Here is a 56602-nt window from a genome sequence, read left to right as displayed (position 1 = left end):
ACTGGAAGATAACGCCCGGTACCGTGGCTGCAATCTCCTCCATCTGCTGCTTGCGGTTCCGGAGCTCTCCCTGGGCCGATGACAACTCGTTGTACTGCTCCCTCAGTTCCTCCTCTGAGGCAGTAATCTGCTCGTACGCTGCCCGTAGCTGCGTCTCCGTGCGCCTGCGTTCGGTAATATCCGTGAACATGGTGACCATGGAACCTGCGGATATCTGGAATGCAGTGACTGCATACGCACCGTGTATCGCCCCGCTATCATAGTTCAGCTGCTCAGTCTGCCAGATCCCCCCCTCTGCGGCAACCCTGCGAAAATGCTCTGGTACATCAGTACCGGTGAGACCAGGGAATACATCCTCTATCGGCTTTCCGAAAAACAGGCTGTGATCGATACCCAGTATACGGTCTGCGCCCGGGTTTGCCCCGGTAAAGACAAGTGTCCCATCCGGTTTCAGCTCGTAGAAGTGCATGCCGGCTGGTGCGTGTTCGACAAGGCTCCGGTACCGGGCCTCGCTCTCTTGTTGCGTCTCTTCAGCGCGTTTCCGCTTGATGATCGACCAGAGCCCCTGCATCAGCAGGACAAGCTCGTGGGCATCATGGTCCGTATAATCGGATGGCTTGTTGGCTACGCCTGCAACGAGTACAATGTGTCCGTCTTCAATGACCGGGACGTTCATGTGCCGGACGATACGCGGGTGGCCTTCGGGATATCCCTTCTTCGCCGGGTCAGGAGCATCGTAGTTGTTGGTAATAACCGGCCGGCGCTGGCGGACGGCCTCGCCCCAGAGACCGGTCTTCTCGGTCCTGTACACGAGGGGCTTCTCCCGCATTGTGCACTCGGTCATTGCAGCCTTCGACCAGGCATACATCGACATCTCGCTCTCGTCCTCGTTGAGGAATGCCAGGTACCCAAGCGGGCTGCCGGTAACGATCCCGGCACCCTCAACTGCATAATCGAGAAGTTCCCGCTCCCGTTTCCGGGCACGCTCATAGAAGCCGATCATGTAACCGAGGCGGGACTCGCTCTCCCGGATCCGTCTCTCGCTCTCTGCAAGCTCGTTGTACTGGGCCTGGAGTTCCTCACCGGACGTGGCAAGGTGCTCGTTTGCTGCCCGGAGCTCCTCTTCGGATCGTATTCTGTCCGAAATATCCCGGATCGATTCAATTGCCCCGGTGATCTCCCCGTCCCGGTTATACAGGGGACTTGCCTTCGCCAGGGCATCGATACGCCTGCCTTTTGGGCGGGGAAGGCTGGTCTCCGCGGAAATGGTATTGCCATCCCGCCGGATATTGACATAATATTCTACGATCTTCTCATCCGGTTCAAAGACAAGATCGATGAGGGCTGGCCTGCGTGAACCATAGAATGCGGCCGCGTACTCGTAATCGCCTTTCCCGAGCATCGCGCTGGCAGGAATCCCGGTCATATCCTCGATGGCCCGGTTCCATGCGATTACATGCCCTTCCGTATCGATTGCAAATGTGGCATCCGGGAGGAAGTTGATGATATCTTTGAACCGGCGCTCCGAATCCGAAAGGGCGATCTCTGCCCTTCTCCTCCGTATGGCCTGGCGAATCCTGTGGGCCAGTTCTGCGAACTGCGTCTGCGGGTCCCCACCTTTCTGCAGGTACGAGTCCACGCCGTTATTAATCGCTTCGATGATGATCTCTTCGCGTCCCCTCCCGGTGAAGAGGACGAACGGGAGTGTCCCGTATGTCTTTCTTACGCGTTTCAGGAGCTCAAGCCCGTCCATCTCCGGCATCTGGTAATCGGATATTACGGCATCGAAGTTGTTATGGCTGAGCAGGTCAAGCGCTTCTTTCCCTGACTGGACGGTCCTGACGGTGAATTCTCCGGTATTCTCGAGGAACAGCTGGCCGATATCGAGCAGCCCCGGCTCATCGTCTACATAGAGGAGGGAGAACATAGCGTGGACCTGTGCAGGGTAGGATAAGAATGGGTGACAGGCAATTGTCCTGAAATACTAATGAATGTTGCGCAGGGCGGATACCGTTCACTGACCTGATCGGACCCGCGGTTACCGGCCCGGCATCCTGTCAGCTTTTTTACAAAAATGACCGTTATCGCCGGCAGTGAAGTCCGGGCTCCGGGCCCGACATCCCTCCTGCCGTCCATTCCGTGGTATGATCTTCACGTGTCTGATGTGTACGAAAAAAGGTGACGGCTTATTTTAGAAGTTTTCCGCGGCGATCTCGAAATAAGCCCGCGGATGGCTGCAGACCGGGCAGGTGGCAGGTGCGATCTTGCCCTCGTGGACGAACCCGCAGTTCCGGCAGTACCATGTTACCGGCATGTCTGTTTTGAAGATTTTGCCTTTCTCCACACTGGCGAGGAGTTTTTTATACCTGCTTTCGTGGTTCTGTTCGACCCGGGAGACCTGCCGGAACAGGGTGGCGATCTCTTTGAACCCCTCGTTATCAGCAGTTGCCGCAAAACCGGGATAGAGAGTTCCCCACTCCATCATCTCTCCCGCGGCAGCAGCTGCGAGGTTCTCCTTTGTGCTCCCGATGATCCCGGCGGGATACGTGGCGGTGATCTCCGCGTCACCGCCTTTGAGCTGTTTGAAGAAGATCTTTGCATGCTCCTTCTCTTCCTCTGCTGTCTGCAAAAAGATCGCACTGATCTGCTCGTATCCCTCTTTCTTTGCTGCGCTCGCAAAGAAGCTGTACCGGTTCCTTGCCTGGGACTCGCCGGCAAATGCGGCAAGCAGGTTCTTCTCGGTTGTGCTGCCTTTGAGATCCATAAGTATCATCCTCCCGTTGGGTGTCTCCCATAATGAACCTGACTGGCGATCAGGAACAGAAAAATTCCCCGACCGGATTTTTCCCGGTTTTTGCCAGACTCTTATAGCCCCTCTTTGTTAAAAGAGGCGGACACGACCACAAGATTTTCAGGGGTAACCAGATTATCCGGTATACGGCATGTTCCCGTGCGCAAAAAAACCCGGAGAGTGTGGACCTGTTTGACCCGCGGAAAAAAACCGGAGGCGGCAATTGCGGAAGCGAAAAGATTTTGCTGAACGCAGGGGAATACCGCTGGTCCGATAATCTCTATCCGGACCTCGCATTTGATTTCCAGATCTTCAAACTGCAATCGATCCGGCTCGTAAAGGTGAGGCAGACCCAGGCACCGGATCGATCCCGATGCCTTCTGCAACCAGCTCTTCCCGGAAGAGATCCGGGGACTCCGCGAACTCCCGTTCCCGCCATTCATCCCCCGCGAGCTCTGGCGCCGCACCCGGCACGAGCGGGCCTGGCGCCAGCTGCTCGTCTACGATCTCTCGATTGGCGAGATCGGATGGTGGGGACCGGACGATTACACGAACCCCCACGCCCGGTGATACCTGTTGAGGACTTGCGTGACTCCCCTTCCGGATACCCTGTGGGAGATCATCCCTCCCGGAGTTCGTTCTCCGACGGAGATACATATGGCTGGAATATCCGGAAATTTTCGCCAGTGGAAATGGTGCCAACGCCCGGCAAAATTCCTTTTTTAAATCGCTGTTTTGTAAAAATACCTGATTTAACGAGGAAAAAACCGTGCATTTTAGCGGGCTTTGAAAATGCGCAAAAAAAGGACAACCTGCAGCCAGTTCCGGTCGTGAGGAGCTGCCCGGAGGCTGCTGTGGCCGAAATTTTACAGGGTACCAGTCGCAGGAGAAAATGGTACTGGAATGAACCGGAAAACGGGGAGATCTTTGAAAATAACCTGGATAGTACGGGATATTCTCCCCTTCCCTGCAAGGGTACTGGTCTGTGGTAATTCTTATCCTCGACGATCGCGTCGTAACGGGTAAAAACCGGAACATTTTCCATGAACTTTTCCCAAATCCTATAATCCGCGCCGCCCAACCACTGATCCAGGAGCTACACACATGAAGATCCTCGCCATCCACGGGAGCCCCCGGACGATCCGGAGCACAACGCGAATACTCACGAACTTCGTACTCGAAGGTGCAGCAGAAGCCGGTGCAGAAACGGAAATGATCGATCTCTGCGACTTCCGGGTCTCACCCTGCACGGCCTGTGAAGGCTGCTCGTTCAACGGGATCTGCGTGTATGAGGATGATGTCCCGGCCATCGTGGCCAGGATGAAGGAGGCGGACGGGATAATTTTTGCATCGCCGGTCTATATCGACAATGTATCAGGCCAGATGAAGCTCTTCTTCGACCGGCTCGCCGATGCAATCCATTACCAGGTGCTGGCCGGGAAATACGGCTGTTCAGTCGCGACCACGCACACGTCCGGCGGCGACGAGGTAATCGTGTACCTGAACCATGTCCTGAACTATCTTGGCGTTATCACGGTGGGAGGACTCAGTGTAGCGACGGGAGGGAATCCGGAGGCCGTAGATGTCGCGGAGGATTCCGCCCGGGCTCTCGGGAAGAACCTTGCCGGGGCGATCGCGAGCGGCTTCTCCGATCCCGTGCAGGAAGAAGAGATTGCCGGCAACCGTGAGTTTTTCCGGGCCATGGTTGAGGAGAACCGGGACTTCCGCCCTGAGGATTACAAGCGCTGGGTACGGATGGGCTGGATCGGGTGAAACGAAGAAGCCAGAAGGCTTCTTCTCACCCCCGGATTTTCGCTTCGCTCCATTCTTCGGAAATAAGAAAAACGGGCCTGAAGGGATTTGAACCCTTGACCTGCGGATTAAGAGTCCGCCGCTATGCCGAACTAAGCTACAGACCCAAGCCTTGTTAGGCCTAATAATGTGGTCGATAATGCCGAATAAAGGTTTTGGCGATCCTGCATGTTCCCGCCATTGGAATCCCTTAATACGCAGGAATGGTACATCTTCTGTACCATGCCACCAGAAGCCCCGTTTGAGCAGCCGGGACCGATAAAATACTGCATTTTCGGGTGTGGGACAAACGGCTATAACATTATACTCGAACTGGCAAAAGAGAACGAGCGCGTGGTGGTGGTGGACAGGGACGAGTCCCGCGTGCGGCACCTGCGGGACCAGAAGTACGATGCCTACCAGCGTGATATCACATCGCAGGATCTTCTCGCGGGTCTCCCCCTTTTCGAGATCGCCTTTGTCATGACCGGGGACGGGGACGCAAACCTTGCGGCCGTCCTCACTATTAAGAAGCGGTATCCCGCGGTCCAGATCGTGGCCCGGTCGATCGACCCGGTGAACGGCCAGAAGCTCACGGCTGCCGGCGCGGAATTCGTCCTCTATCCGCAGGAAGTGGTTGCCCGGTCCGCGATCTTCCAGATCCGGAAGCAGCATTCGAGCCGGATCTCCCAGCGGCTCTTCACCCTGCTTGCCGGCTGGGAAGGCACGCTTGGGATCATCACCCACAAGAACCCGGACCCCGACGCGATCTCTTCTGCCATGGCGCTTGCGGAGATCGCAAAGCACGCGAACCCGAAGACCCTCACGACCCGCATCTTTTACGAAGGAAACATCGGCCACCAGGAAAACCGGACCTTCGTCAACCTGCTCGATATCAAGATGGAGCACCTCACTGACGACGCCCTCGCGAAGTGCAGCTATCTTGCCCTTGTCGACTGCTCGGGTCCGGGGGCAAACAACGACATCCCGCCCCAGACGAAGATCAATATCACCATCGACCACCACAAGGAGGGAAAGCACCTGGCCACCCAGAGCACATTTGTCGATATCCGCCCGGGGGTCGGAGCAACAGCGAGCATCATGACCCAGTACCTGCAGGAGCTGGACGTGCCGGTTGACACGCGGGTCGCTACCGCCCTGCTCTATGGCATCCGGACGGATACGAAAGAGTTCAAGCGCAATGTGACCCCGCAGGACCTCAACTACGCGGGCTTCCTCCTGCCGCTGACCGATGCCGACCTGCTCGACAAGATCATGTCGCCGTCCATGTCCCAGGAAACGCTGGACATCATCGGGAAGGCGATCCATGAGCGGAAGATCCAGAGCGGGTACCTCTTCGCAAATGTCGGGTATGTCATGAACCGCGATTCCCTCCCTCAGGCGGCCGATCTCCTGATCACACTCGAAGGCGTGAACACGGCGCTCGTCTACGGTATCACGGACAACGCGATCGTGATCTCGGCCCGCAACCGGGACATCCGGCTCCATATCGGCAACGCCCTCTCCGAGGCGTTCGGCGAGATGGGCGATGCCGGAGGCCACCCGAACATGGCCGCCGCCACCCTCCCGCTCCACTACTTCGGCAAAGTGGAGAACAAGACCCAGCTGCTCGAGATCGTGATCGAGCCCGTCCTGCAGAAGTTCAAAACCCTGGTCGGGCTCGAGAACGAGGGCAGGAAGAATGGAGTATAAGCGCTGGGAACCCTGTTATTGCCGGATCCTCTCATATTTCGGGTTCGAACGCGAGGGGGACGAGGAGGCAGCCCGGCTGCTCGCGTCGCTCATGGACCGTGACAACCTCCTCTCGCTCGTCACCATCACTGAGGGTAATGAAGTTACGGTCTGCGGAAACGCCCCCTGCCTCAAAGATGAACTGGGAAAAATACGGGGCGTGGTCTTCGCGGCCGATGCGGCAGCTGAAGTGCTCGATGCGAATGGTATCCGGCCGGATGCGATCTTTACGGACCTTGATGGGGCGACGGACCGGTTCCTGGAGCTGAACCGGGAGGGAACGATCGTGGTTATCCATGCCCACGGGGACAACATCCCCCTCCTGAAGCACTGGGTGCCCCGGTTTACCGGCCCGGTGGTCGCGACCACGCAGGCCACGCCCCTCCCCCACGTCCACAACTTCGGGGGGTTCACGGATGGCGACCGGGCTGTGTTTGCTGCCGATGAACTGGGGGCCTCGTGCATCACGCTCGCTGGTTTCGATCTGGACGATAAGGATGTCGATCCGTTGAAACAAGGTAAGCTCCATATTGCCCGCAAACTCCTTGCAATGATCGGGTTCACCATATGAGGACGAACGCTTTCATCCTCGACGGGTACGTTGATGAGCCCGCGTGCCTTGGGGTCCCTCCGTACATCTCTCCCTACATCCGCACGGTAGCAGGTGCCCTGATCGCCCACGGGTATGAGGTCCGTTATCTCACGATCGACCAGCTCCGCAAAGACCCTTTGCGGACCGCTGAACTCAACAAGGCCTCCCTCCTTGTCATGATCTCGGGAGTGACGGTCCCGGGGAAGTATCTCGGCGGGACCCCTGCCACCTTCACCGAGATCCAGCAGGTCGGGCACATGGTGAGGGGCCCGAAGAAACTGATCGGCGGTCCCATCGGGTTTGGTTATGCCGGGGAAGGCGGCCAGAAGGCGGTACGGCAGGTGATCAGGGGGTTCGATGCCCTGCTTACCGGGGAACCAGCGGTTGCACTCGACAATTATCTCACCGGCAACGGCCCGGCCGGGGCGCTGGATTACGGAAGGACCGACCCGTGGAGCGTGGCAGGCAGCGGGATCATCGGGCAACACCCGGACTACCCGTACGTGATGTGCGAACTGGAGACCGCCCGGGGCTGTTCCCACGGCGCATCGGGCGGCTGCTCGTTCTGCACGGAACCATTCTACGGCCTGCCGAAATACCGGGGGACTCCGGCAATAGCAGAGGAGGTCGCGGCACTCCAAGCCCACGGAGCCCGGCACTTCCGGGTCGGGAGGCAGCCGGACATCCTCGCGTACGGGGCCGGCCCGGGGGAATATCCCGCACCGGTGCCGGAGAAGATCGAGGCGCTGTTCTCTGCTATCCGCACAGCAGCCCCGGACCTCAGGACCCTCCATATCGACAACACGAATCCTGAAACGATTGCACGACACGAGGAGCCGGCCCGGGAAGCACTCAGGGCGATCATCAGGCACCACACTTCGGGTGACGTAGCCGCATTCGGGATGGAGACGGCTGATCCCTCTGTAGTCGCGGTGAATAACCTGAAAGCACAGCCCGATGACGTCTTCCGGGCAATCGAAATTGTCAACGGGGAAGGGGGGGGACGCCGGGACAATGTGCCCGAGCTCCTCCCGGGCCTCAACTTCGTCTGCGGGCTTACAGGGGAAACCGACAGGACGTACGAGCTGAACGAGCAGTTCCTCGTGCGGGTCCGCGATGCGGGACTATCCGTCCGGCGCGTAAATATCCGGCAGGTGATGCCGTTTGAGGGCACACCTGTATTCACGAACAACACGCTCGGGCAGCACGAGCGGAGATTCCGGGCGTTCAAGGAGTTTGTCAGGACCGCAATCGATCTCCCGATGCTCCAGCGTGTGTACCCGATCGGCACTATCCTCCGGGATGTCCGTATCGAGATTTCAGGAGACCTCTCGTTCGGCAGGCAGATGGGATCGTACCCGATTCTCGTGGGTTTCCCCCTCCCGCTTCCCGAGGGACTGGTGATTGATGCCGTTGTCGTGGACTGGGGTATGCGGTCGATCACGGCACTGCCGGCCCCTGTCCCGATCAACACATTGCCGGCCTCCGCCATCAAATGGCTGCCGGGCGTGGGAAAGAAGAAGGTGGCTTCGGTCATTGCGAAGCGGCCGTTCCGGGATCTTGCGGAGTACCGGAAGGTGGCGGGGAATTCGGTGATCGATTCCCAGCTCATGTTTTTGAAAACGTAGTCCAGTTAATTTTACTCATTGCCCACGTTGTCAACAATAAAAAGGAGCAGAAATCTGGAATATCCCTCCTGATGGCAGAGGGGGCCCCTTATTTCCCAATGATTAACGCTGTCGCCCCCGAAGGGACGCTCCCCGGGCGGTTCAGGTCCAGATCGAGGCAAACGCCGAAGAATACAGTATCATGGTATTATCGGGGCCTGGCGATCACGATCCGGCTCCGTGGGTATCTTCCGGTACTCCAACCCGCGTGCCAGAAAGACCAGACCAACGGCCGGGAGTAAAATTGCCCCGTAGAAAAGACCAAAGAGCATTATCAGCACATCGGCCGGATTGAAGTTCATGAAATTGTCATGATACGGGGATGTCGGAGGCGGGACATAGGTAATCATGTACCAAAGCAGACCTATCAAAAAAGCAAGTCCGACAATCCCAATCGCTGATGATACTCTGATAATCGTAGCTGATATACTGCCACAGGTTTTTCCCCAGTAATTCAGGAAATATACAGCGCAGGCAGGCAGCGCCGCGTACGCGAGTATCGCTCCGATGATTGCGGATATCAGGGATCTTCTCGCCGGGTCTGAAGGTTCATAAAAAGTGTATATGACAAGCAGGATGCCAATGATACCCATCACAAAACAGAGAGGAAGCCCTTCCTGCCAGCGCAGGGATCGTTTCTTCATCCTCCTGACCAGAAGGACACTCCCGGCAAACGAGACGATCATGAGGACTGCATAGAAAAATGTGCCATTGAAAATATACATGAAGCCGGATTTTGGAAAAAAGAGCATCTTTGTTCCCAGAATCACATCGGCAAAAATTCCCGCTGCCAGGAAAATATACAGGCCAAAGAACACTGCCGAGATAAGGATAAACGGTGTGGAAAAATCGCGGCAATCTGTCAGGAGCTTTCCGTTCATATCCATTATAAACAAAGAGCGTTCCGTTAATTTAAATATTTTTTGAAATATTTTTTGCAACTAATAGTGTGTCGCTGGAAGAGATCTTCCCTGTGCCAGATCCGATCCCCATCCAGATTACTCATGAGCCTAGATCTGCTTCAGTTCGGTGATCTTCAAAATATCCGTGCGGGTCACGATCCCGACGATTTTGCCGTCTGCCACGATGGGAATCCTGCCGATATTGCGGGCCGACATGATCTTGAGGGCATCGATGACCGGAGCCGTGGGCGGGAGGGTGATCGGGTCCCGGGTCATGATGTCCCTGACCTGCATCGCTTCCCGGTCGATCGAGGAGGTGCGGTTGACATCCGCGAGTGTCACCATGCCGACAAGGGTATCCCGCTCGATCACCGGGAAGCCGAGGTGTTTGCTTGTATACATCATGCTGATCACCTGGCTCAGCGGGAGGGTTGGCGGCACGGTCGTGACCTGGGAGCTCATCATGGAACCAACCGTGACATCCTGCAGGAGGTGGCTGTATCTGACGGCACTCGATTCCATGTTTGCCCCTATGTAGATGAAGAGGGCGATCAGGATCAGGAACGGGGAGAAGGCAAAGAGCCCGATGATCCCAAAGAGAATTGCAAACCCCTTGCCGATATCCGCGGCGATCTGGGTGGCCCGGTGGAGGGGCATCCTTTTTGCAAGGAACGCCCGGAGCACCCTGCCGCCGTCCATGGGAAAAGCGGGGATCAGGTTGAAAGCACACAGGATGATGTTGAGCACGCCGAGGTACCCGAAGATGAAGACGAGTACCCCCGCCGTGCCCGGGTCCGCAGTCATTGACGGGACGGCGTAGACGAGCAGGCTGCACACGATCCCAAAGAAGAGGCTGGCGATCGGCCCGACCAGCGCCATCGGGAGTTCTGCCTTCGGATCGGGAACTCCCTCCTCCATAGTTGCGATACCGCCGAATATCATCAGCGTGATGTTGTTGATCGCGATCCCTTTGCTGCGGGCAACAAGCGAATGGGCGAGCTCGTGAACAAGCACGCCAAAGAAAAGACCCAATGCAACGATCGTCCCGAGCACGTAGGGCATAAACCCGGCAGTGACGACGGTAAGATCGATAGGGACCTGGTAGATCTCCCTGAGCATATCGATAGTCAGGGTGATCTGGCTGCCGATGATCCAGGCAAACAGGGGAATAACGATCAGGAATGTGTAGTGAATCAGGATCGGAATCCCAAATAAGCGCCCGATCCGAAAAGACCCGTCCATAACAAAGGATTATCTTTTTAACTCTTAAGTATATACTTTCATCTGATAACGATGGAAACCCAGATTACCGAGCTGTTCGGGCTTCAGATTTATACGGACAAGGGCATGTTTGTCGGCGAAGTCGAAGATGTTGTGATCGATGTGGACCAGAAGAAGATCGAGGCCCTTGTCGTCAGCAAGGTCAACGACGAGCTCTTTGAGCTCAAGAACTTCAAGGGTCTCAAGATCCCGTACCGAATCATCAGCGCAATCGACGATATTGTCCTTATCCGTCACCTGCCGGGCGCATTTACCGGTGGCAGCGGCGAAGACGAGTAACGATAGCCGAGAGAGAACAGCGGGAGACCCCTCAAATATTTTCTGACCTCCCGTATGGTACTTGTATGGAAAACCGGGAAATATTTTCAGCAATCACCGCAATTCCTCCCGTTTTTGTGCGACTTGACGGACGGGCCTTCCATCGTCTGGCAGATTGCCTTGGCCTTGAAAAGCCGTTCGATGAGTTCTTCCACAAGGCGATGGTGACGGCCTGCACGTCGCTTGTTGCCGAGAGCGGGCTCAACCCCGATCTCGCGTATACTTTCTCCGATGAGATCAGCCTCTATTTCTCAAAGCTCCCGTTCAGCGGGCGGGTGGAGAAGCTGGATTCGGTGGCCGCCTCGTTTGCAGCGAGCTCCTTCACGCTTGCCCTTGGCGGCACCACACTCGTCGCTTTCGATGCCCGGGTGATCCCGGCCACCCGTGAGTTTGCGCTGGAATACCTGACCAGCCGGCAGGCAGAGGCCTGGCGCAACCACATCAATGCCTATTGCCAGCAGGCCCTGATCGAGGAAGGGATGGATGCGAGAAAGGCAGCAGACCAGCTCAAAGGACTCCAATCCGGGGACCTCCACGAGATGATGCACGTGCGGGGGTTCAATCTCGCAACTACTCCCGCATGGCAGCGGCGGGGGACTCTTGTGTACAAGAAAATTACTGAGAAGGAAGGGTTTAACCCGATTACAAGGGAAGCGGTCATGGCAGAACGGAGCGCGGTCACGGCCGATACTGACCTGCCGTTGTTCACGAACCCGGAGGGGCAGGAATTTCTGAAGACGGTGCTGGGCGGGATTTGATTTTTCTGCCCCGTTGAAAACCCCGGTCCAAACAAATAGAATGAACCGGTCAATGTTGGCGAGAGTAATCTTACAAGAGATTTCCTTTTTCCGGCTCTGGAATGTCCGGGATTCATCATTTTCTACCAGTTAGGATCGTTAACTATCGGTATCCTGATCGTTGGAAAAATAACGAGTGGAGAACCTTATTTGGACCTCGTAGGCGGTGAATGATGTTCTGCCTGATCAGATCCGGGCAAGAACGGGGGATGAAACCGTGGAAAAAATGCCACGATTGATAAACACCTGTATCACGAGGTCTGCCGGTTCACGGCTTTCCCGACAAGAGCGAGCAGATCCTCCTGAATGAACGGTTTGATGATGATCCCGTAAGGTGCAACTTCCCTCATCCGTTCGAGCATGTGCTCCGAGGTATGGGCGGTGACAAAGATCAGGGGAACCGAAAACCGCTGCCGGATCTTCCGGGCAGTCTCGATCCCATCAAGCATACCAGCAAGCTTGATGTCCATCAGGATGAGATCTGGTTCCGGGGACTTTTCGAGCAACCGGAGCACCATCTCGCCGGAGTAAGCCGGGTCGAAGACATGATATCCCGCCGTTTTCAGTGTCTGGACCAGGTGGATAGCGATCAGGCCTTCATCTTCCACTACCAGAATGGTTTCCCCGGTCATGCGTAATCTTCCCTATTGTTCAGCCGGAAAATAAACTCAGTGCCTTTGACCGTCCTGACCTCGATCTCCGCCTTTAGCTGGTGGCGGGCAAGGAAGTTCACAGTTTGAGGCCGAGTGATTCGGTTGCCAGGGGATCGAACTCCGGGGGCAGCCCGCGACCATTATCGGCCACCGTGAGCACATACGTCCCGTTCTCGCGGACAAAAGAGACCCGGATCGTACAGGGTTCTCCCCATGCTGCCATGCAATCGAACGCCGGTGGGAATGCATGCTTGAACGAGTTGGTCACGCGTTGATGATCAGGCCGGCTGTGGAGGCCCGGGAAAGATCGAGGACTACTCCCAGGATATCGATATCAATCCGGATCTCCTGACTCTTTGCGTAAGAGCCGGCGATCTGGCCGATAAGGGTAGTGAGGTAGACGTTCATGTCCACGTTCGAGAATTTCCCTGTCCGGTAGAGGGTTTCATGAATCAGGGCCATGCTCCGGGCCCGGTTCTGGAGATCCTTCCGGAGCGCCCGGCCTTCTACGGTGTCCACGTAGGAGCCGTCGAGGCTCAGAAGCGAGATGAACGCGGTGAGATTATTCTTGACCCGGTGATGGATCTCTGAGAGAAGGACCTCTTTTTCTGCAAGAGCCTGGTTGAGATCCTGCTCTCTTTTGGAGAGCTCTTCGATATTCTGGCGGAGTTCTTCCTGTGTTGCTGTGAGCTCTTCGTTAAGACCGTTGAGATCTTCATTTTTCTGCATCAGTTCCGTTTCTACTCGTTTACGTGAGGTGATATCACGCATGTAGACGTCGACCCCTCCTCCCGGTTCTGGTGCATCTCAACCGCAGGTTGCGGTTCACGCACGATCGGGTTGTCCAGATAATCGATAGCCTGAGCAATTTGATTTGCTTCCGTATCCCGTCCTGATTCCATTGCGGGGGGTTGAAGGGTTATACCGGTTGGACCTGGGGGAGACATCCGTTGGAGCTCTGTCGAACCTGTACATCCGGCCATGAGGAGCATGCTGATGATCAAGATCATTAAAATTAGCGAGGATAAGTTACGCATTCTTCTGCTCTATTAGAAAACCTCATAATCGCTGACGCTCTTTTGGGCTTTGCCCCCGCCGCTATGGCATCCCCCAGTTGCGATGACGATGTATTATCTGCCATTTGGCTCGGGTCATCGCACTGCGCCCCATCCCCCGCGGGAGACTGGTGGCGCAAGAGGGGGGGGCATCGTCTCTTCGAAAAAAAATGATTTAAAAATGATTTCTACAGAGCACATTCTTCATCTTCTCCAGTTCGGCTTTGGCCGCAAACAATTCAATTTCTATTCCTGGAAGCCAAAATAAAAATGAGCGACCCGGCCGGACATTTCAGATTAATCTTTAGACAATGCCATTTTTCAGTTTGATTTTTCAACTTCCGGAGTTACAATTTTTTTGGTCTGCCGCGTTTTCGTTTAGAACCATGGGCAGATTCTGACTCATCGGTTTTGGCTTTGCGTGGTCTACCTATTGGTCTTTTCTCTTTTTGTCCGGGATTCTCATCAATTTTGACCTTGTGCCGCGGTCTGCCTCTTTTTCGTTTCTCATCTTCGGTAGTGGGTTTTAATTGTTTCTCATCAGGAATTACCTTGATTTTACCATCTGAAACGAACTTTAACAAAACCTTTTCAATCTCGTTGCTGATGGCACGATTTAATTTAGAAAAATCGCGTGGGGATATTTGGTACATGTTCTGAAAAAGGCTATTTGAATATAAATTATTTTGTAAATTTGGTCCGGATGCATCTGCGGCCGGTGACCAATATTTCACTTCGTTAAAATTCCCCGATCAACTGCAAATGCATCAGCATCTTTTTGTCTGCTTCGTGTTTTGGACAATATATCAGAGTCCCATCTTATCGTACATGATTCACAGCGGAAAGCTATCTCAATATCATAATCAAATCGCCGTCTGGAGTAATAGTGCATCTTTCTGAAATAATCTCATCTTTCCACGTACTCGCACTGCCAAAAACTGCCTTGATTTTCTCCCGGATTTGGATGATTTTCTCAACTATCGTATACAATACAGGATCCCTTGTCCCCAGGTTCATTGATTGGTGTAGGTCATTTCCAAGGTACACAAACAAAGACTGCAATATTAAAATCGATGAGAGGAGTGGGTGAGTGTTAACGCTGGATTATCCGTAGGCGGCCACGTATTTTCATGCCATACCATCGGCAGATTTTAACATTTCAACAAACGGGCAAGCAACAAACCTACCATTATTGTAAACGCAATCAAGGAGTAAATCTGATATGGTTTTTCTCAGTATAACACCATGCGGATGTATTGTTATGCAACATCCGTTTCTATATTCCGGGCAGGTAATCATTCACATCACATCCCTGTCATTATAAGTTCCCCGGCTTATCCTGGATGATTCGATTCACGGCTAAGTCTTAAATCAAAACCTAGGAGATTGAAGAAATTCTGGCATTATGCGTATTCCAATTATAAAAAAATACACGGTATTATGTGTATTTCTTTTTAAAAATACACAAGAAGCCCCAGCGTCCCATGCACAAGAGCAAGGCAGATAGCGATGATCGCACACCGCGGGTGCCAGGCAAACGGTATCGTGTGGATGCCCCTGCGGTTCAGGATGGCAATTGACGCCGTCAGGAAGAAGAGGAGGATGGTCACGACTCCGAGATACAGGATCAACGGTCTGCCAAAAATGAGGAAATACGTGATATTCTGGAGCATGGATCACTCCACAACCGTGATGGTCCCATGCATGAATGAGTAGATCATGCAGTCATAGTCATAGGTACCCGGGCGGCTGAACACCTGGCTGAAAGACTGGCCTGCCCCGAGGAGATAGGTGGACGTGGAGAACGCCTTGCTGGCAAACTCAATCCGGTGCGGGTGATCATCTCCGTTCACCCACCTGACGGTCGAACCTGCCTTCACAGTCAGGTTGGCCGGAGAGAAGGCATCATTCATTATGGTAATGGTATTGTCAGAGACCGGGATTGTGCTTTCGGAAGGGATCACGGTAGTTGTGGGAACAGAAGTAATTGACGCGGTAGGGATCGCAGAAGGCGTTGATACCGGGGTGCCTGCAGGAGACGTAGGAGATGACTGGGTGCACCCAGCGGTAATAATGAGGCACGAAATGAGGCACGCGGCGATGAATAAGAGCACGGGCATTTTTTTCATACCGTACTGTCTGCAGCCCGGGTAAAAAAAATGATCAGGGATCCCGGGTACGCGATGAGCGAAAACCGCTGCAGACCGCTGGCTTTATTCCCCGGATCAGGGAGCGCACACCTCAAAACCTGCGATTGTCTCAAGAAATTCCCCGATACGATACTGCTCCGCGAGCACAAACTCCCGGAAAACTTCATCGGGAAGGAGGCAGGCAAACTTCCAGCCCTCCCGGGGCGGCAGGGGAAGCAGGCGGCCAATCCCCACCCGATCCATTGCCTGCACGGCAAGCAGCTCCGATACCGCCTTCTCCCGGCCGTCCGTCTTTCCCAGGCCAGTGATCCGGATCACAAAATCGTTGTACCTGGCCCGGGCGTTGCCTCCCAGCCGTTTCTGGAGCAGGATTGCAAGAATACGGTTGAACCGGCATCCGTTCGGGGAGGAGATCTGGACTACCCGCCGGTCGTGTCTCCGCGACTCGATAATAACAAGACGCGCCTTCCCGCCACATTCAGGTATTTTTGCGAGAAGAGGTGAAAGGAGAGCCTGCTCCTCGTCCCTGAGCGGCAGGACAGACCCGCCCCGGTCACGGATCTGCTGGATCCGCCGGCAGACGAGGGACGAGAGGCTGCTCTCCCCGGCACTGGTCCAGAAGGTGCGGGCGGAGCTGGCACCGGAAGGCACGACCACGACAAGGTTATGTCCCTCGTCGCTCTTCACCATAGACCAGGTGCGGCCGCCAAGTGAGACCTCCTCTCCGGCCCGGGAGTTGACAAAACGTGCATCGAGCTTCCCTACCACTTCGCCATCAGGAGTGACCGCCCGGTACTCTCCTTCCCCGCTGATCACCGAGTAGAGATTTTTCCAGTTCGACCGGCCGAACATCCGCTCCGCTCCGGTCCCGGGCATCAGCATCTCCCCGTCGGTCGTTATGTAACCCTCCTGGATGAGGTGGGCGATCACCCGGTCCAGTGCCTGTCTGCTTATCCCGCGAAAGGCAGGCCGGGAGAGCAGGTTCTTGATCAGCGTTCCCCGGCCGGCCCGGGACGTGTGATGCAGGTACAGGAAGACCTGCTGCAGCAGGACGTTCCAGGGTTGTTCCGGCGGCCACAGGTCCTCGACTTCCCGGTCCATGGCACATTCGATGATCGCGACACTGCAGAGCAGCTCGCAGGGGTTTTTGAGTATCCAGGCAACGTACGCAGCCATGCCACGCCTCCCGCTCCGGCCCATCCGCTGGAGGAAAGAGGAAACAGAGTCCGGTGGGCCGACCTGCACCACCACGTCGAGGTCCCCAATATCGATCCCCAGTTCGAGCGTGCTCGTGCAGATAATACAGGCCCCGTCACCGGAGAGGAACGCATCCTCCGCGGATTTCCGGGTCGATGGCGAGAGCGAAGAGTGGTGGATGTGAAGGTTCCGGATCCGGCCCTCGAGAACCTGGGCCAGGTGCTCGGCAACGCTCCGGCTGTTGACAAAGACAAGTGACTTTTTACCGGCTACGATCCCTTCCAGCGCATCGATTCGCCGGTTTTCGTCAGGCTCGATGAGAAAACTGAACTGCTTCTCTTTTGGCGGTGCCGGGACCGCGACCAGCTCTGCTCCGTGACGTTTGTCAGAGAGCCAGGCCAGCACCTCCTCCGGGTTGCCGGTCGTTGCCGACAGTCCGATCCGCTGCACCTTCCGCCCGGTGATCCCATCCATCCGGTCAAGAAGGACCTTGAGCTGTACCCCGCGGTCAGTCTCCACGAACGCGTGAAGTTCATCGATAATGATCGAGCGGACATTCCTAAGATCGGCTAATACGGTCCGCTCCTGCAGGAGGACCTCGAGGGACTCCGGTGTGATCATCAGGAAATGCGGGGGCTCGCCTTCCTTCCAGGAACGATCCCCTTTCGGGACGTCACCGTGCCACTTCGTCACCGTGAGGGACGTGGGGGTGCAGAACTCAGCAAAACGCCCCTCCTGGTCGTTGATCAGCGCCTTGAGAGGCGAAAGGTAGAGGCAGGCGATCCCGCTCCTGCCATGTTTGAGGATATCATCCATCACTGGAATGAGGGCAGCTTCCGACTTCCCGCCAGCAGTGGGCGCGATCACCAGCACGTCATTACCGGAAGAGACCGCAGTGTAGGCCCGCTCCTGCACTTCGCGGAGATCGGTCCACTCGAGCCGCTGGGAAAGCACGCCCTGGAGTGACTCGTGCAGGGAGGAGAAGACGGACGACACGATACACAAGGTTTGTGCCCCGGGCATTATGGCCTTTCCCGTCAGGATCCGGTGGCCGGCCGCATCCTTCGGATAATTCCGGGGTAACCCTGCGGGATGCCCCCGTCATTCCCCGGGAGAAACTTTTTTTGTCCTGCGCACCGAGACATAACCATGGAACTCGCGCAACAGAAGTGCACAACCTACAAGCCCGGCTCCCCGCCGCTCACCCGGAAGGAGACGATCGAGCTCCTCGGGCAGGTACCGGGCTGGGCACTCCGGAACGGGCACATCGTCCGCACGTTCACTTTTCCCGACGCAGCCGCCTGCATGGAATTCTTTTCGGAGATCACCGGTCTCGCAACCGACGAAGGCCACTTCCCGGACCTCTGTATGAAAGAATCCCGGTTCGTCGAGATCTCATTCTATACCTATCCCGCCGGCGGCCTCACCATGAATGACTTTATCATGGCAGCAAAACTCAACGGAATGGGAGACCGCCCGTAATTTTCTTTTTAAAAAATACCAAAACGATCGTAAAATGATGACGGAGTACGGGAACCTCCTTGATAATTATTTCAGAGTTCACCAAGGCCTTTCCAGTAATCGTACTCGTGCTTCCAGGGTTCCTTGTTAAACGAGACGAGGCGCTTGAAATATTCCTTCCGCTCGTGGTGGATTTTTTCCTGATCTGAGTCCTTCCACTGCGTCTTTATGGCCCCGGCCAGTTTTTTGCCAAGCTCCTTTGCCTGCTTCTCCCCAACAACAATCGCATTCGGGTCGGCACCCACGAGCACGCCCACCCGGCCGACCGTGGTCGCACCGAAGCTTAAGAGCGCACTGTTCATATAATCCGCCACCTTGTCGGCCAGCGAACCGCCGGCGGTGCAGACCGCACAGCCGTACTTGCCGGCAAACTGCTGGCAGTGGACCGTATCCGCCATCCGGTCGAACAGCGTCTTGAGCTGGCCGGTGACCTGGTTGATGTAATTTGGCGACCCGAACACGATCCCGTCTGCGTCCATCATCTTCTCAAAGAGCGCGGGGAAGTCGTCATCATGGATGCACTCGCCCTTCGCATAGCATGCACCGCAGGCGGTACAGTAATGGATATCGAGGCCGCAGATGTCGATGAAGGTCACGTCCGCTCCTGCCTGCCGTGCGCCTTCGAGCACGCCGGCTACGAGCCGCCGGGTCTGGCTCTTCTCACCCTTCGGGCTTGCATTGATACCGATAATCTTCATACGGTTCACCATGTAGTGGTGCATCCGGGGAACCATAAAGCAGTACGATTATGTTTCCCCTGAGGGCATCCCCCGCATGATCGGCCATCCGCACCGGGACACGGCACGACCGGACCTGCGGGGCCTGGAGTCTACCGTTCCGGAACGTTCAAGCCGGGGACGGGTGTTCACGCTCAGGAAAGCTTCTGGGAGTAACCGGAAAAAGGGGCTGGTGTTAATCCCAGTAATTTTTCACGAACAATTTTGATTTCCGGACTTTGGGGGTGAAATGTTTCAGCGCGAGCGGCACGATCAGGATCGTCACGATGATATTCCCTATCAGCCATGTGCCAAAGATACTACCGGTGTTCACCGTCTGGGCAAGCGCCAGCGTCCAGGTACCCCATGCAGCCCCTACGAGGTTGTTGACGATCACACCAAAGATGAGCACATAGGTCAGGTCACGGGGATTCTCCATAGCGAGATCTACATCGAAACTCCTGACTGCCACAAGAGGGATGAGGACCTGGAGGAGTCCGGCAACTGCCCACAGGATCGCGATCTCCGGGTGCTGGGAAAAACTGTCGGCCGCCAGCAGGCCGGCGCCGACGAGCGTCCCGACATAGGCCGCGATCGCGCCATACGCGCCAAACCAGAGCGTGAAGAGGATCATGAATGCAACCGCGATAAAGAGCGGGGAGACGGGGCCGCCTGCGGCTGCCGGGATTAATTTCACTGAGATCAATGCAAGGAATGTATCGACAACGATCAGGATGAGCGTGAGAATAACAAAGGAATACGTGGGTTCCTGGACATTTTTCATGTATTCACCTTTATTCCTTATTGTGCGTGTATATAAATAGCATTTATTCCGGAAAGCGAGTAGCGGGAGGTGAGTTGCTCTGGCTGCACGCCTTCTGCAATATGCATAATTTTTTATGAGCGCGTGGCGGCACCTAACAGTAGGAGTACTGGCAATACCATGAATTCCCGAAAGGATCCGGAACCCGCAGCCCCGCCCCTCTCGCGGGAAGAGCGGGAGCTGCTGGAGAAAGCATCTATTGTCATGCAGGAACGGCGGGACACCGGGCTCGATGGATTGGTTGGAGGCCTGGACTCGGTTATCCTTGCCACCGGGACGGACAGGCTGGTACCGGCAGTCTTCGAATTGCTGCGGTATACCGGGCTCACCATTACGGAGGCGTTCTTCGATACCGAATCAGAGAGCTATGTGCTTGGCCTGCCGGGTTCGGCATCACTGATTGTCCGTTCCCGTGAGGGAACCGGGAACCCGTTTTATGGCGCGAACAAAGGCCGGCTGACCGGCTCCCTGCCGAATACCCGGCTCGAAACTTTTGTCTTTACTACACCTGACCTTCTGCAGTACATCGAGATCCAGAAAGGAAGGGGCGTCAGGTTCCTCACGGACAGCCCGCTCGAATCGGCGTCCTGCTCCTTCATCCAGACCACCCCCTCCCCGTTCACGGGAAATTCCCTTGGGTTTATCGAGTGGAAAACCGGCAAAAAGTCCTATGTTCCCCGCGGGGGGACAGCAATCTCTCCTGATCTCGCAAAGCCCGCATCCACCCATCTCGGGAATATCGGCGTGCTCGACCATGCCGCGACCCGGGTCCGGGCACAGGACCGGCTCGCCGCGATCCTCGAGTTCGTCAGTCTCACGAACCATCACTACGATTTCGGAGTGTATGTCCGATCCCTCAACTCAATCACGAGCGTGGCGAGACGGGAGAAGGAGGACTTTGCCATGGTATTCACCTCCGGGATTATGCCATTTTCCGGCGATGGCGAATCGGGGCCGACCGAGAAGTTCATACAGAACTATGGCACCCGGGTCCACCACATGGCATTCCGGACAGAGCGGATTGAATCTACTGTCAACAGCCTGGCAAAGGACGGCATGGAATTCCTGCTCGACATCGTGGGTTCCAAAGAGGAGGGACTGAAACAGATATTCTCCGAGCCTTCTCGCAACACCCTGATCGTCAACGAGTATATCCACCGGTACGGGGATTTTGACGGGTTCTTCACCAGGTCTAACGTGGAGAAACTGACCGAAGCAACCGGGAAACAGTAAACACCGGGCGGTACGGTCTCTTCATTTGAAAAATCTCTTTTAAAAATCTCTTTTTAACTGAAGCCCTGGACCAGTGTGACAGGCGCGTGTGACAGAAAAAAGGGTACTGCCGGTTATTCCGGCTGGGCATTCATTGACGGAGGGATCAGGCGACTGATTACGTACTCCGGGATCTGGTTTGAGGTCCTGACCGTCATGTCGAAATTCGCGTTGTCACCGGTTGAGCCCTGGTAGGTGAGGGTGATCTGGAAATCCGTGTCAAGGACGGGCAAACCAATCACGGTGATCTGGGCGTGCCGGGGACTAAGGACCTTTTGCTGACCGACTGTCAGGTTATCCTTGGTTCCATCGACATCGGCAATCAGCTCATTGTTAAACGAGGTGACGAGGATATGGCTGTTCCCGATCGTGACGGGCTGGCCGTCCGGCAGGGTGACGTGGTAGGTGGTGGTGTAAGGAAATTCCGTTCCCGCCTTTGAGTCAAGGACTGCGATGGTCAGGGTGAAGACTGCAAGCACGGCAATGACAACAACCAGTACAATGATCCCGACCAGGACCCTGGTCCCGGTACTCCAGCCCCCCTTTGATGCAGGGGTTTTTGTAACATCCGCCATAGTTCTTCTCTTGTACAAGAGTCTGGTAATCTTATATGGATTGTGGAATTATTGTGCCGGAATGGAATTTTTGCCGGAGCCTCCGGGATCTTCGGTACGAGAAGGCGTTATGTGCCGGAGATAATCGGTCGGGTATCATTCATTACCTGAGGACCCTTACCGGGAAACTTATCGAAGAATTTTTGATGACCTTTCCTGCTCGCAGCCGGAAATGTTCGCAGAACCTCAAAAGGAAGAAAGGAGGCGCAGCCAACCTTCGATTTCTTTTGACCTCTCGGAACTCGCTGAAGTCCTGATGAATCCCTCTCCGGTTCGCTCTTCCCTTCCGGAACAGCAGATCAACAATAAAACAATAATCCCCCCCGGCCCATTGTTATAGGATTTTCAATGCGCATACCCATCCAGTCAGTCACACCGGACTGCGGCCAGGCAGAAGTCTGCGGCTGGGTCCACGAGGTCAGGGACCTCGGCGGCCTCGCCTTCATGCTCATCCGCGACCGGACCGGCATCATCCAGGTGACCATCCCGAAGAAGAAAGTATCGGAAGCGGTCCTTGCCGCAGTCAAGGCCGTCTCCCGCGAATCGGTAGTCCGGGTCACCGGCCCGGTCAAGGCGATCGACAAGGCCCCGGGCGGCCGCGAACTCGTGCCCGAGACGCTCGAGATCATCAGCCTTGCCGAGACCCCGCTCCCGCTCGATGTCTCCGAGAAGGTCCTGGCCGAGATGGACACCCGGCTCGACTCACGGTTCCTCGATGTGCGGAGGCCCCGCGTTGCCGCCGTCTTCGAGATCCGCAGCGCCGCGCTCCACGCGATCAACCAGTACTTCCACGATGCCGGGTTCACCAATATCACCACCCCGAAGATCGTGGCCGCAGCCACCGAAGGCGGCACCGAACTTTTCCCGATTGCTTACTTTGACAAGGAGGCGTTCCTCAACCAGAGCCCGCAGCTCTACAAGCAGATGATGATGTCTGCCGGTTGCGAGAAGGTATACGAGATCGGGCCGATCTTCCGGGCCGAGGAGCACAATACCACCAAGCACCTCAACGAGGCAACAAGTATCGATATCGAGGTCTCGTTTGCCGACCACATTGAGGTCATGCGCATCCTCGAAGATTTGATCGTTAAAACCTACGCGTACGTGGACCAGAAATGCTCCGCACAGCTTGCGAACCTCGAGATTGCCGAGTTCGTCCTGCCAAAGGCCCCGTTCCCCCGGCTGCCGTACGCTGAGGCGATCGAGATCGCAAAGAAGAGAATCGAGGATCCGATCAAGTACGGCGACGACATCAGCCCAGCAGCCGAGCGGGCGATCGGTGCCGAGATGGGCGGCCACTACTTCATTGTGGACTGGCCAAGCGAGATCCGGCCCTACTATGCAATGCAGTACGAGAACGATCCCTCGATCTGCAAGGCATTCGACCTGATGCACCCGCGGATGGAACTTTCGAGCGGGGCCCAGCGGGAGCACCGCTACGACAGGCTTGTGAAGCAGATCGCACAGAAAGGCCTCAATCCTGAGAGTTTCGACTTCTACCTCCGCCCGTTCCGCTACGGCATGCCGCCGCACGCGGGCTGGGGCCTCGGGGCAGAACGTCTTGTCATGACCATGCTCGGGCTCGGGAATGTCCGGGAAGCAGTCCTCTTCCCCCGTGACATGCACCGGCTGGTACCCTGACCACGAACTATTTTTGCCTGAGAAACAATCGATCTGTAACGAAAAAGGCCGGGATCTCCCATGTCCAAAGCATATTTTATCAACAAGGTACTGGCTACAACGGTCGTAGGCAGTTATCCCGTTGTCAAAGGCGGTGGCCTGCGGAGCTTCTTTGATCCGCTCCATTCCGCGGTCGAGACTGCGGTCGCCGACCAGATCGGGGCCGGCATCGATATCATCTCTGACGGCCAGGTCAGGGGGGACATGATCACTGCGTTTACATCGAAACTGCCGGGTGTCCGCGACCAGGACGTAATCGGCAAGATCCAGCCTGCGAGCGGTGCGATCACGGTGGCCGATACAAAGTATGCCCTTTCGAAGTTCCCTAAGGTGAAGGGAATCATCACCGGCCCCTCCACGCTCGCCCACGGGCTACACATCAGCACCCCGATGTACAGAAACAAGGAGGAACTCGCGCTCGATCTCGTTGCGGCCCTCATCGTTGAGGCACGAAGTCTTGAGGCGGCTGGTGTGACCCTGCTCCAGATCGACGAGCCGATCCTCTCGACCGGTATCGCCGACCTGGCGATCGGAAAGCAGGCGGTAGAGATGATCGCTTCTGCAACCCATATTCCAACCTGCATGCATGTCTGCGGGAACATTGCGAACGTAATCGACGAGATCCTGAAGTACAACGTCAGCGTACTCGATTTTGAGTTCTCGAACAACCAGGCAAACCTCGACATCATCTCGCGCCGGGACCTGACCGGGAAGATGCTCGGGTACGGGTGCGTGGACTCGTCTGTTGAGGATATCGAGACCGTGCCGGAGATCCGGAAGCGGATCGAGAAGGCAGTAGAATATTTCGATCCGAAGATCCTCCTGATCGACCCGGACTGCGGTATGCGGATGCGGAGCCGGGAGTCTGCCTACTGGAAGCTCAAGAATATGTGCGATGCTGCTAAGGAAGTACGGATTGCGTTGTGAGTTTTTCCAAAAAATTTTAATAAAAAAATTTTGCCGCAGGTGCTTTAAAAATCAAAAATTTTAGTTTTTCATTATTTTTCACTATTTTTCCGGATTTCTACGTTTTGAAACCGGCCGGATGGTTCTTCATATATTATTCATAAAAATATATATGCTTTTTAGTATGAGAGAGAGAACGCCAGTAAACTATCTGGTAAGATACCTAAAAGTAACCGGCCAATCCAAAAAAATTATACCACTCTTGACGTTGTCGATGCCTCGATGCCCTTGTCCGTAATAATAAAAGGCAGCAGGCGTTGCGGTGCAGCCGCATCCTTGATCTTATGTACCGCAAGCGTCCGTTCGATCTCGGACTGCTGGATCGTGGTATTATACTCGATTACCACATCCGCCGCCCGCATCAGCTTGGTCATCTCCATAGGAGTATGGATACCGGTATAGACGATGAACATCAGGTTTGCCCCGCGTTTCTTCATCTCTTCCCGGGCCAGACGCAGGAACTTGAGGGCCCCGTCGATGCCATACTTCACAACAATGGCAGAGAGCGAGTCCACAACGATCCTGCTGCCAGCCATCTGGGTCAGGTACATCTCGGGGTGCATCTCAGAAGCATCAATCATCCCGACATCGACATCCCCGTCATTCATGAAGTAGGTGCCTTCTTCCCCGCCTTCCGCTTTCCAGAACTGCACGGCTGCGAGGTCGACTCCTGCAAGCGGCGTACCGTAGATCATGACGAGGGTTCCCTCGGGAAACCCACCGTCAAGTAACAGGTTGAGGCCTACGATACCGGTTGTCCGCTTTTTGGTCCTCCCGCTGATCGGGATGTCCTGGATCCGGCTTTTTGAGTCAGTCGGAGCTACCATCAGGTACGCACTTGAGAATATTATTTAATCTCTGCTTAAAAGGTTTGTGGGGACCGGACCGGTTTTGTCGCAGAATATCCCGCTAAATCGGATTAGGAGCGCGAATCGCCGAACTTTTTCCGGAGATCCCTGCGTAGCAGCTTCCAGCCATGGACCCGGGGCAACAAGTCGGTGAACAGGAATTTCCGGGGAATCTTGTATCCGGCGAGATGTTCATGACAAAAAGCCTCGAGTTCCGGCCCGGTTACAGGGGCACCGGGCTTTGGCACTATGGTCGCAACCGGGACCTCTCCCCTCCGCTCATCAGGCACACCGAACACTGCCACGTCCGCAACGGCCGGGTGACGGATGAGAACATTCTCCACTTCCGTGGGATAGATCTTCCAGCCGGACATGATGATCATGTCCTTCTTCCGGTCAGTGATGCATAGGATCCCGTCAGTATCCAGGTTCCCGATATCACCGGTCAGGAACCAGCCGTCCGGGCGGAATACCTCGCGGGTTGCTTCCGGCTGGTTCCAGTACCCCAGTGCTACGGACGGGCCCCGGAGAGCGATCTCCCCGTTCTCGCCCGGGGCTAACTCTTTTTCAGGATTTTCCGCGTCCACGATCCGGAGTTCGGTATAACCCACCGCCACACCCACACTCTGGTATTCTTTCGTGAGATGAGGGTACTCCGGGAGGGTGGTCGTGCCGGCCCCGATCACGATCGTCTCCGAGAGGCCGTACGAGTTCGCAACCGGGATATGGTAGCGGTGGTCAAAAGCGGCCCAGACTGCCGGGAGGAGCTGCCCCCCGCCCGAAATGATCACCCGTGCGTGCCGGAGCCGCTGCCCGGTGCCGGGTTCAGCGTGGACAAGCGAATGGATGACCGGGGGCATACCGGCAAGCACAGTCACCTCGTACTGCTCAGCCAGCGTAAGGTAGCGCTCGAGCTCGAACCGCTCCATCATAACGTAGGTGCCCCCGGCCCGGATCATCGCAAGTCCCCACGAGAGCCCGACATGCCCCATAGGGTATATACCAAGGTAGACATCCACCGGCCGGAGCCGGAGGGCGTCGCGTTCGGTATCGAGTGCGGTCATCCAGGCACCGTGGGTGAGCATGGCACCTTTCGGTTTCCCGGTCGTGCCCGCGGTGTATTGGATGTGGCAGAGATCCTCGGTGGAGCAGTTCTCCGCCCGCATATTCTCCGGGGCCGGGGGAAACGATTCCCATCCCACGGAACTCCCGGTGGCACCCCCGATGCAGATCACGTGAGAGAGACCGGGGACTTTTGCCCGGATGCCATTGATCACGCCTTCTCCCTGGCAGTCCGTGATTACGGCACAAGCGCCGGCATCGTTGAGCACGTGGAGCAGTTCCTCGCCGCGGTACACGATATTGGTCGGTACAGCCACGGCACCTATTCGCCAGAGGGCGAAGTAGCTGATCAGGTACTCGGGCGAACTGTCGAGATAGATGCAGACCGGGTCACCTTTCTTCACGCCGATATTCCGGAGGCCGAGGCCGATGCGGTCCATCTCGTCCCTGAGCCGGCCGTAGCTGTACGTCTCGTTCCGTGAAGGACAGATGAGTGCGGGCTTGGCCGCGGGAACGCTTTTTGCATCCAGGAGCGTGGTGACGTTGGACATGGGTACTGCCTTTTGCAGGTAAAAGTTGGGCGCTGGTGTATATAGGTGTTCATTATGCTGATGCCGGCACTGCAGGCACTGCGATCTCCGGGAAATCCCCAGGGCATGCCAACCTATTTCTGTATCCTGCCCCGATTAATCAGTCTGAACAATATGGCAGACGAACCTCAGCAGACGCAGACACCGGCAGAACCCGCACGGCCCCCGCAGTCCCAACAATCTTCACCGTCCCGACAGGCACTGCAGGCACCCCGGGAGGGTAGCGGCCAACGGAATGATCGCAGCCGCCGGCACCAGGGGGGACAGAGGCACCATGTCCGGAGGGATCACCCCCAGCGGCCGCCCCAGGAGAGCACCAGGCCGGCAGATGCACCGGAGAAAGAGGAAGGGCTCGACGATGAGGAAGAGACCGAGAATGATCGTTCCTCCTCCAGGCAGCGGCACCACCGGGGTGGCAGGCCGCCTAAGAGAATAATCGAAGAGTGGGCAAACGATATCTACTGCGAATAACGCGATTCTCCCGGCAGTGATAGAAAAAGAACCCGTAAAAGGTTCTGCACTTTTTTTTCCATCGTGACAGCGGGGATAGTCGGATGCCCGTGACTTCCCGGTATGCATCATTATTATGCACACGTACTCTACCGGAAAACAGGAGTTGTGTTCTGCCGGTCCCGTGCCTGGCTGGCAGAGAATAACCTGAGATCCAGCCAGAGACTGGTCAGCGGGCCGGGTTCCTGTCCCGGCAGGCACAGGTTGGATCCTGACAAACCGGAGGCCGGGCCCCCGTATTCCTTCCCGGGCGTAGTGCTCAGGTAAGGTGGGCAGGTGGAGTTCTGTCCCGGGCTCGTTACTGCAACGACCGGGCGGAGGTACTGGTAGAGGCCGGTGCGGTCGTACGGGTGTTCCACAAGGTAGTTGTGGAGTATTGCGTACTTATCGTACTCCTGTTCGATGGTCTCATTACAGCTCGCGTTCCCGTACGTGCAGTTCCCCATATTCATCCGGAGTCCCGCAATTTTTTCATCGATTTCCTGCCGCTCGCCAAGAATGAAACCGGTCTCGTCTGCACTTGTATAGGGCGTTGTCCCGGACCCTATCCGTATCACGATGGGTGTGCTGTTGAGGATTGACACATTCTCAGGCTGGCCGTCCTTCTCGTATTTTTCTGACAGGATAAGCTTCCTGGGCACTTCGCCAACAAGGGCCGTATACGTAGTCTCAATGTACATATAACCCGTAGCCCGGTACTGATCGCTCTCGTTCCGGACACCTACTGCCATATGATGCTCGGGGATGAAAAGGAATAGCACCACATCGTACCCCTCACGTGAGAGAAGCCCGGCAAGCAGCACACTCTTATCATCACAATCGCCGGTGCCATCGACAACCGTCTCCACCGGGAAACGCGGTGGGTTATCCGGGTGAAGGCCCGCTACCTCGTCATAAGGGAGATCCTGGACAAAGACGGTCATCAGTTCGAGGTATTCGTCATCTGTGAGATTGTACTTAGAGCGGACGGCCCGAAACTCCTGCAGGAGGCCGTCGTACAAGGGTTCCTGCCGGGGATCGTTGACAAATGCCTGATAATACCCGGGCGCCAGTTCTTCAACCGGGCTGCCCGGCGGGGCAACCGCGTACTTGATCCCATTCCGTGCCCCCTCATACAGGGCAGTACTCACGTTTGCCCGGATCGTGATGTTCTCTTTCCCGAACCGGAAGGTGAATGTCTTGTTTATCGTACCGGGCCGGTGGTTGTCGGAAATCGACGGGTAGGTAACATCCGGAAGTGATGTGGCTGTCGGATACAGGAAAGCCGGTGTCTGGTTACCGGCCGACAGGTTCCCGGACATCGTGGATCCCTGAGCCGGGGGCGTAACCTGAACGCTGGCCGGGGGAAGTGCAGCGGACTGGGGGAGGACAAGGGGCAGGCAAAGCAGAATAAGGACGAGGATGAGCGCGAAGTGTTCCGGGGAGTGTGGGTGGGAAACTACGGCTCCGGACCCGTACCAACCGTGAGACCGGGATCCAGGGGCGCTGGTGGTGGTGGATACCGGTAATCCGGGGATCACAATCCGCCCACCCATGCGCCCACCCGTGCCATTATACCGCACCTGAAATGCCCCGTTGCAGGCTCTTCAAGGATCAAAAAAGAGATGACGGGGATCGAAGCTTCAGGTTGAGCGCAAAAGAAAGTTTTGAGACGGATCCCGGTCGAACGCATCGGTTTTTTCTCCCCGGGCAATCCCGGCCAAAAAATTACTGGTATTCCGGCGGCTGGACCTGTTTTGGCAGCCCGCCTTTGAAGTGCTGCTGGATCTTATCGTAATATTGTCGCAGGTTATCGTTCATGGTCGGGTGGACCTTCTTCTGGGCATTCTCAAAGTGTTTCCTGCTCACGGTCGAGACACCATCCCGGAGGGCAAGCATACCGGCTTCCCGGCAGAGTGACTCGAGGTCCGATCCAACGAAACCCTCTGTCACGCCACCGAGGTCCGTGGCAAGGAGTTCCCGGGCCGGGTCTGCGAAACTGATATTCTTCTCAGCGAGCAGCTCCAGGAACCGTCTCCTCCGGGCACCCGGGGGAAGGCCGGTGCTGTCCTCTTTTGCGGGGGCCAGGGACGCTTTCACGTTATCAGCAGTGACTGTCTTGTCCCTGCCGAGCTGCTCGACCAGTTCCCCGAGCGCATCTTCGTTAAACCGTTCGGTCAGCTGGATAATCTCATCGAGAGTTGAATCTTCAACCGGCATGAACCGGGTGTGGATACCGATGATCTTCTTCCGGTCCTCAAGGCCGGGCTCGCCAATGTAGACCAACCTGTCGAACCGGCCTGCCCTCAGGAGGGCCGGGTCCACGATGTCCGGGCGATTGGTTGCTCCCATGACAACGACGTCCTTGAGTTCCTCGAGGCCATCCATCTCAGTCAGGATCTGGTTGAGCACATTATCGGATACGTGCGAATCGCTGCTCGTGCCCCGGGCGGGGGCAAGCGCGTCGATCTCGTCAAAGAAGATGATCGCGGGGGAGACCTGCCGGGCCTTCTTGAATACCTCCCGGACTGCCCGCTCGCTCTCGCCTACCCACTTGGAGAGGAGCTGGGGCCCCCGGACCGGGATGAAGTTGGCACCGCTCTCGCTCGCCACAGCCTTTGCGATCAGGGTCTTTCCTGTGCCAGGCGGGCCATAGAGAAGGATGCCACGCGGGGGCTCGATCCCGAGATCCTCGAACTTCTGCCGGTCGGTGAGCGGGAGCTCGATCGCCTCCCGGACTTCGGTCTTGGCAGATTCGAGACCTCCCACGTTCTGCCATTTCACGTGCGAGACCTCGAGCATCACTTCGCGCATCGCGCTCGGACCCACATCGCGCTGGGCGCTCCGGAAGTCGCTCGCGTAGACCTTGAGGTTGTCCAGGACTTCTGCCGGGATCTCTTCTGCATCAAGGTCCAGGTCGGGCAGGTATCGTCGCAGGGCACGGATCGCTGCTTCGCGGGCAAGGGCTGCAAGGTCTGCCCCGACAAACCCGTGGGTCTGCTGGGCGAGCACTTCAAGGACTACATCCTCGGAAAGCGGCATACCACGGGTGTGGATCTTCATGATCTCGATCCGGTCTGGTTCACTCGGTACTCCAATCTCGATCTCCCGGTCGAACCTGCCGGGCCTTCTGAGGGCCGCATCGATCGCGTCGACGCGGTTCGTGGCACCAATCACGACGACCTGTCCGCGTTCCTCGAGGCCGTCCATCATCGTTAAGAGCTGGGCCACGACCCGGCGCTCCACTTCCCCGGTCACTTCCTCGCGCCGGGGGGCGATGGAGTCCAGTTCGTCGATGAAGATGATCGAGGGTGCGTTCTCGCGGGCCTCCTCGAAAACCTCGCGGAGCCGCTGTTCGCTCTCCCCGTAATATTTTGAGATGACCTCGGGGCCTGCGATCGAGATGAAGTGCGCACCGCTCTCGCTTGCAACAGCCTTTGCAATAAGTGTTTTACCGGTGCCCGGCGGCCCGTAGAGAAGGACACCCTTGGGCGGCTCGATCCCGAGCTTCTGGAAGAGCTCCGGGTGACGGAGAGGCAGCTCGATTGTTTCGCGGAGTCGCTGGAGCTCGTCCTTGAGCCCGCCGATATCCTCGTACGAGAAGCGCTTGATCCCTTCGAATCCCACGGCGGGCTTGTCTGAGAACTCGATTGAAGTATTCTTGGTGATAATGACAGCTTCCGCCGGCTCTATCTCGACGACCTTGAAGGCCACGATCTGGGGCTGGATGAAGGGCAGACCGAGCATGATCGGCACGGAGTCGTTCTGTGCGATCGGGAAATCGATCAGACCGTTCACCACGTGCGGGTTGTTCGCAATCGGGATCTTCTTGGGCAGGTCCTCAGGGGGTGCGAGCACGACCCTTTTCGCCTCGATCTCGTCCGTAATCTTGGTGATCTTAACCGTGTCCCCGATACTGACACCGGCATTGAGCCGGGTGAAGTTGTCGATCCGGATCTTGCGCTGGTTCCAGTCCTCGACGAGGGCCCGCCAGACCTTTGCTACCGTCCGGCGCTTTCCCTCGATGGCTACAAGATCGCCGGGAGAGATCTTGAGTGCGAGCATTGTCTCGGGATCCAGACGGGCCTTCCCGCCACCCTGGTCACCGGGGTATGCGGAATCCACCCTTAATTGCACTTCAGGCATTACCTTAAAGGTCATATACGCAGGGATTTATAAGTACTGATAATGAGGGTCCTCATACTTGATCCATTCCACGGGGCGGCAGGAGACATGGTGACTGGTGCCCTGCTGGACTGCGGAGCGGACAGCGATGTCGTTATGCGTGCGATGAAAGCGGCCGTGGCAGAGCCTTCGATCACGCACGTCACCCGGGCCGGGATCCGTGCACTCAAGGTCGATACCCAGGTAATGCCAGCTCACAGGACGCTGGATGAAGTACTGAAGCGGCTGGACGAGGCTGCACTTCACGTTCCGGCTCCGGCGCTCGCTATGGCCCGCCGGGTATTCGGGCGGATCAATGCGGCTGAGGAGGAGGTGCACGGGACCCGCGTCCACTTCCACGAAGTCGGGGCCGATGACGCGATCGCGGATATCATCGGGGCCTGCACCGCCCTTTACACGCTCGGCGTCGGTGGCGTGAAGATCCTGCCGGTAACGCTCGGCCACGGGACCGGTATGGGTTCACATGGTACCTTTCCGATCCCGGCACCGGCAACTGCCGCAATCCTCCGGAACTCCGGGCTCGCCACAGTCTCCGGCCCCCATGCCGGAGAGCATTGCACGCCAACCGGGGCCGCCCTCCTTGCAGAATTTGCCACGCTGGGCGTTGAGGCTGCGATCCTGCCGGCCTATACGATACAGGCAGTCGGGTACGGGGCAGGCACCCGCGATCCCCAGCATACTCCTAATGTACTTCGGGCAATGATCGTGGAGACGATCGAATCCGCTGCTTCAGCCGGTGCGGCCGGGCTGCCTGAGGACGCCGTGGACCTGCTCGAGACGAACGTGGACGACGTAAGCGGGGAAGTGATCGCCCATGCGATCGGCCGGTTCATGGACGCCGGTGCACGGGATGCGAGTGCGACGCCGATCATGATGAAGAAGGGCAGGCCGGGCTTTTTGATCAAAGTGATCAGCCTGCCAGAAACCAGTGCCCGGCTCGCAGAGCTGATGGCATTGGAGCTCGGTACGCTCGGTATCCGCTGCATCCCGGCGGTCCACCGGTTTATCGCGGAACGGACGATCGGCGAGGTCGAAGTCGAAATCGCCGGGAAGCGCCGCAAACTGCCGGTGAAGTATGGGTGGATGCACGGCTCCGTATATACTCTGAAAGCTGAATTCGGACCGGCCCGGGATTTTGCCGCAGAGACCGGCGCACCGGTCCGGGACGTGCTCTGTCTCGCTGAAGAGCGTGCGTGGAGCGAAATGAGGACTGAAAAGTCCGGGAAAACAGGGCAAAGTAACTGATCCACCGCTGAGCGCCCCGGGCTCATCCGGGTCCAGGATATTTCCGGGGAAAGGCCGCTCCGATCTTTTTCACGACAGGGCCATGTCGCCCTGTTCACCGGTCCGGACCCGGATGGCGCTAATCATCGGGCAGATGAAGATCCTGCCATCGCCATGCCGGCCGGTCTGGTTGGCATTTACAATTGCCTGGACGATCGATCCGACATCATCGTCGTACGCAATGATGATGAGCATCCGCTTTGGCAAAAAACCGAACCCGTATTCTTTTTCCGGGGGAAATGAGTCCCTGGATATTTCTTCCCCGGAACCGGCCGGGATACCGGTGCCTTCAGTATTCATCAGCTGCATCCGGAGGTTCCGGTTCAGGACACCGCCAAGTTCCCGGGCACTGACTGAACTTTTCTGCTGGCCGCGGCCGGTGACGTAAAGGAATGTGATGCCCCGGATTCCGGTCTTTTCCAGAACGGTCTTTGTCTCCTCGACGCATTCATCCCGGATGATGGCTATAATCTGCTTCATGCCTTGGACGATCCGGCCGTTTTCCCGGCGGTTCTGATCGCAAACGAATCTTCGACATAGGTGATGAAGATCTTCCCGTCACCGATTGTTCCTTCTTCGGGAGCGTTCTTTGAGCCGGTCTTCGCTTCGGTCCTGATGATCATGACCGCTTTGGCCACTTCGCTGTCCGGGACTACGATCATGAGCATCTCCTTTGGAATTTCCGTGTAATGAACAGAGCCAAAAGTTATACCCATCTCCCTGCCATGACCTGTCACGTGGATGCGGGTCATTCCACCAATCCCTGCATTGTCGAGCGCGGTTATCACCCGTTGTGCAGACTCCGGCCGTATCACTGCCCAGATCATCTTCATGGGAAACCCTCACTATTATGATGATATTGTGACGGAGTGTTCCTGACATCCAGGAGCAGTTCAATGGAATACGCCATTGTGCAATAATTCCAGCTCATCATAAAAGAATCCGGGGCAGACTACCGTACATATCGTTTCTGGCATTTTTTGTTCTGGTATAAATCCGACATCTGAAGGCCGGCAGGGGTGTGAACCCCCGGGCCGGCGTGGGGAGAGATTGATGATAGCTGCTACTGGTGCATGTGTTTCCGGTTACACATCCGTTTCACCGGTGCGGATCCGGATCGATCTCTCAACCGGGATAATAAAGATCTTCCCGTCGCCAATCTTCCCGGTCCGGGCCGATTCGCTGATGGTTGCGATCACTGCATCAACATCTTTCTCTTTTATCACGATCTCGAGCTGGATCTTGGGCAGCATGTCGACGGTCATCTTGCCTCCGCGGTATTCCAGGGAGATGCCTTTCTGTTCGCCCCGTCCCCGGACTTCGGTGATGGTCATACTGATGAAGCCTTTATCTTCCAGCGCTTTTTTGACGAATTCGAATCGTTCTGGTTTGAGGATTGTTTTAACCATTTTCATGATGATCCCTCCAGCTCAGCAGCGCTCCCCGTGTTGGGAGATGTCGAGACCGACATATTCTTCCTCTTCAGTGACTCGCAGCCCGATCGTTTTGTCGAGAATGAGTGCGAGGATGTAAGTGACCACGAATGCATACACAAGGGCTGCGCCGGCACCGACACACTGGGCTATGAACTGGTGTACATTGCCTTCGAGCAGACCAGAAGCACCGTTAACTGCTGCTGCTGCAAAAATACCTGTCGCGAGTGCGCCCCAGAGACCGCCCATGCCGTGGACCGCCCATGCGTCGAGGCTCTCGTCAACACCCCATTTCTGGCGGAAGAGCATCAGGCCGTAGCACAGCGCACCGGCCACAGCACCGATAACGATGGACGACATAGGTGTCACGTAACCAGCTGCAGGTGTGATTGCGACCAGGCCCGCTACTGCACCGGAAATAAACCCGAGCGAACTCGGTTTACCACCGATGTACCAGGAGACGAGGAGCCATGTCATTGCCGCTGCTGCCGTCGCCGTGTTGGTAGTGACGAACGCGTTGACGGCAAGACCATTTGCTGCCACGGCACTTCCAGCGTTAAACCCAAACCAGCCGAACCATAGGAGGGCTGCACCAAGGATAGACCACGGGATATTTGCCGGTTCCATCGCGTACTTGCCGTACCCGACACGTTTTCCAATCACGAGAGCTATTGCGAGTGCCGCAAAACCTGAGCTGATGTGGACAACCGTCCCGCCGGCAAAGTCGATCGAGCCGAACTGCGAGGTCCAGCCGCCGCCCCATACCCAGTGGGCGAGCGGGTCATAGACAATTGTGGTCCAGAGGGCCGCGAAGATGAGGAACGAGCTGAACTTAATACGTTCTGCAAATCCCGAGGTCACGATCGCCATGGTAACCGTTGCGAAGACGAGCTGGAAAACCATGTACAGCATTCCCGGGACAAGCGGGCTGTACGGCCCGGGATCCATGCCCACGTTATTCAGTCCGAGGTACTGTAAGTTGCCAATGAATCCGCCGACATCCGGACCGAATGCAAGCGAGTACCCGATCAGCACCCATTGTATGCTGACGAGTGCAAAGGCAACGAACGACAACGTGATCATGTCGATGAAGTTTTTCTTCCGGACAAGACCACCGTAAAACAATCCCACGCCCGGCGTCATGATCATGACGAGCGCCGTTGAGACGAGGACCCATGCTGTTGCTCCTGTGTCAATAGCCATTCATTTCACCTGTGATGAAAGATTTGAGATTCGCACCTGACCGAGGAATCATTGGTCCCGATCCGGTGGCACTGATCAATCAAGGATTCCGGCATCAGACTGTACGCCGCACTGCCGTAATCCCGGATCTTCAGGAAACTGATGCCTGCCTGCGTAACGGATGTCATCATTACCATCTTCCTGCTCCTGATCCTTTGGTAAATTTTTGCAAATTGTAGGAAAGAACTTTCGTTCTTATCTATTTAAATTTTATTATTGATCGTTTTTTGTCAGATAAGGACCGGAAGGAGATCCGTTTTCTCATGTTTATGTCAATCTGAATGTGATCGTTCGAGAATTTGAAAAATATCTTGAGCCGGAAAAATTTCAGAAGTTTAGAACAGGATAATGCGCGTGAGAAACGAATAATTTTTCAACAGCGGATTAATATATTACTGGACGTAATGCAGATTAAAGGGTCTGAAAAACACCTGCCACATAAAATAACCGCTGTACCGGTATTCCGGCTTTATAAGATATAGGATAATAATATTCCAGAAGGTGAACGATTCTGGCTCAAATTATTTATTACCGGAAATTGCCGGCAGGATTATTCGGAAAAATCATGACGGGTAACAACGTATGAAAACCAGCAGGAAGAGCAGTGGAAATGCAGCACTGGATACCCTTCTTGGCGGAGGTCTTGAAGAACGGGCCGTCACCCAGTTTTTTGGTGAGCCCGCCAGCGGTAAAAGTACATTATGTACTATTGCGGCCGTTTCTGTTCTTCGTTCCGGCCAGGCGGTGGTATATATCGATTCCGAAGGATTTTCCATTGAGAGGTTCCGCCAGATTGCCGGTGCGGATACTGAAAAACTCGCCGAACACCTTTTCCTGTTCGAGCCCATCGACTTCGAACACCAGGGATCCATGATTCTGGAAGTCGAAAAGATCCTCAAGGCACACAAGACCGGTATTCTCGTAATGGACTCTGCCACCGCTCTTTACCGCACCGATCTTGAGAAAGGCCGGGACGCTATGCAGGCGTTGACCAGGCAGATGATCCACCTGCTTGGGTACGCCAAGAGATACGAGATCCCGGTCCTCATCACCAATCAGGTATACATGGACACCACGAAAAACATCTTCTACGGGTTGGGAGGGACCGCACTCGAACACCTTTCCAAGGCGATTATCCGTCTGGAAAAGACGGAAACGCCCGGATTACGGAGGGCCCGGCTTGTCAAACATCGCTCCCGGCCGGAAGGGGCCTTCTTTGAATATGAGATTGTCGAGGACGGAATCCGGGCGCGACCATAACCTACCTATATATTTCCAATCATTACTTAATCTTCATTTTTTTCATAAATATCCCGGAATTGCAATCATTATCTCTTCCGGAGCCAAATAATTGGATACTCCATGGCAATGATGAGGGAAATCACCAACCGGATTATTGACCTCCTGAAGAAAAATCCGCAGGGACTTAGTATCACCGAGATTGTCAGGATCGGCGGTGTTAACAGGAACACGGCAGGGCGTTACCTGGACAACCTGCTCATCTCCGGGCAGGTTGAGATGCGCCATTTTGGCATGGCCAAAATCTATTCGATCTCCCGACGATTGCCTCACAATTCAGTTCTCTCCATCTCATCCGAATTTGTTATGCAACTAGATAATGGCCTTCGTATAGTTTTTCTCAACCAGCCCTTCCTTGACCTGATGGCTGTAAGTGAAAGAGAGATCGTGGGGAAAAACATAGAATATACAACCTTGGCCCTGTTCTTCGAAGAGGTATTCCCGGACCTTCTTGCATGGCTAAAGGAGGGGCTTGCCGGAACGGAATCCAAAAGTGAACTGCGACTCATAAAACAGGATTTGACATTTTTCTGCCGTATTGCTCCGACAGTTTTTAACAACGGGCAGAAAGGGGTCTCAGTTATATTCGAGGATATCACCAAGCGAAAACAGAACGAAGATCGCCTGAGGGAGAGCGAATCAAGACTTCGTAGTATTATCCGTGTCGCCCCCATCGGTATTGGTATGATCTCAAACCGAGTCATACTTGAAGTGAACGACCAGTTCTGCCGGATGACCGGCTACGAAGCCGGGGAACTTGTAGGAAGATCCAGCCGGGTCTTTTATCGAACCGATGAACAATTCATTCTAGCAGGTGACCGTATGTGGGCCCAGATAAAGAAGGCCGGGACCGCTTCAGCGGAAACAGAATGGATTAAAAAAGATGGCGGAACCGTAAATGTCATCCTCTGTTCAACCCCGTTAAGTCACAGTGATCTTTCTGCGGGATTCACAGTTACTGCCCTTGATATTTCTGACAGGAAAAAAGCGGAGGATGCACTGCGAGAGAATGAGGAGAAGTTTCGGACCCTTTTCAATAATGCCAATGACATGATCACCCTTCATGGGTTCAATGAAAACGGGATGCCCGGCCCTTACGTCGAAGTGAATGACGTGGCATGCAGGAGGTTGAAATATACCCGTGATGAACTTCTCAGGAAATCGCCTGGGGATATTGTAGCACCGGAATCCCTCAACATGATAGCCCAGAATGCCCGATCCCTCCGTTCTACAGGCCATGCCACATTCGAGATGGTCCACCTGACAAAGGATCACCAGAGAATTCCAGTGGAGATCAGCGCGCATCTTTTTGATTTCCGGGGAAAACCCCATGTCCTCGCCATAGTCCGGGACATTACCGAAAGGAAGCTGGCTGAAGAAAAGTTAACGCAAAGCGAGCGGCAGTACCGGCTCCTGGCTGACAATTCAATCGATATTATCAGCAGGCTGACACCTGAGTGCGTCCTGACCTATGTCTCTCCGGCAGTAACTCCGGTTCTGGGATATAGCGAGGCGGAGGTAGTGGGCAAATCCATACTCGAACTGATCCATCCGGAGGACCTTGAACAGGTGAAACGTGATCTTGTTGCTATCCCCTCTCAGAGTATCAACACCTGGACATCAGTGTTCCGGTTCCGTCACCGGTCCGGGCAGTATATTCCCTTCGAATCCTCAACAAAAATTATCAGGGATGAAAAGACCGGACAGATCCGGGAATTCCTGAATGTGACGAGAGATATCACCGGAAGAACCTCCCGTGAACGCGGATAGTTTTTCCGTAAATGGTAGGGTCCGTACGTATATTTTCCCGCCGGGATCTGTGCCAGATTCAGTTTGGGCATGAAAATAAAAAATGTAATCATTAAATCTCCGGAATCCCGATTACTAAAATAATGAGTTCCCGAAAGGAAAAGGCTTCATTAACCGCTGATGCCAGGTTTGAAGCAGATCTCAAACGGTACCAGCTTCTTGCAGAATCATCTCTGGATGGGATCCTCATTACTGATCTTGAGGGGAGGGTAATTACTGCGAATCATGCCTCTCTTGCCATGTTCGAGATCGATAGCTCATCTGCCGCCCTTCCTTTAACCATATTTGACTTTGTTGCACCGGATTCGATGGATGCTGTCAGACGCGATTTTTTTGGTATGAGGCCGGGCAGGAAAGGCATCACAAGGACGTACTACGCGGTCACGTCACGGGGAAAAAAAATGTACATCGAAACCCTCGGAAACAGGATCACCTACGAGGGAGAGCCCGCCAATATCATCTCCATCCGGGATGCAACAGAACGGTACGAGATGGAAGAGCGACTCCGGGAGAGCGAGTACAAATATCGCATGCTTGCAGAAAATTCTCTCGATATCATCAATGTCCATACCCCGGAACTGGAATTAAAATATATATCCCCCGCTGTCCGCGCAATTCTGGGATATGAACCAGAAGAACTCACGGGACATTGTGTGCTTGAATTCATTCATCCCGATGATCATCCGATCATTCTGCAAGCTGTTGAGACCGCGGTATCCGGAGATGATACGATCACCCTGGTGTTCCGATCGAGGCACCGTAACGGTCATTACCTTTGGTTTGAGTCAATAAGTCATGTTATCCGGGATTACAAGACGAACACAATTATCGAAGTATACAACGTTTCGCGTGACATCACACTGCGGAGAAATGCTGAAGAAACTGCCCATAAACGGGATCGCGTCCTTCATGGATTCGCCGCGGCATCAGGTTTTCTCTTTACGCGACGGCTCGCCGATCCGATCCCCCGCGTACTGGCAACGATTGGTGATGCGATTGATGCAGATGCTGCCTATATTTATGAGGACCACACCATCCCTTCATCAAAAAAACACCGGCCCGAACGAAAATTCCATTGGGAGAAGCACTCTGATGATTCCACGACACCGGAACATCACCACGAATGTGGCTACCGGTTTTCCCAGAACTGGTCCAACAGACTGGCTACCGGTGTCTGGGTGGCAGGATCGAAAGGCAGATTTTCCGGCCCTGAACGCCAGATGCTTGATGAAATGGGCCTCCAGTCGATCCTTGTTGTCCCCATACAGGTTAAGGGCATATACTGGGGTTTCATCGGCTTTTCCGATTACACGACTGAACGCGTATGGGCAGATACCGAAATTGAAATTCTCATGACCCTTGCTTCAACCCTTGGCCTGATTTTTGGAGAGCAGATCCGGGACTGCTCCGTTTAAGATCGTATCATCAGTGTAATCCTGAAAAACGTGAAGACTGCAAAAAATATCTGAAAAATCAGAATGAGATAATTCCGGTAAATACCGTAGTAGCGGGACCTTCCATCTTCGCCCCGTCCTTTAAGTATATGACCAGAGGGCCCCCCTGTGTCTCAACCTGCACGACATCCCCTACAAGACCGAGCCAGTGGACAATTGCCGCCGATGCCGTCGCCCCGGTACCGCAGGAAAGTGTTTCCTCCTCAACGCCGCGCTCGAACGTACGGATCCGGATGCTGTCATCACCGATCTTCTCCACGAAATTCACATTCGCTCCTTTCGGAAAGGAGGCGTGGTGCCGTATTGCCGGGGCCACCGCGGCAACATCCACAGCATCAATAGCGTCTACAATGATCACGGCATGAGGGACACCGGTATTGGTCGCATAGACATCGTATTCCCCGATATGCTCGCGGTACTCACCTGAGCCCGTCGCTGGAATGTCCTGCCGTTCGAACTTCGGCGTAGTCAGGGAAATGGTTGCCATAAAACCGTCCTCCCGGTATCCCATTGCCACCCCGATCTCCCCTGCGGGAGTCTCAACCGTACACAACTCTTTTACGTACCCTGCATCAAACGCATACTTGGCCACGCAGCGGATGCCGTTGCCACACATCTCCGCTTCGCTCTCATCCGGTTGGAGCAGCCGCATCCTCATGTTGCTCTTTTCGGATCTGGAGATATAGATAACTCCATCAGCCCCGATACCAAACCGGCGATCGCAGTAGATCGCAGCGAACTGGCCCTTCATCTCATCAGGGATGATGACGCGGTCGTATTCATCGACGATAATGAAATCATTGCCGTTGCCGTGTAGTTTGGTGAATGGTATTTCCATATCTGGCCCCTGGCAGTTCCTTCTCATCCCGGGTCATCCATTCCCGGGAACTGTCCTGTTGTATAATTCAGCGTTCTGGTTTTCCATAAAGGCATCGGCATCCGCTGCGTGCCCATTGAACGAAGGGGTACTGGCTATTCATCCTGCCCGTTGTGAAGAGCGGAGGACGAATGAAACTCCCCGATATCCCAGCCAAGATATTCCCGGATGATCACGTACGCCATCTGCGGCGGGATTGCTCCCTGCTCCGTGACAATGAGATCGATGTACTCCGCGGGAGTTACATCGAATGCCGGGTTGCGCACAGTTACATGGGTAAGGTTTTTTGCAATTTCATCTGCAAGCACCTCACCCGGGGGCCGCTCCTCAATCTCGATCAGTTCCCCCACAATAGTCCGCGGCGCAAATTTGTAGGTCTCTGCTGCAACGATAACATTAACCCGCGCTTCTGCAGCGGTGTGAGCGACCTGGGAAGTACCGATCTTGTTCACTACGGCACCATTAACCGTGACCGCATCGGCACCTACTATCACGAGGTCTACATCATGAATAAAAGATCTCACGGCAGAATCGACAATGAAATTCGTCTTTATACCGGCATCGTTCAGGGTCCGGATCGTGATAAGCCCCTGGTTTCTCGGGCGCACTTCGGTTGCAAACACCTCGATCTCCTTGCCGCTCCGGTGTGCCTCAATGATGCAAGCAAGTGCCACTTCAGAATTACAGTGCGTCAGGATCGTATCGCCATCCCTTATGTGACGGGCACCGAAACCCGCGATCTTTTCTACAGCATGCTGTGATGACTGGATGAACTGCTCGGCACGTCGGACTACACCCGATCGGGCTTCTTCCGCGGTCTTTGCCCCGGTGAGTTCTGCCATGACAAAATGTACGGCATTCGGGAGCGACACGGCAGTTGGACGGGTTGCAACCAGTATTCCTGCCGCGTTCTCCATCTCCTGCCGGAATGCAGCTTGATATGGCGCCTTCACTGACAGGGCTTGATCCCTGAGGGCCTCGGCTGCGGCCCGGGCAATCCGCCCGGCTCCCCGTATCTCCATGCTCTTTATCTTCTCTGCGGTTTCACGTACGGACATCAGCTTCAATGAATGAATGTAAAGGGAAATACATAGAGTTTGTCACAGAAAGCGGGCGCAGGGAAGATCGATGTCGGTCGCAGTAGTCTTTGACAGTGCAGGAACACTGCTGAATACCTACCGGGTCGCAAAGGACATCGCCCATAAGAAACTGCTTCCAGGCATCGAGACAACAACCCTCACGTTCAGTTCCCCGGATCGTGTGCTTATCGTTCTCCCGGTCCATTCCAAGGATCTCATGGCAGCCGATGGTGACAGGCTCCTTTCAGAATACCTGATAGCAAGAAATGTCGGTTTCGGGGTGAGCTGCACCCGTAAGATCATTACCGCTGAGGATATCGGGGACGTTCTTTATACGGATGAACACGCGCGGGTTATCGACCTCCAGGAATGCATCCGGAATGTATGGTCAGTCTGCAAAGCGGAGGCCGTGCTCACCCTCAACAGCGGCGCGATCATCAACATGGCAGACAGGGATGTTGAGTTTACGATAACAGCCGGCGGCTGGCCGTTTGACGGGGCAAAAAATGTTGTCACCTCGCTCCACCGGATGGGCGTACCAATGTTTATCGCTTCCGGCGACCGTGTCACCAAACTCGAAAAGATGGCCGATCACCTTGGTATCCCGAGAGACCGGGTATACGGCGTCGCTACACCTACGGTCAAAGCGCAGATCGTCAACGATCTCCGGCAGGAATACGACAGGGTGGTCATGGTCGGGGACGGGATCAACGACCTGGCCGCCATGCGCACTGCCGACATCGCCATCCTCACTATTCAGCAGCCGGGCGAACGTCCGGAAGAGTTGTACAGGGTCGCTGACCATGTTGTGAATAACGTGAGCGACGTAGTAACTATTGTGCAGGCTTTGCTCAGGTCAGCCACGATTAGCGATCGTGACGGCTGAGAGGTATCATATAAAAGGTAATATGACACCTCTTTCACATTAGGTACAAGGGTACTATGAAGGCTCCATTGATCACGGTCGACAATCTCTGCATGGATTTTGATAGCGAGAGGGTGCTCAAGAATATTTCCTTTGAAATTGGCGAAGGGGAGATCCTCGGGATTATCGGCAGGAGCGGCGCCGGCAAGACGGTCCTTATGCACCTCATTCGTGGGGTTGAGCAGCCCCCGACCAGCGGACGGATCATTTATCATGTAGCTGCCTGTGGCGGATGCAATTATATGGATGTGGGCAGTTCTGCGGGAAAGCCGTGTCCCCGCTGTGGTGCAACTCTCTCGCCTCTCAACGTGGATCTCTGGAACGAGACCAACGAAGAGCTGAGGCGGCGCCTCATGCGACGCACAGCGATCATGTTCCAGCGTACTTTTGCCCTGTATGGTGATGATCGAGTCATCGAGAATGTCCTTCACGCCCTCGATGATATCGACTACCCTCAGGAGAAGGCGATCAACCGGGCCGCCGACCTCATCGACCAGGTGAAGCTCTCCCACCGGATGATGCACATCGCCCGTGACCTTTCCGGTGGCGAGAAGCAGCGGGTGGTTCTCGCCCGGCAGCTCGCAAAAGAGCCTTTCATGCTCTTTGCCGACGAACCTACCGGCACGCTTGACCCGGGAACGGCCAAAGTGGTCCACGCGATGCTGATCGATGCAGCAAAGACCAACAATATGGGCATCGTAGTCACTTCCCATTTTTCACAGGTGATCGAGGACGTAGCTGACCGGGCAATCCTGCTGGAGAATGGAAGTATAGCAAAGATCGGCACACCGAAAGACGTGATCCTGGAGTTCATGAAAGGATGCGATGATACCGAGAAGTTCGAGGAGGCTGAACTCGGGGACAAGGTTGTTGTAGCCCGGGATCTTGTCAAGCGCTACATTTCTGTGGACCGCGGCGTGGTCAAGGCAGTCAATGGCGTCTCCTTCGAAGTCTACACTAAGGAAATTTTCGGTATCATCGGCAAGAGCGGGGCCGGTAAGACCACGCTCTCGGGCATCATCGCCGGCCTTGTCGAGCCGACAAGCGGGGAGATCAACGTCCGGATCGGCGAAGAGTGGATAGACATGACCAAGCCGGGTATTGAGCAGCGTGGCAGGGCTACAGGATACATCGGGCTCCTTCATCAGGAGTACGACCTCTTCCCCCATCGCACCGTCCTCGATAACCTCACCGATGCGATCGGCCTCGAGTTCCCCAAGGAGCTCGCCATGCGCAAGGCACTTGTCACCCTTAAGATGGCCGGGTTTACCGATGAGAAGAGTAAGGAGATCCTTGACCGTATGCCCGGTCAGCTCTCCGAAGGCGAACGGCACCGGGTCGCCCTCGCCCAGGTACTGATCCGCGAACCGCGGATCGTGATTCTTGATGAGCCTACGGGTACCATGGACCCGATCACCAAAATTGATGTGAAACACTCCATCATGCACTCCCGTGAGGAGATGGACGAGACATTCATAGTAGTTTCCCATGATATGGATTTCGTCCGGGACGTGTGCGACCGTCTGGCTCTCATGCGGGGCGGCAAGATCATCCAGATCGGCAAGACCGCTGATGTTCTCGCGATCCTTACCGAAGAAGAACGCAGGATCATGAGCCAGCCCACCGCATGAGGTGATCATGGCCACCATCCACCTCAACGGAGTGAGGATGGAGATTGCCCCCGGGGCACTACTCTCTTCAATCTTTTCCGATCACCCACAAGGTTGCGCCGTTGCAATTATCAGACCGGCCACTCAGGAACAGACCAGGACCGCAAACCTTGGGATCACTACGACTGCCGGTGACATCACCATAGAAGTTGCCGGGCAGGGTGCCGCATTTCTCGAATCGGCCGCAATTATTGAGAGTCTTGCCCTCCACTGGGTAGACAGGTACGTGGCCGCATTCGGGCCATTCCCTTCTGGAATCCGGCCTTTGCGGAAACCCCGGTTGTACGAACGCGGGGATGTGATCCTTGGGTGCGGAGGGTACGAACCGCAACGATCCTACCTCCTCTTCGCTAAGAACCGGCATTCGGCAGATCATGGCGCCGATGAGACCGGAGGCATCATCGGCAGAATAGTAAGCGGCAAGGGTGTACTTGACAGGTTTACCCACGGGGATAGGATCACGAAGGTTGAGCCGGTGATCAGCTGGGCCGACACCAGCCGGTCATTCACCACAACCGATATGGGGCTTGTGCTCGAAGACGGCATGCAGGTCGTGACCTCGCTAGAGATTGTGGCTCAGGGTTATGCACAGGACCGGATCACAACGGAGGCCGCGGGAAGTGTTGAACACATGCTCCTCGCGCTGCAATCGGGAAAATTCACCGTAAGGCGGGCCGCGAGCACGCATATTCTCGACCCGCACCTGGCCGGTGAAGAGGATGTGGAGAAGGAGGTCCGGCGCCCGAGGCGGGAGGGGACCGTGACGATGCGGAATGCCGGGAAATCAGCAGGAGGGATCTACATTTACCGGGCAGACGTCCCGAGCAGCCCTGCCCACAACACGGTCGGACAGGTAGTCCGCGGGATTGAACTTGCGAAACTTGCGAAGGAGAACGATGTCCTCATCGTTCATGTCCGGCCTCTCCGGATCGATCTCCTCGGCCGTCCTCTTGCAACAGCCAAAGAGATCGCAGCTTCAGCCGGTTTTAACCTTAAGGCTGACAAGGACGACAACGACCGGATTATCGTCTCCCAGGAACCGGGGACAACGCTCGATGTCCTCAACGAAAAGAGCGTCATGGTAACGACGGCTCCGACTGAAAGAGTAATTGATATTGAACTCGATGATTCCGCCGCTCCGCACAGCTGCGAGGTCTTCCGTAAATTTACCGGGCTCAAGGAACATGAAGCCGGCATGATGCCGGTCTTTTTTAAATTCGACGACGTGGTCCTCTTCAAACCGGCGATTGCATCCGGTGCCAAGATCATACCGGAGAATTTACCACAGGATGAGGTCCCGGCCGCGGCTCTTGCTATCACCAACGATTCCCGGAAAGGCGCCGGTCTCGTCGGGGTCCGGCTCTCCGCGAACAAGGAGTTCGGCCCGACATCGGAGCCTTTTGAAGGGACTAACATCATCGGGCATGTAATCGATACCCAGAAACTCAGGAAAGTGAAGGAGCGGGAAACTGTGTATATCAGGGAGGTGAAGCGGTGACGGATTATACGCCGGTCCACGTGGGCAGCGTCACCAAGTACGTGGTCGTGGAATCATTCGAGATCACACCTGCCGATCTGGCAATCCGGGGGTATGAGATCTCGGACGGGGCGATGATCAAGGAGACCTGTTTTGGTCTCGTGGTAAACGGCAAAGAAGAGGATGTCAACCGGATCGTCACTGAACTCCGGAAGATGGACCCGGACCATATCTTTGTCAAGGACCGGGGATTCCCGCCGGGTGACTCCCGGCGCTGCAGGGCAAACCTCGGTAGCGCACGCCCGGGATACCACGGCATGGAGTACGAGATGACCGTGATACCATATGTCTCCCACGGGCTTGAGGAACTCAAGAAGCGCGATGAAGCAACAGTCCCGCCACCTGAGAACCCGCTCGATAAAAAGGTTATCGATATCTCTACGCTGAAAAAACTGATCGACGCACAGGAGTCCTGAAATGGCAAAAGTATTCATCTATCCCGCAACGAGCCTGATCCTCTCTGACCTGGTGGCACGGCACGGCCATACCCCGCTCTCATCGGCAGTTGCCGTCCGCGAACGTATCCAGACCGCAGGACTTGAGTCCCCGCCCCTCCAGATCACTCCGGAAGAGCCAAAGAAGGGGCTGAAATGGGCCGCAGTTGAGGTCCCGAGCGGCGTCCGGGGGCGAATGGCGCTCTATGGCCCGATGATCGAGGAATGCGAAGCCGCAATCATCATCAACGACGCCGATCTCGCATTCGGGTGCATGGGCTGTGCCAGGACTAACGAGCTGATCAAGTTCCTCGTGCGCCAGAAAAACATTCCGAAGCTCGACCTGTACTATCCGAAAAACGAGGAAGAGGGTGTAAAATTCGTGGCCGCGATCAAACGATTCCTAGGAGAACTCGGGGGCAGGAAATGACCCCGCCGGTACGGATTGCCCAGCTCTCCTGCGGCCCTGAGTACTCCGGCGTCCAGCATGAGATCGATGCCGCCGCAAGAGAGGTGAACGGGGAGATCTTCTTCCCGGACATCGCCCTCAAGGACATCCGGCGGGACTTTGAAGCATTCGGCCTGGACGTGCGAAGCCCTGACCTTAAGCTCGCGATTGCCCGGGCAAAAGCACTTGTCGATGGCAGGGTCGATGCAGATGCGGTCTTCATTGGTACCTGCTTCCGGTGTGCCGAGGCAGCAATCGTGCGGAACGAACTCCGGCGCTATATCCACGAGCACTCAAAGCTCCCGGTAGTAAGTTATTCATTCACTGAGCGGACAACCGCCGGCACCCTCCTGACAAGGATGGAAGCCCTGACCACCATTGCACGTAGGCGTGCCCTCCTTGCCCGTGAAGCCCAGCAGGGGATCACGCTCGGCCTCGATTCCGGTTCCTCGACAACCAAGGCCATTGTCATGAAGGATAACCAGATCATCGGGACCGGCTGGCAACCCACGACGGAGGTGCTGAAGAGTGCCCAGAACGTGATCGACCATGCCCTTGCAGAAGCGCAGATCACGCTCAAAGATGTGCAGGCCATTGGTACAACAGGATACGGGAGGTTTCTTGTGGGCAAAGAGATAAAAGCGGATCTCATCCAGGAGGAGCTGACCGTCAACTCAAAAGGCGCAGTCTATCTTGCAGATCGACAGCACGGTCCTGCAACGGTCATCGATATCGGCGGCATGGACAACAAGGCGATCACGGTAATGGATGGTATCCCCGGTGTATTTACGATGGGCGGTATCTGTGCCGGTGCAAGCGGTCGTTTCCTTGAGATGACCGCAAAGCGCCTTGGCGTCGAGATCACCGAGCTTGGCCCGCTTTCCATGAAAGGTTTCGGAGGGCGCGTGCCGATGAACAGCTACTGTATCGTCTTTGGCACCCAGAGCCTCGTCAACGCCCTTGCTGCCGGGAGCACCCGGGAGGACGTGGCCGCTGCTGCCTGCCATAGTGTCGCGGAGCAGGTCTTCGAGCAGCAGCTGCAGGAAGTGGATATCAAGGAACCGGTGATCATGGTAGGGGGCACATCGCTCATCGAAGGGCTCGTTCACGCAATGGGCGAACTCCTCCAGACAAAGATCGTAGTGCCACCCCACTCACAGTATATTGGTGCCGTCGGATCAGCGCTCCTCGCATCAGGATTCATCAGGAACGATTAGATGTTTGCCGTTGAGTACTTTGAAGTGGAATGCCCCGAGCCCCTGGGTGCTGAGTACTACAAGCAGATCGCAAACGACGTGTTGCTCGACCACAACCTGCTGAAAGTTGTCAGCAAGCTCCACATCTTCATTGATCCCAGGATCCCGGTCTTTGTCGCAGTCGGCATCCTCAAGAAGATCACAACCGTGATCCGTGTCAGGGACTTTGCCAATGTCAACCCGCAGGAGGGCAAGATGACCCTCGTCATCTCGGACGAGACGTACCTGGCGCCAACGCTCAAAATCTTCTGGGAGCGGTTTGGCAAGGAAAAGGTCGAACAGCCCGACCGGTTCACCATAATCCTGTATGAAGTTCCGGCATCACCTGCCGAGATAGAAGAGATCATTGTTGCCGATCCGAGCGAGTCGCTCCACAAGGACCTCATCTACGCCCTCCGGTGTATTGCTCCCGAGGGTTTCCGGCTCCGGAGCGAGATTTTTACAACGGAGAAATTCATCTTCGTGGCCAGCGAGGACACACTTGCTGAAGACATCGATTCGCTCGTCAAAGCGAAGTTTGCCCTGATGGGCGAGGTACCGCCATGACGCTGGTACCGGTCACCTACAAGGGCGGGATCTTCCAGCACGACGTTGTCGTTGACCTGATCGAGGACCTAGGCGGGTACGTGGTGCAGAAGCACCTCATCGCCCAGGAAGTCGTACTCCAGTGCTTTGTGCCCCGTGAAGATATCGAACTGATCCGCGAGATCTCACGACCCCTTTTCGGGGAAGTGACTGATTCACCACTTGTGGGAACGGAGATCGCTATCGTCAGCATGAGTCTTGAGATCCACCACCTCCCTCATCCCTCTTGCGACATCGCAGAATACGTACGCCGGCTCGGCGCGAAAAGCAACATGGTGAGCCTCGCCCGGGGCCCGGGCAAGAGGATCGCCAGCCTGAATGATGAGGAGCGGGACGTGATCAACGAGCATGACATCGCAGTTTACCTCATGGGCAATTTCGAGACCTGTATCGAGTACAAGATCCCCACGCTCCGGCGGGGAATCGATGTGCCAATCGTGCTCTGCGGGGGGCCGGATATCGAGATCCTCAAAAAGATCACCGACCCGCCGATGGACGGCTATGTCGGGAATGTCGGGCGGTTCATGCGGAGGACCAAGGAGGCTGATCAGCTGGACAAGCTGGACGAGATCGTGGCCGAGATCACCCGGGTGCTGGAGAAGAAGCGCGAGGAGATCGCAAAGGACCCCCTCTCGGTTGCCCCGGCCCGCCTCATGGGCCTGATCCGGGAGAAAGTGCCTGCCATCCTGGACGTGACCTCGCCAACTCCCCTCACGGTCCAGATGGCAGGGCTCCGGGTAAAGCTGCCTTACGATACGTTTGCCGCGGACCTCAGGAAGATCGAAATCGAGGACGGGATCACGCTGGGTGATGTTGCCGACGTAGTCCCCTCACGGATGCGGGATTATATCCTTGTGCGGATCCGGCCGTTCTCTGATACGAACACGGTGGTATGATGACACGGTCAACAAAGGATGAGTTCGAAGAGCGCCTCGCCCATATCGTGGAGCAGGGCGCAGAGGTTACGGCTGACGAGTGGATGAAGGCGATCGAGGTCGAGTACGGCAAGGTGCCGCTCATCTTCAAGCGCATGGGGGAGCGCCCCGAAGTGCTGATCTCCCACCTGCTCTACAAAGGGACCGTTGCCCAGACAAGCCCGCTCGACCCGAAGTATGTGGAGCTGATCAGTATGGCGGTGGGGGCGGCCCTCAAGTGTCCTCACTGTACCGGTTACCACATGACTGCAGCGCTCCGGATGGGCGCAAGCAGGGAAGAGGTCCTTGAGGTGATCCTGCTCGCAGGCATGATCTCCAACTCCTCGGTGCTCGCCAATGCTTACCGTATTGTCGACGAGAAGATGGAGAAGTGCGTGCCGTGCGAGTCAAGGTTGCGCCGGTGAGGAAGAAGGGGCAGACGCGGGGTCCTCAGAAGCGGGCGGCGGGGAAGAAGTAAGCCCGGGTTCTGGTTTAAGGGAATTTTTCTTTTTTCCGGAATTGTTTATTGTTCGCTGGGCAGGGGCTGATGGAAATTTTTCATGCTTATCTTCTGCCGCAAGGGTAGAGCGTTTTTTCACCGTTCAAACCGGGGACATACGGTTTATACCATTTTTTATTGATGCCGATAGAATGATCCCCGCGGTTATTCGTGATAAACCCACGCAATTGAAACCGGCCCAAAAAACGAACAACATTTTTCTCATTATAAAAATCATCATCATTGTACACTACCGATGTCCGAAGAGAACGAACGCCAGACCCGGAAGAAGCGGATCGATCCCTTACTGAAAGCAGCAGGATGGAATATCGTCCGGTTCGAAGAGGGGATGGATCTCTCATCCTACAACAACACCGCTCTCGAAGAATACCAGACAGATAACGGACCAGCTGATTACGCTCTTGTTGTCGACGGGAAGATTCTCGCGGTCATCGAGGCCAAGAAAGTTTCGCTTGGCCCGCAGAACGTCCTCACCCAGGCAGAGAGGTACTCCGAGGGGATTCCAAAAAGCCCGTTCAATTTTTCCGGATTCAGAGTCCCGTTCCTCTATTCAACCAATGGCGAGATTATCTGGTACCACGATGTCCGCAATCCCCTGAACCGTTCCCGCCAGATTACAAAATTCCACACACCTTCCGCTCTCGCTGAGCGGCTGAAGGAAAAATTCGATGATGCCTGTCAGCGGCTGGCGGATTGGGACAATGCTCATCCGATGATCCGCCCGTACCAGATCGAGGCGAACGATGCGATCGAACAGGGCATCCGCGACAGGAAACGCACCATGCTTGTCGCGATGGCGACCGGGACCGGCAAGACCTATACGATGGTCAATGAGGTCTACCGTCTGATGGAGTCCCGGGTGGCGAAGAGGATTCTCTTTCTTGTCGACCGCCGGGCTCTCGCGGCACAGGCCGTCAAAGCATTCGCGTCCTTCGAAGCCCGGCCGGGCCTGAAGTTCGACAAGGCTTACGAAGTTTACAGCCAGCGGTTCTTCAAAGAGGATTTTGAGGAGGAGGAGAAGTTCGATCCAAAGGTGATCCCGACTCCGTACCTGATGGATCCCAAGCCCGGCCATGCCTTTGTTTATGTCTGCACGATCCAGCATATACCCTATCCCGATTGCTTCGTACTCGCCGTCATCGACATGGCTTGCATTCCTTCCGAAAAAAGGCTTGATAAGCTGGAAGTAATCGAAATTGTATTCACTGACACTTCGTGAAAAATCGTCATTGTTTGCAAGGGATTCCGGAAGTTCGCTTGAAATTTTCTCGCCCAGATAGAAGGGGTATAACGAGAGGAAGCGGAACAGAATGTCTTTCCGTTTGATGTCACAGGCACAGCAACTGTAAAATGTTGAATCTGCTACGACACAGTCTCTCATTTCAGCTGCTCGCCATCAGATCTTCGTACCGGTCCTTGTCGATTAACCCTTTCTTTACAAGGCTGTCCGCCAGCCTTTTCTTTGATTTCCGGATCGATTCAAACACATCCGACTTCTTCTGATACTCCGGATACGTATCGTAGATGAGGAGCAGGAGTTCTTCCAGTGACAATTTATCATATAATTCCCGGACCATAGTCATCGCAGCAAGAATTGGTTCCATCTGGAAATTTGCTGAACTGGCAGTATAGAGCCGCTTGTACTCTTGTCTCCCGTGAGGAGTGAGTTCGACATATCCGCCGCTCAGCGTGTCGTGCCGGGCCGGAGGGGTATAGGTCCAGCAATCGATAAGATTGAAGGGACTCCGGATAACCTGCTGGATCTCTTCGGAGTACGGTCCGCGATAATGCGAGATGAAATTCATGAAATTTTTAATATCCGGATGAAAATTCCACAGGAAAAATGCCTCCTTTTCAAGATGGAGAAGGGAAATTTTCTGATCACGTGCACCTAACAGTAAAAGGATTAGATGTTCAAGTGCCCGTGATCTCGTATCCGTAGTATTGCGTTGTTGCATATTTTTTCATGACCGGTTATTCTGAATTAGTGAAATATATCCGTATATGAGTTTAAACCGTTTATGATAAAACCCCCGCTGGGCGGTGTGAAATTGATCGGGCTAACAGATTTTTATTTTTTCCAGCGTGAAATAGATAGACAATTCTCCCCCAGGAGAAAGGATCTTTTCCTACGCCACCATTCTTTGACAGTATAACGCGAGCTTGTCAACCATATCCCGTTCCTAAGTGGCGTGCGGAAACCGAGTGAGCGTTCGGTTGTGGCCTCAACGAAGCGTACTGAGGCGTTGACCCAGGCGGTGCTGGGGAAGGCGTTTGCGGGGAAGTTGTGACAATCCGGTACCTTCGCCGAAAAAAAACTTTCAGATGATATTCCGGGCCCTGAGATATGTGAGATATTCCTCGTAACTCTTCGTGCAGTCGATAAATCGCATCATCTCGTTCTTTGATTCGAAATGGAGCTGCTTGTACATTACCGCCAGCAGATCATCGGATATATCCTTCAGGTTCCCATGCTGACCGATCTTTGTCCGGACATTGGTAATTTCATTGTCCGAATTCTTCAGATAGAAATAACAATGGTCGCTCTTTACCCTGACAAAGCCCTTCTTCAGCGCAGCTTTTGAAAATTCGCGTTGCTTGATGGGCATGATCAAGCCTCTACCGTGAGCTCGCCAAACTTCGTGCGGTAGTCATTCAGCTCAAGATACGTCTGAAGATGTTGTTTGATCTTCCGTGATTTTTCCGACAGCTTCGCATCTTTGAAGGCGAGATACCCGACGATGAGAGACTCAAGGCTTTCCTTCAGCGAGGAAAGCGCCTGCTCGTATGTGCTTCCATATCCCTCCAGCGACAACTCCTCGTTCGCAAGGCACCAGTGATTGTCCTTATCATCGTAGGATACCCGGATAGCAACGGGCTGCCGGAACGTAAACTCGTCAAGAGAGTCCAGAGTGATCGAATTAAAGGACTGGATATCCTTGACAACTTCCATCTCCTTTAACCGGGCTCTTTTGCTCATAACACCATTCACTGTCACCGACGATTTGAAGAAAGCCCTGACATCCTTCTCCCAGTCTGCAGGATAATCGCATTTGATCGTTTCATTGTCAAGAGTCTTGATGGTAAAGGATCGCGGTTCGTCTCCCTTTATGCGGGTGATGACGCCTTTGATCTCGATCGCTGACTTCCGGTAATATTCGGAGATAAGACCTTCAATGTAAGCCTCGCGGTGTGAAGGTAAAACGATCGGTCTTTTAGGTTTTTTTGTATCGTAACCGACCTTCACATTGAATTTATTTTTCTTGGAAAGCAAAGCCCGGAAACTTTCAAGGAACCGGATAATCTGTGACGGATCCTCAAAGTCACGTTCAATCTTCTCGCGAAATTCATCAGTGTTTTCGATAAGTGAGTTGATGAGGTCCTGAAGATCAAAAACCATCTCATCGAACACAAGGGATTCCTTGAACAGTTCGGTTGTAAAATCGATAGGCTGAAACCCGACAGCCACACTGCCTTTATTGACATTCGTGAGATATAATTTGAAATCCGTTTTCGGATGTTCCCCATATTTTGTCTGTTGAAAGACATCGACAACCTTCTGGAGATTTGTCAAAAGTTTTCCAAAAGTGTATGCCTCGATCTTATGATCGGTGACTATCTTTCCATCGATAATGAGCCAAAATTTTTTGGTCTCATGTTCTGCCATAATTATTCATCCGCAGGTAAACTCATAAGTCTTCTTCTATAAATTTGGATCGACTGTTTATACCCGCCAAAATACTCTGAAGTATTTATCGTCTTAAAAGATCCAATTCAGATTTTGGATCCGTTAATGCAAGACTTCACCAATAGTTCGGATGAAAAATAATTATCGATGATCCGTCAGTATGGAGAACAGCACACCAAGTGCCGGTATCCCGATATACCAGAATACGACTCCCCAGAATCCAATCCAGATCAGGGTGCCCAACGGGCTAATTGACTGAAGAAAATTTTCCGGGAATGATAACCCACTCGTAAAATTGTGATAAATACTCAGGACCGAACTCAGGATATCCAGGTTTGTCCGCATAGCGTCAATGGTAGCAAACATCTGAAATATCGCGCCGATAATCTCGAAGGGAATTCTGATTAATGCCCAGAGTTCTCTCAAGAACAAATCCGCTATTGAAAATGCAATATCACAGACTATTCCTGTTAAAATGGCCAGAATCCCGCCGTGATATATTCTTGACATGCTCCTCCTGATTTTGATCTTTCGACCTTCTCCAAAAAATAAAATTTTTACCTGATCGCCCAGAGGATACTGATCCCGAACCCGCCAACTAGTATAAGCCATCCGATCGCGTTGCCCGCCATGATCAGTAATCCTCCAATCAGAATACCGGCTGCAGGACCTGTGCCTGCGCTGAGACCCATTTTTCTTCTCACCTCCCGAGTTTGTCAACTCCTTCGTTCCACTAGAGGGAGCCGGGAAAATCCTTCGTCGGGCACAAGCCTTTTGAACTGAAAAGATGATGAGTTGTTGTCAGCAAATTCATTCTTTTCAGCAAAGGCATGTGCGGGAGCTGAAGATCCCCGATCCTTTATTCACAGCCCAGTTGAGCTGCTTAGGTACTAGAGATCCCGCTATTTTTACTTAAAGTTTTCTACAGTATCCATCCAAAATTTGAATTATCTATCTATTCATTAATCGATTAATCAATCAATCTATTAATCAATCAATCAATGTCGTAAAAATTCTTGATTTGTACAAACAAAAAATAACAATCTTCATTACATTATTTTATATGTAATTAAGGAGTTTACTTTATTGGTAAGAATTTACCAATTGGTAAACTAAATTATAGAAATTAAAAGGTTTGAGAGGGAAAATGGGATGGCATTTGGTGAACGCATAAAATCAGCCAGGATCAATGCCGGGTTATCGCAGGAGGCGCTCGGGCAGAAGCTCGGCGTTACCAAGATGGCGATCTCGAAGTACGAGAACGGGGCCGTCGGGCCGAACTCGACAGTTCTTATCGCTCTTGCGAAGGCGCTCGAAGTCCGGCCGGAGTACTTTTTCCGGGCTTCCACGATCCGGCTTACGAAACCTGTATACCGGGCCCGGAAAGCATTGTCTCCGAAGGATGAAACGCAGATCCTTGGGAAGACCTCGGACTGGCTAGAGCGGTACCTCGCAGTCGAGGAGATTACCGGATCGGAAAAACCGCTTGATCTGCCGGATCCCGAATCCTGCCGTGTTTCCTCGATCGACAAGATCGAAGACGTCGTCGTCCGGGTCCGTGAGGCCTGGAATCTCGGCCTCAACCCCATTGAAAACCTGATGGACGTACTGGAACAGCACGGGATCAAGGTCGGGGTTATCCAGGGCCCGGCAAAATTTGATGCGCTGACGATGAAGTATAACGATGAACACCCGCTCATCATCGTCAATAAATCCTTTCCCGGGGACCGGCGACGCCTCAGCCTCGCCCATGAACTGGGACACCTGCTCCTGAACCTTGACGAAGGGATCGATGAAGAGGCAGCTGCCTTCCGGTTTGCAGGCGCATTCCTGATCCCCCGACAGGCAGTAGTGGCGGAGCTCGGCCCGAAGCGAAGGATGCTCGACTTACGGGAGCTCTATGTCCTCAAACACAAGTACGGAATCAGCATGGGTGCGCTGATCTACCGGGCCCGGACCCTGAATATCATCTCAGAAGCGGCAGCAGACCGGCACTGGATCGAGATGAGATCCCACGGCTGGCACCTGGAGGAACCCGGTAAGCCGGTCGAACTGGAGATCCCGACCCAGTTCGAACTTCTCCTCCTCCGGGCCCTGACCGAACACAAAATATCACAGTCCCGGTTCAATGAACTGAAAGGAGACGACTCCCCCCTGTTAGCCGTGCCGTGCCAGTGAGGAGCGAGAATGAGCGTGAGACCATGCTGTATCGATGCGAATATCCTTTTCGATTTCTTAGCCGGGGATATCTTCGATACACTGTTTCTCCTTCCATTTGACTTCCACACCTCCGATATCGTCGCGTATGAGATCTCCGGATCGTATTCTGAAAAACAGCTTGCCTCGTTAGGACTCAAAATTCTGGCACTCAATGATACCGAGGCCCAGGAAATACTCATTCTGCAAGAGGATCACATCGAACTCTCTGTTGAAGAT

General features: G+C 54.8%; 59 protein-coding genes and 1 tRNA gene (1 of these 60 cut by a window edge). 28 read left to right on the top strand and 32 right to left on the bottom strand.

Translation table 11 applies throughout. The features are described 5' to 3' along the window. The 3 genes from WBL42_RS11885 to WBL42_RS11875 all read right to left on the bottom strand — a co-directional run. A protein-coding gene (locus WBL42_RS11885) for a PAS domain S-box protein (protein WP_424721500.1) crosses the window boundary here: on the bottom strand, positions 1-1927 show its 5' end (the start). It extends 3272 nt beyond the left edge of the window; only the first 1927 of its 5199 coding nucleotides appear in the window; the start codon lies at positions 1925-1927; the stop codon falls past the left edge of the window. Positions 1928-2191: 264 nt separating this feature from the next. Next, on the bottom strand, positions 2192-2764 hold the full coding sequence (gene rbr / locus WBL42_RS11880; RefSeq protein ID WP_424721498.1) for a rubrerythrin: 573 nt from the start codon (positions 2762-2764) through the stop codon (positions 2192-2194). A 339-nt stretch (positions 2765-3103) separates the two neighbouring features. Continuing rightward, on the bottom strand, positions 3104-3352 hold the full coding sequence (locus WBL42_RS11875) for a hypothetical protein (protein ID WP_424721497.1): 249 nt from the start codon (positions 3350-3352) through the stop codon (positions 3104-3106). A 50-nt stretch (positions 3353-3402) separates the two neighbouring features. Between WBL42_RS11875 and WBL42_RS11870 the strand changes: the two genes are divergently transcribed. Beyond that, complete coding sequence (locus tag WBL42_RS11870) at positions 3403-3783, top strand: hypothetical protein (RefSeq protein WP_424721496.1); 381 nt, start codon at positions 3403-3405, stop codon at positions 3781-3783. Positions 3784-3895: 112 nt separating this feature from the next. Beyond that, a complete protein-coding gene (locus WBL42_RS11865) occupies positions 3896-4564 on the top strand; it encodes a flavodoxin family protein (protein ID WP_424721494.1) in 669 nt (222 codons plus the stop codon). 72 nt (positions 4565-4636) lie between these two features. Here WBL42_RS11865 and WBL42_RS11860 read toward each other — a convergent pair. Then, positions 4637-4710: transfer RNA gene (locus WBL42_RS11860), tRNA-Lys, on the bottom strand. A 115-nt stretch (positions 4711-4825) separates the two neighbouring features. On the opposite strand from WBL42_RS11860, the gene WBL42_RS11855 reads away from it, so the two are divergent. Genes WBL42_RS11855 through WBL42_RS11845 form a run of 3 tightly spaced genes read left to right on the top strand, consistent with a single transcriptional unit; the run spans position 4826 to position 8554 of the window. Continuing rightward, on the top strand, positions 4826-6295 hold the full coding sequence (locus WBL42_RS11855; RefSeq protein WP_424721493.1) for a DHH family phosphoesterase: 1470 nt from the start codon (positions 4826-4828) through the stop codon (positions 6293-6295). After that, positions 6285-6905: a 6-hydroxymethylpterin diphosphokinase MptE-like protein gene (locus WBL42_RS11850; RefSeq protein WP_424721492.1), complete on the top strand. Its 621-nt coding sequence runs from the start codon at positions 6285-6287 to the stop codon at positions 6903-6905. Before WBL42_RS11855 ends, WBL42_RS11850 begins: the two co-directional genes overlap by 11 nt. Continuing rightward, complete coding sequence (locus WBL42_RS11845; protein WP_424721491.1) at positions 6902-8554, top strand: radical SAM protein; 1653 nt, start codon at positions 6902-6904, stop codon at positions 8552-8554. The genes WBL42_RS11850 and WBL42_RS11845 overlap by 4 nt, the downstream gene beginning before the upstream one ends. Positions 8555-8733: 179 nt before the next feature. On the opposite strand, the gene WBL42_RS11840 is transcribed toward WBL42_RS11845, so the two are convergent. Next, positions 8734-9480, bottom strand: coding sequence for a hypothetical protein (locus WBL42_RS11840; RefSeq protein ID WP_424721490.1), 747 nt, complete (start codon positions 9478-9480; stop codon positions 8734-8736). Positions 9481-9603: 123 nt separating this feature from the next. Next, entirely contained in the window at positions 9604-10737 is a 1134-nt protein-coding gene (locus WBL42_RS11835; protein ID WP_424721489.1) for a CBS domain-containing protein, read from the bottom strand. A gap of 51 nt (positions 10738-10788) precedes the next feature. Between WBL42_RS11835 and WBL42_RS11830 the strand changes: the two genes are divergently transcribed. Further along, a complete protein-coding gene (locus WBL42_RS11830) occupies positions 10789-11055 on the top strand; it encodes a PRC-barrel domain-containing protein (RefSeq protein WP_424721488.1) in 267 nt (88 codons plus the stop codon). A 65-nt stretch (positions 11056-11120) separates the two neighbouring features. Continuing rightward, the gene (locus WBL42_RS11825) at positions 11121-11852 is read left to right on the top strand and encodes a tRNA(His) guanylyltransferase Thg1 family protein (protein WP_424721487.1); all 732 of its coding nucleotides are present in this window, start codon (positions 11121-11123) and stop codon (positions 11850-11852) included. A gap of 290 nt (positions 11853-12142) precedes the next feature. Here WBL42_RS11825 and WBL42_RS11820 read toward each other — a convergent pair whose 3' ends face one another. The 7 genes from WBL42_RS11820 to WBL42_RS11790 all read right to left on the bottom strand — a co-directional run bounded on the left by WBL42_RS11820 (position 12143) and on the right by WBL42_RS11790 (position 17969). After that, complete coding sequence (locus WBL42_RS11820) at positions 12143-12523, bottom strand: response regulator (RefSeq protein ID WP_424721486.1); 381 nt, start codon at positions 12521-12523, stop codon at positions 12143-12145. 97 nt (positions 12524-12620) lie between these two features. Continuing rightward, positions 12621-12767 (bottom strand): hypothetical protein, encoded by a 147-nt coding sequence (locus tag WBL42_RS11815; protein WP_424721485.1) that lies wholly within the window; start codon positions 12765-12767, stop codon positions 12621-12623. A 41-nt stretch (positions 12768-12808) separates the two neighbouring features. Then, positions 12809-13315 (bottom strand): sensor histidine kinase, encoded by a 507-nt coding sequence (locus tag WBL42_RS11810; protein ID WP_424721484.1) that lies wholly within the window; start codon positions 13313-13315, stop codon positions 12809-12811. Between the two features lie 631 nt (positions 13316-13946). After that, entirely contained in the window at positions 13947-14252 is a 306-nt protein-coding gene (locus tag WBL42_RS11805) for a hypothetical protein (RefSeq protein ID WP_424721483.1), read from the bottom strand. 801 nt (positions 14253-15053) lie between these two features. Further along, the gene (locus WBL42_RS11800; protein WP_424721482.1) at positions 15054-15272 is read right to left on the bottom strand and encodes a hypothetical protein; all 219 of its coding nucleotides are present in this window, start codon (positions 15270-15272) and stop codon (positions 15054-15056) included. A 3-nt stretch (positions 15273-15275) separates the two neighbouring features. After that, entirely contained in the window at positions 15276-15728 is a 453-nt protein-coding gene (locus WBL42_RS11795) for a plastocyanin/azurin family copper-binding protein (RefSeq protein WP_424721481.1), read from the bottom strand. A 96-nt stretch (positions 15729-15824) separates the two neighbouring features. Further along, on the bottom strand, positions 15825-17969 hold the full coding sequence (locus WBL42_RS11790; RefSeq protein ID WP_424721480.1) for a DEAD/DEAH box helicase: 2145 nt from the start codon (positions 17967-17969) through the stop codon (positions 15825-15827). 126 nt (positions 17970-18095) lie between these two features. Between WBL42_RS11790 and WBL42_RS11785 the strand changes: the two genes are divergently transcribed. Beyond that, complete coding sequence (locus WBL42_RS11785; protein WP_424721479.1) at positions 18096-18428, top strand: 4a-hydroxytetrahydrobiopterin dehydratase; 333 nt, start codon at positions 18096-18098, stop codon at positions 18426-18428. A gap of 71 nt (positions 18429-18499) precedes the next feature. On the opposite strand, the gene WBL42_RS11780 is transcribed toward WBL42_RS11785, so the two are convergent. Together WBL42_RS11780 and WBL42_RS11775 are read right to left on the bottom strand one after the other, a co-directional pair. Then, on the bottom strand, positions 18500-19165 hold the full coding sequence (locus WBL42_RS11780) for a flavodoxin family protein (RefSeq protein WP_424721478.1): 666 nt from the start codon (positions 19163-19165) through the stop codon (positions 18500-18502). A 214-nt stretch (positions 19166-19379) separates the two neighbouring features. Further along, a complete protein-coding gene (locus tag WBL42_RS11775) occupies positions 19380-19967 on the bottom strand; it encodes a hypothetical protein (RefSeq protein WP_424721477.1) in 588 nt (195 codons plus the stop codon). A gap of 159 nt (positions 19968-20126) precedes the next feature. Here WBL42_RS11775 and WBL42_RS11770 point away from each other — a divergent pair, with 159 nt between their 5' ends. Next, complete coding sequence (locus WBL42_RS11770) at positions 20127-21239, top strand: hypothetical protein (protein WP_424721476.1); 1113 nt, start codon at positions 20127-20129, stop codon at positions 21237-21239. Between the two features lie 113 nt (positions 21240-21352). On the opposite strand, the gene WBL42_RS11765 is transcribed toward WBL42_RS11770, so the two are convergent. Next, positions 21353-21853 (bottom strand): hypothetical protein, encoded by a 501-nt coding sequence (locus WBL42_RS11765; RefSeq protein ID WP_424721475.1) that lies wholly within the window; start codon positions 21851-21853, stop codon positions 21353-21355. Between the two features lie 387 nt (positions 21854-22240). Between WBL42_RS11765 and aspS the strand changes: the two genes are divergently transcribed. Both aspS and WBL42_RS11755 read left to right on the top strand, forming a co-directional pair. Further along, entirely contained in the window at positions 22241-23533 is a 1293-nt protein-coding gene (aspS, locus tag WBL42_RS11760; protein WP_424721474.1) for an aspartate--tRNA(Asn) ligase, read from the top strand. Between the two features lie 60 nt (positions 23534-23593). After that, on the top strand, positions 23594-24499 hold the full coding sequence (locus WBL42_RS11755; RefSeq protein WP_424721473.1) for a methionine synthase: 906 nt from the start codon (positions 23594-23596) through the stop codon (positions 24497-24499). Between the two features lie 230 nt (positions 24500-24729). Here WBL42_RS11755 and WBL42_RS11750 read toward each other — a convergent pair whose 3' ends face one another. Both WBL42_RS11750 and WBL42_RS11745 read right to left on the bottom strand, forming a co-directional pair. Beyond that, entirely contained in the window at positions 24730-25365 is a 636-nt protein-coding gene (locus tag WBL42_RS11750; RefSeq protein ID WP_424721472.1) for an RAD55 family ATPase, read from the bottom strand. A gap of 92 nt (positions 25366-25457) precedes the next feature. Continuing rightward, positions 25458-26999 carry a class I adenylate-forming enzyme family protein gene (locus tag WBL42_RS11745; RefSeq protein WP_424721471.1) on the bottom strand — a complete coding sequence of 514 codons (1542 nt, stop codon included), beginning with the start codon at positions 26997-26999 and terminating at the stop codon, positions 25458-25460. Between the two features lie 153 nt (positions 27000-27152). Between WBL42_RS11745 and WBL42_RS11740 the strand changes: the two genes are divergently transcribed. Next, entirely contained in the window at positions 27153-27509 is a 357-nt protein-coding gene (locus WBL42_RS11740) for a hypothetical protein (RefSeq protein ID WP_424721470.1), read from the top strand. A 128-nt stretch (positions 27510-27637) separates the two neighbouring features. Here WBL42_RS11740 and WBL42_RS11735 read toward each other — a convergent pair whose 3' ends face one another. Both WBL42_RS11735 and WBL42_RS11730 read right to left on the bottom strand, forming a co-directional pair. Further along, a complete protein-coding gene (locus tag WBL42_RS11735) occupies positions 27638-29083 on the bottom strand; it encodes a hypothetical protein (protein ID WP_424721469.1) in 1446 nt (481 codons plus the stop codon). Positions 29084-29255: 172 nt separating this feature from the next. Beyond that, complete coding sequence (locus WBL42_RS11730; RefSeq protein ID WP_424721468.1) at positions 29256-31673, bottom strand: CDC48 family AAA ATPase; 2418 nt, start codon at positions 31671-31673, stop codon at positions 29256-29258. A 42-nt stretch (positions 31674-31715) separates the two neighbouring features. Between WBL42_RS11730 and larC the strand changes: the two genes are divergently transcribed. Then, positions 31716-32957, top strand: coding sequence for a nickel pincer cofactor biosynthesis protein LarC (gene larC, locus WBL42_RS11725; protein ID WP_424721467.1), 1242 nt, complete (start codon positions 31716-31718; stop codon positions 32955-32957). Positions 32958-33026: 69 nt separating this feature from the next. Here larC and WBL42_RS11720 read toward each other — a convergent pair whose 3' ends face one another. The 5 genes from WBL42_RS11720 to WBL42_RS11700 form a co-directional block, all read right to left on the bottom strand. Beyond that, positions 33027-33476: a P-II family nitrogen regulator gene (locus WBL42_RS11720; protein ID WP_424721466.1), complete on the bottom strand. Its 450-nt coding sequence runs from the start codon at positions 33474-33476 to the stop codon at positions 33027-33029. Next, the gene (locus WBL42_RS11715; protein WP_424721465.1) at positions 33473-33829 is read right to left on the bottom strand and encodes a P-II family nitrogen regulator; all 357 of its coding nucleotides are present in this window, start codon (positions 33827-33829) and stop codon (positions 33473-33475) included. The genes WBL42_RS11720 and WBL42_RS11715 overlap by 4 nt, the downstream gene beginning before the upstream one ends. Before the next feature lie 252 nt (positions 33830-34081). After that, positions 34082-34411: a P-II family nitrogen regulator gene (locus WBL42_RS11710; RefSeq protein ID WP_424721464.1), complete on the bottom strand. Its 330-nt coding sequence runs from the start codon at positions 34409-34411 to the stop codon at positions 34082-34084. A gap of 15 nt (positions 34412-34426) precedes the next feature. Continuing rightward, positions 34427-35632, bottom strand: a complete 1206-nt coding sequence (locus tag WBL42_RS11705; RefSeq protein WP_424721463.1) for an ammonium transporter — start codon at positions 35630-35632, stop codon at positions 34427-34429. Between the two features lie 5 nt (positions 35633-35637). After that, the gene (locus WBL42_RS11700) at positions 35638-35808 is read right to left on the bottom strand and encodes a hypothetical protein (RefSeq protein ID WP_424721462.1); all 171 of its coding nucleotides are present in this window, start codon (positions 35806-35808) and stop codon (positions 35638-35640) included. A gap of 445 nt (positions 35809-36253) precedes the next feature. On the opposite strand from WBL42_RS11700, the gene radB reads away from it, so the two are divergent. From radB to WBL42_RS11685, 3 genes are all read left to right on the top strand, one after another. Further along, the gene (gene radB, locus WBL42_RS11695; RefSeq protein ID WP_424721461.1) at positions 36254-36931 is read left to right on the top strand and encodes a DNA repair and recombination protein RadB; all 678 of its coding nucleotides are present in this window, start codon (positions 36254-36256) and stop codon (positions 36929-36931) included. A 102-nt stretch (positions 36932-37033) separates the two neighbouring features. Further along, positions 37034-38740: a PAS domain S-box protein gene (locus WBL42_RS11690; RefSeq protein ID WP_424721460.1), complete on the top strand. Its 1707-nt coding sequence runs from the start codon at positions 37034-37036 to the stop codon at positions 38738-38740. A gap of 122 nt (positions 38741-38862) precedes the next feature. Then, positions 38863-40194, top strand: coding sequence for a PAS domain S-box protein (locus WBL42_RS11685; protein ID WP_424721459.1), 1332 nt, complete (start codon positions 38863-38865; stop codon positions 40192-40194). A 58-nt stretch (positions 40195-40252) separates the two neighbouring features. Here the strand turns inward: WBL42_RS11685 and dapF are convergent, their stop codons facing one another. Further along, positions 40253-41071, bottom strand: a complete 819-nt coding sequence (gene dapF / locus WBL42_RS11680; RefSeq protein WP_424721458.1) for a diaminopimelate epimerase — start codon at positions 41069-41071, stop codon at positions 40253-40255. A 134-nt stretch (positions 41072-41205) separates the two neighbouring features. Continuing rightward, entirely contained in the window at positions 41206-42168 is a 963-nt protein-coding gene (locus WBL42_RS11675) for a ribose 1,5-bisphosphate isomerase (RefSeq protein WP_424721457.1), read from the bottom strand. Between the two features lie 70 nt (positions 42169-42238). On the opposite strand from WBL42_RS11675, the gene WBL42_RS11670 reads away from it, so the two are divergent. The 10 genes from WBL42_RS11670 (at position 42239) to WBL42_RS11625 (ending at position 51697) form a co-directional block, all read left to right on the top strand. Next, positions 42239-43075 (top strand): HAD family hydrolase, encoded by an 837-nt coding sequence (locus tag WBL42_RS11670; RefSeq protein ID WP_424721456.1) that lies wholly within the window; start codon positions 42239-42241, stop codon positions 43073-43075. 56 nt (positions 43076-43131) lie between these two features. Next, positions 43132-44745: a methyl coenzyme M reductase system, component A2 gene (gene atwA / locus WBL42_RS11665; RefSeq protein WP_424721455.1), complete on the top strand. Its 1614-nt coding sequence runs from the start codon at positions 43132-43134 to the stop codon at positions 44743-44745. Between the two features lie 7 nt (positions 44746-44752). Beyond that, positions 44753-46282, top strand: a complete 1530-nt coding sequence (mmp3, locus tag WBL42_RS11660) for a methyl-coenzyme M reductase-associated protein Mmp3 (RefSeq protein WP_424721454.1) — start codon at positions 44753-44755, stop codon at positions 46280-46282. Then, entirely contained in the window at positions 46279-46737 is a 459-nt protein-coding gene (locus WBL42_RS11655; protein ID WP_424721453.1) for a methanogenesis marker 6 protein, read from the top strand. Before mmp3 ends, WBL42_RS11655 begins: the two co-directional genes overlap by 4 nt. 1 nt (position 46738) lies before the next feature. After that, a complete protein-coding gene (locus WBL42_RS11650) occupies positions 46739-47185 on the top strand; it encodes a methanogenesis marker 5 protein (RefSeq protein WP_424721452.1) in 447 nt (148 codons plus the stop codon). Continuing rightward, complete coding sequence (locus WBL42_RS11645; protein WP_424721451.1) at positions 47182-48420, top strand: methanogenesis marker 15 protein; 1239 nt, start codon at positions 47182-47184, stop codon at positions 48418-48420. Before WBL42_RS11650 ends, WBL42_RS11645 begins: the two co-directional genes overlap by 4 nt. Beyond that, a complete protein-coding gene (locus tag WBL42_RS11640; protein ID WP_424721450.1) occupies positions 48421-49005 on the top strand; it encodes a methanogenesis marker 17 protein in 585 nt (194 codons plus the stop codon). After that, complete coding sequence (locus WBL42_RS11635) at positions 49002-49940, top strand: methanogenesis marker 7 protein (protein WP_424721449.1); 939 nt, start codon at positions 49002-49004, stop codon at positions 49938-49940. Before WBL42_RS11640 ends, WBL42_RS11635 begins: the two co-directional genes overlap by 4 nt. Continuing rightward, complete coding sequence (locus tag WBL42_RS11630) at positions 49940-50383, top strand: carboxymuconolactone decarboxylase family protein (protein ID WP_424721548.1); 444 nt, start codon at positions 49940-49942, stop codon at positions 50381-50383. The genes WBL42_RS11635 and WBL42_RS11630 overlap by 1 nt, the downstream gene beginning before the upstream one ends. A 330-nt stretch (positions 50384-50713) precedes the next feature. Further along, the gene (locus WBL42_RS11625) at positions 50714-51697 is read left to right on the top strand and encodes a DEAD/DEAH box helicase family protein (RefSeq protein WP_424721448.1); all 984 of its coding nucleotides are present in this window, start codon (positions 50714-50716) and stop codon (positions 51695-51697) included. Positions 51698-51860: 163 nt separating this feature from the next. Here the strand turns inward: WBL42_RS11625 and WBL42_RS11620 are convergent, their stop codons facing one another. From WBL42_RS11620 to WBL42_RS11600, 5 genes are all read right to left on the bottom strand, one after another. Beyond that, on the bottom strand, positions 51861-52283 hold the full coding sequence (locus WBL42_RS11620) for a hypothetical protein (RefSeq protein ID WP_424721447.1): 423 nt from the start codon (positions 52281-52283) through the stop codon (positions 51861-51863). A gap of 516 nt (positions 52284-52799) precedes the next feature. Continuing rightward, positions 52800-53087 carry a hypothetical protein gene (locus WBL42_RS11615; RefSeq protein ID WP_424721446.1) on the bottom strand — a complete coding sequence of 96 codons (288 nt, stop codon included), beginning with the start codon at positions 53085-53087 and terminating at the stop codon, positions 52800-52802. A 2-nt stretch (positions 53088-53089) separates the two neighbouring features. Then, positions 53090-54145 carry a hypothetical protein gene (locus tag WBL42_RS11610; protein ID WP_424721445.1) on the bottom strand — a complete coding sequence of 352 codons (1056 nt, stop codon included), beginning with the start codon at positions 54143-54145 and terminating at the stop codon, positions 53090-53092. 162 nt (positions 54146-54307) lie between these two features. Continuing rightward, positions 54308-54676, bottom strand: a complete 369-nt coding sequence (locus WBL42_RS11605) for a hypothetical protein (RefSeq protein ID WP_424721444.1) — start codon at positions 54674-54676, stop codon at positions 54308-54310. 47 nt (positions 54677-54723) lie between these two features. Beyond that, complete coding sequence (locus WBL42_RS11600; RefSeq protein ID WP_424721443.1) at positions 54724-54858, bottom strand: hypothetical protein; 135 nt, start codon at positions 54856-54858, stop codon at positions 54724-54726. Between the two features lie 460 nt (positions 54859-55318). Here WBL42_RS11600 and WBL42_RS11595 point away from each other — a divergent pair, with 460 nt between their 5' ends. Both WBL42_RS11595 and WBL42_RS11590 read left to right on the top strand, forming a co-directional pair. Further along, on the top strand, positions 55319-56344 hold the full coding sequence (locus tag WBL42_RS11595; RefSeq protein ID WP_424721442.1) for a helix-turn-helix domain-containing protein: 1026 nt from the start codon (positions 55319-55321) through the stop codon (positions 56342-56344). 9 nt (positions 56345-56353) lie between these two features. Further along, positions 56354-56602, top strand: a 249-nt coding sequence (locus tag WBL42_RS11590; protein ID WP_424721441.1) for a hypothetical protein, incomplete at its 3' end; no start/stop codon positions are given.

The organism is Methanoregula sp., from assembly GCF_049686655.1.
In the GTDB taxonomy this organism is placed as follows: Archaea; Halobacteriota; Methanomicrobia; order Methanomicrobiales; family Methanospirillaceae; genus Methanoregula.
Note: the sequence above shows the minus strand (reverse complement) of the source record. Positions and strands in the feature narration are given on the sequence as shown.

Excerpts from the sequence above, each read along its gene's own strand:
- WBL42_RS11770 (WP_424721476.1), top strand. The coding sequence starts at position 20,127 with ATGAATTCCCGAAAGGATCCGGAACCCGCAGCCCCGCCCCTCTCGCGG.
- WBL42_RS11635 (WP_424721449.1), top strand. The coding sequence starts at position 49,002 with ATGACGCTGGTACCGGTCACCTACAAGGGCGGGATCTTCCAGCACGAC.
- WBL42_RS11865 (WP_424721494.1), top strand. The coding sequence starts at position 3,896 with ATGAAGATCCTCGCCATCCACGGGAGCCCCCGGACGATCCGGAGCACA.
- WBL42_RS11710 (WP_424721464.1), bottom strand. The coding sequence starts at position 34,411 with ATGAAAATGGTTAAAACAATCCTCAAACCAGAACGATTCGAATTCGTC.
- mmp3 (WP_424721454.1), top strand. The coding sequence starts at position 44,753 with ATGGCCACCATCCACCTCAACGGAGTGAGGATGGAGATTGCCCCCGGG.
- WBL42_RS11775 (WP_424721477.1), bottom strand. The coding sequence starts at position 19,967 with ATGAAAAATGTCCAGGAACCCACGTATTCCTTTGTTATTCTCACGCTC.
- WBL42_RS11820 (WP_424721486.1), bottom strand. The coding sequence starts at position 12,523 with ATGACCGGGGAAACCATTCTGGTAGTGGAAGATGAAGGCCTGATCGCT.
- WBL42_RS11850 (WP_424721492.1), top strand. The coding sequence starts at position 6,285 with ATGGAGTATAAGCGCTGGGAACCCTGTTATTGCCGGATCCTCTCATAT.
- WBL42_RS11740 (WP_424721470.1), top strand. The coding sequence starts at position 27,153 with ATGGCAGACGAACCTCAGCAGACGCAGACACCGGCAGAACCCGCACGG.
- rbr (WP_424721498.1), bottom strand. The coding sequence starts at position 2,764 with ATGGATCTCAAAGGCAGCACAACCGAGAAGAACCTGCTTGCCGCATTT.
- WBL42_RS11640 (WP_424721450.1), top strand. The coding sequence starts at position 48,421 with ATGTTTGCCGTTGAGTACTTTGAAGTGGAATGCCCCGAGCCCCTGGGT.
- WBL42_RS11745 (WP_424721471.1), bottom strand. The coding sequence starts at position 26,999 with ATGTCCAACGTCACCACGCTCCTGGATGCAAAAAGCGTTCCCGCGGCC.
- WBL42_RS11800 (WP_424721482.1), bottom strand. The coding sequence starts at position 15,272 with ATGCTCCAGAATATCACGTATTTCCTCATTTTTGGCAGACCGTTGATC.
- WBL42_RS11785 (WP_424721479.1), top strand. The coding sequence starts at position 18,096 with ATGGAACTCGCGCAACAGAAGTGCACAACCTACAAGCCCGGCTCCCCG.
- WBL42_RS11600 (WP_424721443.1), bottom strand. The coding sequence starts at position 54,858 with ATGGGTCTCAGCGCAGGCACAGGTCCTGCAGCCGGTATTCTGATTGGA.
- WBL42_RS11840 (WP_424721490.1), bottom strand. The coding sequence starts at position 9,480 with ATGGATATGAACGGAAAGCTCCTGACAGATTGCCGCGATTTTTCCACA.
- WBL42_RS11700 (WP_424721462.1), bottom strand. The coding sequence starts at position 35,808 with ATGGTAATGATGACATCCGTTACGCAGGCAGGCATCAGTTTCCTGAAG.
- WBL42_RS11830 (WP_424721488.1), top strand. The coding sequence starts at position 10,789 with ATGGAAACCCAGATTACCGAGCTGTTCGGGCTTCAGATTTATACGGAC.
- WBL42_RS11720 (WP_424721466.1), bottom strand. The coding sequence starts at position 33,476 with ATGAAGCAGATTATAGCCATCATCCGGGATGAATGCGTCGAGGAGACA.
- WBL42_RS11625 (WP_424721448.1), top strand. The coding sequence starts at position 50,714 with ATGTCCGAAGAGAACGAACGCCAGACCCGGAAGAAGCGGATCGATCCC.
- WBL42_RS11675 (WP_424721457.1), bottom strand. The coding sequence starts at position 42,168 with ATGTCCGTACGTGAAACCGCAGAGAAGATAAAGAGCATGGAGATACGG.
- WBL42_RS11825 (WP_424721487.1), top strand. The coding sequence starts at position 11,121 with ATGGAAAACCGGGAAATATTTTCAGCAATCACCGCAATTCCTCCCGTT.
- atwA (WP_424721455.1), top strand. The coding sequence starts at position 43,132 with ATGAAGGCTCCATTGATCACGGTCGACAATCTCTGCATGGATTTTGAT.
- WBL42_RS11670 (WP_424721456.1), top strand. The coding sequence starts at position 42,239 with ATGTCGGTCGCAGTAGTCTTTGACAGTGCAGGAACACTGCTGAATACC.
- WBL42_RS11685 (WP_424721459.1), top strand. The coding sequence starts at position 38,863 with ATGAGTTCCCGAAAGGAAAAGGCTTCATTAACCGCTGATGCCAGGTTT.
- WBL42_RS11810 (WP_424721484.1), bottom strand. The coding sequence starts at position 13,315 with ATGCGTGATATCACCTCACGTAAACGAGTAGAAACGGAACTGATGCAG.
- WBL42_RS11790 (WP_424721480.1), bottom strand. The coding sequence starts at position 17,969 with ATGCCCGGGGCACAAACCTTGTGTATCGTGTCGTCCGTCTTCTCCTCC.
- WBL42_RS11735 (WP_424721469.1), bottom strand. The coding sequence starts at position 29,083 with ATGGGTGGGCGGATTGTGATCCCCGGATTACCGGTATCCACCACCACC.
- WBL42_RS11650 (WP_424721452.1), top strand. The coding sequence starts at position 46,739 with ATGGCAAAAGTATTCATCTATCCCGCAACGAGCCTGATCCTCTCTGAC.
- WBL42_RS11605 (WP_424721444.1), bottom strand. The coding sequence starts at position 54,676 with ATGTCAAGAATATATCACGGCGGGATTCTGGCCATTTTAACAGGAATA.
- WBL42_RS11615 (WP_424721446.1), bottom strand. The coding sequence starts at position 53,087 with ATGCCCATCAAGCAACGCGAATTTTCAAAAGCTGCGCTGAAGAAGGGC.
- WBL42_RS11815 (WP_424721485.1), bottom strand. The coding sequence starts at position 12,767 with ATGGCAGCATGGGGAGAACCCTGTACGATCCGGGTCTCTTTTGTCCGC.
- WBL42_RS11765 (WP_424721475.1), bottom strand. The coding sequence starts at position 21,853 with ATGGCGGATGTTACAAAAACCCCTGCATCAAAGGGGGGCTGGAGTACC.
- WBL42_RS11855 (WP_424721493.1), top strand. The coding sequence starts at position 4,826 with ATGCCACCAGAAGCCCCGTTTGAGCAGCCGGGACCGATAAAATACTGC.
- WBL42_RS11610 (WP_424721445.1), bottom strand. The coding sequence starts at position 54,145 with ATGGCAGAACATGAGACCAAAAAATTTTGGCTCATTATCGATGGAAAG.
- larC (WP_424721467.1), top strand. The coding sequence starts at position 31,716 with ATGAGGGTCCTCATACTTGATCCATTCCACGGGGCGGCAGGAGACATG.
- WBL42_RS11750 (WP_424721472.1), bottom strand. The coding sequence starts at position 25,365 with ATGGTAGCTCCGACTGACTCAAAAAGCCGGATCCAGGACATCCCGATC.
- WBL42_RS11845 (WP_424721491.1), top strand. The coding sequence starts at position 6,902 with ATGAGGACGAACGCTTTCATCCTCGACGGGTACGTTGATGAGCCCGCG.
- WBL42_RS11780 (WP_424721478.1), bottom strand. The coding sequence starts at position 19,165 with ATGAAGATTATCGGTATCAATGCAAGCCCGAAGGGTGAGAAGAGCCAG.
- WBL42_RS11715 (WP_424721465.1), bottom strand. The coding sequence starts at position 33,829 with ATGAAGATGATCTGGGCAGTGATACGGCCGGAGTCTGCACAACGGGTG.
- WBL42_RS11835 (WP_424721489.1), bottom strand. The coding sequence starts at position 10,737 with ATGGACGGGTCTTTTCGGATCGGGCGCTTATTTGGGATTCCGATCCTG.
- WBL42_RS11730 (WP_424721468.1), bottom strand. The coding sequence starts at position 31,673 with ATGCCTGAAGTGCAATTAAGGGTGGATTCCGCATACCCCGGTGACCAG.
- WBL42_RS11755 (WP_424721473.1), top strand. The coding sequence starts at position 23,594 with ATGTCCAAAGCATATTTTATCAACAAGGTACTGGCTACAACGGTCGTA.
- radB (WP_424721461.1), top strand. The coding sequence starts at position 36,254 with ATGAAAACCAGCAGGAAGAGCAGTGGAAATGCAGCACTGGATACCCTT.
- WBL42_RS11690 (WP_424721460.1), top strand. The coding sequence starts at position 37,034 with ATGGCAATGATGAGGGAAATCACCAACCGGATTATTGACCTCCTGAAG.
- aspS (WP_424721474.1), top strand. The coding sequence starts at position 22,241 with ATGCGCATACCCATCCAGTCAGTCACACCGGACTGCGGCCAGGCAGAA.
- WBL42_RS11795 (WP_424721481.1), bottom strand. The coding sequence starts at position 15,728 with ATGAAAAAAATGCCCGTGCTCTTATTCATCGCCGCGTGCCTCATTTCG.
- WBL42_RS11705 (WP_424721463.1), bottom strand. The coding sequence starts at position 35,632 with ATGGCTATTGACACAGGAGCAACAGCATGGGTCCTCGTCTCAACGGCG.
- WBL42_RS11645 (WP_424721451.1), top strand. The coding sequence starts at position 47,182 with ATGACCCCGCCGGTACGGATTGCCCAGCTCTCCTGCGGCCCTGAGTAC.
- WBL42_RS11595 (WP_424721442.1), top strand. The coding sequence starts at position 55,319 with ATGGCATTTGGTGAACGCATAAAATCAGCCAGGATCAATGCCGGGTTA.
- WBL42_RS11630 (WP_424721548.1), top strand. The coding sequence starts at position 49,940 with ATGACACGGTCAACAAAGGATGAGTTCGAAGAGCGCCTCGCCCATATC.
- WBL42_RS11620 (WP_424721447.1), bottom strand. The coding sequence starts at position 52,283 with ATGAATTTCATCTCGCATTATCGCGGACCGTACTCCGAAGAGATCCAG.
- dapF (WP_424721458.1), bottom strand. The coding sequence starts at position 41,071 with ATGGAAATACCATTCACCAAACTACACGGCAACGGCAATGATTTCATT.
- WBL42_RS11805 (WP_424721483.1), bottom strand. The coding sequence starts at position 14,252 with ATGTACCAAATATCCCCACGCGATTTTTCTAAATTAAATCGTGCCATC.